This is a genomic window from Botrimarina sp. (assembly GCF_040219535.1).
GTDB lineage: Bacteria > Planctomycetota > Planctomycetia > Pirellulales > Lacipirellulaceae > Botrimarina.
Window position 1 is genome coordinate 173014 of record NZ_JAVJSH010000016.1, and the last position, 57671, is coordinate 230684.

Annotated in this window: 47 protein-coding genes; 29 read left to right on the forward strand and 18 right to left on the reverse strand. The window is 70.1% G+C overall.

The window, feature by feature from the left end:
• Positions 1-221: 221 nt before the first annotated feature.
• The 5 genes from RIC11_RS08605 to RIC11_RS08625 form a co-directional block, all read right to left on the reverse strand.
• Complete coding sequence (locus tag RIC11_RS08605; protein ID WP_350210299.1) at positions 222-923, reverse strand: hypothetical protein; 702 nt, start codon at positions 921-923, stop codon at positions 222-224.
• A gap of 376 nt (positions 924-1299) precedes the next feature.
• A complete protein-coding gene (locus RIC11_RS08610; RefSeq protein WP_350210301.1) occupies positions 1300-2190 on the reverse strand; it encodes an SDR family oxidoreductase in 891 nt (296 codons plus the stop codon).
• An 876-nt stretch (positions 2191-3066) separates the two neighbouring features.
• A complete protein-coding gene (locus RIC11_RS08615) occupies positions 3067-4509 on the reverse strand; it encodes an ATPase, T2SS/T4P/T4SS family (RefSeq protein ID WP_350210302.1) in 1443 nt (480 codons plus the stop codon).
• 147 nt (positions 4510-4656) lie between these two features.
• Positions 4657-6501 carry a Gfo/Idh/MocA family protein gene (locus tag RIC11_RS08620; protein WP_350210304.1) on the reverse strand — a complete coding sequence of 615 codons (1845 nt, stop codon included), beginning with the start codon at positions 6499-6501 and terminating at the stop codon, positions 4657-4659.
• Between the two features lie 71 nt (positions 6502-6572).
• Entirely contained in the window at positions 6573-7577 is a 1005-nt protein-coding gene (locus RIC11_RS08625) for a DoxX family protein (RefSeq protein ID WP_350210306.1), read from the reverse strand.
• Positions 7578-7834: 257 nt separating this feature from the next.
• Here RIC11_RS08625 and RIC11_RS08630 point away from each other — a divergent pair, with 257 nt between their 5' ends.
• Positions 7835-8848 carry a D-2-hydroxyacid dehydrogenase gene (locus RIC11_RS08630; RefSeq protein ID WP_350210308.1) on the forward strand — a complete coding sequence of 338 codons (1014 nt, stop codon included), beginning with the start codon at positions 7835-7837 and terminating at the stop codon, positions 8846-8848.
• A 289-nt stretch (positions 8849-9137) separates the two neighbouring features.
• Positions 9138-10238, forward strand: a complete 1101-nt coding sequence (locus RIC11_RS08635) for a serine/threonine-protein kinase (RefSeq protein WP_350210310.1) — start codon at positions 9138-9140, stop codon at positions 10236-10238.
• Positions 10239-10714: 476 nt separating this feature from the next.
• On the opposite strand, the gene RIC11_RS08640 is transcribed toward RIC11_RS08635, so the two are convergent.
• Positions 10715-11359: a hypothetical protein gene (locus tag RIC11_RS08640; protein WP_350210312.1), complete on the reverse strand. Its 645-nt coding sequence runs from the start codon at positions 11357-11359 to the stop codon at positions 10715-10717.
• Positions 11360-11378: 19 nt separating this feature from the next.
• Between RIC11_RS08640 and RIC11_RS08645 the strand changes: the two genes are divergently transcribed.
• From RIC11_RS08645 to RIC11_RS08665, 5 genes are all read left to right on the forward strand, one after another.
• Positions 11379-12161, forward strand: coding sequence for a hypothetical protein (locus RIC11_RS08645; protein ID WP_350210314.1), 783 nt, complete (start codon positions 11379-11381; stop codon positions 12159-12161).
• A gap of 33 nt (positions 12162-12194) precedes the next feature.
• Positions 12195-13265 carry a tRNA dihydrouridine synthase DusB gene (dusB, locus tag RIC11_RS08650; protein WP_350210316.1) on the forward strand — a complete coding sequence of 357 codons (1071 nt, stop codon included), beginning with the start codon at positions 12195-12197 and terminating at the stop codon, positions 13263-13265.
• 122 nt (positions 13266-13387) lie between these two features.
• Positions 13388-14317: an SHD1 domain-containing protein gene (locus RIC11_RS08655; RefSeq protein WP_350210318.1), complete on the forward strand. Its 930-nt coding sequence runs from the start codon at positions 13388-13390 to the stop codon at positions 14315-14317.
• A gap of 69 nt (positions 14318-14386) precedes the next feature.
• A complete protein-coding gene (gene mgtE, locus RIC11_RS08660) occupies positions 14387-15772 on the forward strand; it encodes a magnesium transporter (RefSeq protein WP_350210320.1) in 1386 nt (461 codons plus the stop codon).
• A gap of 71 nt (positions 15773-15843) precedes the next feature.
• Positions 15844-16899, forward strand: coding sequence for a calcium/sodium antiporter (locus RIC11_RS08665; protein ID WP_350210322.1), 1056 nt, complete (start codon positions 15844-15846; stop codon positions 16897-16899).
• A gap of 211 nt (positions 16900-17110) precedes the next feature.
• On the opposite strand, the gene RIC11_RS08670 is transcribed toward RIC11_RS08665, so the two are convergent.
• Entirely contained in the window at positions 17111-18754 is a 1644-nt protein-coding gene (locus RIC11_RS08670; RefSeq protein WP_350210323.1) for a sodium-dependent transporter, read from the reverse strand.
• A gap of 197 nt (positions 18755-18951) precedes the next feature.
• Here RIC11_RS08670 and RIC11_RS08675 point away from each other — a divergent pair, with 197 nt between their 5' ends.
• The 13 genes from RIC11_RS08675 to RIC11_RS08735 all read left to right on the forward strand — a co-directional run bounded on the left by RIC11_RS08675 (position 18952) and on the right by RIC11_RS08735 (position 30286).
• Positions 18952-19629 (forward strand): helix-turn-helix transcriptional regulator, encoded by a 678-nt coding sequence (locus RIC11_RS08675; protein WP_350210325.1) that lies wholly within the window; start codon positions 18952-18954, stop codon positions 19627-19629.
• An 86-nt stretch (positions 19630-19715) separates the two neighbouring features.
• Positions 19716-20582, forward strand: a complete 867-nt coding sequence (gene sufC, locus RIC11_RS08680; protein ID WP_350210327.1) for a Fe-S cluster assembly ATPase SufC — start codon at positions 19716-19718, stop codon at positions 20580-20582.
• Between the two features lie 80 nt (positions 20583-20662).
• Positions 20663-22099, forward strand: coding sequence for a Fe-S cluster assembly protein SufB (sufB, locus tag RIC11_RS08685; RefSeq protein WP_350210329.1), 1437 nt, complete (start codon positions 20663-20665; stop codon positions 22097-22099).
• A gap of 24 nt (positions 22100-22123) precedes the next feature.
• Positions 22124-22684, forward strand: a complete 561-nt coding sequence (locus RIC11_RS08690) for a Uma2 family endonuclease (protein WP_350210331.1) — start codon at positions 22124-22126, stop codon at positions 22682-22684.
• 19 nt (positions 22685-22703) lie between these two features.
• A complete protein-coding gene (gene sufD / locus RIC11_RS08695; RefSeq protein ID WP_350210333.1) occupies positions 22704-24032 on the forward strand; it encodes a Fe-S cluster assembly protein SufD in 1329 nt (442 codons plus the stop codon).
• A 94-nt stretch (positions 24033-24126) separates the two neighbouring features.
• The gene (locus RIC11_RS08700; protein WP_350210335.1) at positions 24127-24453 is read left to right on the forward strand and encodes a Rieske (2Fe-2S) protein; all 327 of its coding nucleotides are present in this window, start codon (positions 24127-24129) and stop codon (positions 24451-24453) included.
• Between the two features lie 31 nt (positions 24454-24484).
• Complete coding sequence (locus RIC11_RS08705) at positions 24485-25099, forward strand: Uma2 family endonuclease (RefSeq protein WP_350210337.1); 615 nt, start codon at positions 24485-24487, stop codon at positions 25097-25099.
• 5 nt (positions 25100-25104) lie between these two features.
• A complete protein-coding gene (locus RIC11_RS08710; RefSeq protein ID WP_350210339.1) occupies positions 25105-25425 on the forward strand; it encodes a metal-sulfur cluster assembly factor in 321 nt (106 codons plus the stop codon).
• A 204-nt stretch (positions 25426-25629) separates the two neighbouring features.
• Complete coding sequence (locus RIC11_RS08715) at positions 25630-26082, forward strand: hypothetical protein (RefSeq protein WP_350210341.1); 453 nt, start codon at positions 25630-25632, stop codon at positions 26080-26082.
• A gap of 107 nt (positions 26083-26189) precedes the next feature.
• The gene (locus RIC11_RS08720; protein WP_350210343.1) at positions 26190-27035 is read left to right on the forward strand and encodes a DUF1559 family PulG-like putative transporter; all 846 of its coding nucleotides are present in this window, start codon (positions 26190-26192) and stop codon (positions 27033-27035) included.
• Between the two features lie 55 nt (positions 27036-27090).
• On the forward strand, positions 27091-27906 hold the full coding sequence (locus tag RIC11_RS08725) for a hypothetical protein (protein WP_350210345.1): 816 nt from the start codon (positions 27091-27093) through the stop codon (positions 27904-27906).
• A gap of 3 nt (positions 27907-27909) precedes the next feature.
• Complete coding sequence (locus RIC11_RS08730) at positions 27910-28869, forward strand: hypothetical protein (protein ID WP_350210346.1); 960 nt, start codon at positions 27910-27912, stop codon at positions 28867-28869.
• A gap of 529 nt (positions 28870-29398) precedes the next feature.
• A complete protein-coding gene (locus tag RIC11_RS08735) occupies positions 29399-30286 on the forward strand; it encodes an all3515 family Zur-repressed PEP-CTERM protein (protein WP_350210348.1) in 888 nt (295 codons plus the stop codon).
• A 10-nt stretch (positions 30287-30296) separates the two neighbouring features.
• On the opposite strand, the gene RIC11_RS08740 is transcribed toward RIC11_RS08735, so the two are convergent.
• The 5 genes from RIC11_RS08740 to bioB form a co-directional block, all read right to left on the reverse strand.
• Entirely contained in the window at positions 30297-32255 is a 1959-nt protein-coding gene (locus RIC11_RS08740) for a BCCT family transporter (RefSeq protein ID WP_350210350.1), read from the reverse strand.
• Positions 32256-32549: 294 nt separating this feature from the next.
• Positions 32550-33401, reverse strand: coding sequence for an SAM-dependent methyltransferase (locus RIC11_RS08745; protein ID WP_350210352.1), 852 nt, complete (start codon positions 33399-33401; stop codon positions 32550-32552).
• Positions 33398-34231 carry a glycine/sarcosine N-methyltransferase gene (locus tag RIC11_RS08750; protein ID WP_502879383.1) on the reverse strand — a complete coding sequence of 278 codons (834 nt, stop codon included), beginning with the start codon at positions 34229-34231 and terminating at the stop codon, positions 33398-33400. Before RIC11_RS08750 ends, RIC11_RS08745 begins: the two co-directional genes overlap by 4 nt.
• A 233-nt stretch (positions 34232-34464) precedes the next feature.
• On the reverse strand, positions 34465-36879 hold the full coding sequence (locus RIC11_RS08755) for a CARDB domain-containing protein (protein WP_350210356.1): 2415 nt from the start codon (positions 36877-36879) through the stop codon (positions 34465-34467).
• A gap of 296 nt (positions 36880-37175) precedes the next feature.
• Entirely contained in the window at positions 37176-38207 is a 1032-nt protein-coding gene (gene bioB / locus RIC11_RS08760; RefSeq protein ID WP_350210358.1) for a biotin synthase BioB, read from the reverse strand.
• A gap of 161 nt (positions 38208-38368) precedes the next feature.
• On the opposite strand from bioB, the gene RIC11_RS08765 reads away from it, so the two are divergent.
• The 3 genes from RIC11_RS08765 (at position 38369) to RIC11_RS08775 (ending at position 40558) form a co-directional block, all read left to right on the forward strand.
• Positions 38369-38914 (forward strand): PSP1 C-terminal domain-containing protein, encoded by a 546-nt coding sequence (locus RIC11_RS08765; protein WP_350210360.1) that lies wholly within the window; start codon positions 38369-38371, stop codon positions 38912-38914.
• Between the two features lie 112 nt (positions 38915-39026).
• Positions 39027-39389, forward strand: coding sequence for an STAS domain-containing protein (locus RIC11_RS08770; protein ID WP_350210362.1), 363 nt, complete (start codon positions 39027-39029; stop codon positions 39387-39389).
• 110 nt (positions 39390-39499) lie between these two features.
• Complete coding sequence (locus RIC11_RS08775) at positions 39500-40558, forward strand: lipid-binding SYLF domain-containing protein (RefSeq protein ID WP_350210364.1); 1059 nt, start codon at positions 39500-39502, stop codon at positions 40556-40558.
• A 94-nt stretch (positions 40559-40652) separates the two neighbouring features.
• On the opposite strand, the gene RIC11_RS08780 is transcribed toward RIC11_RS08775, so the two are convergent.
• From RIC11_RS08780 to RIC11_RS08790, 3 genes are all read right to left on the reverse strand, one after another.
• Complete coding sequence (locus tag RIC11_RS08780; protein ID WP_350210366.1) at positions 40653-44462, reverse strand: LamG domain-containing protein; 3810 nt, start codon at positions 44460-44462, stop codon at positions 40653-40655.
• A 153-nt stretch (positions 44463-44615) separates the two neighbouring features.
• The gene (locus RIC11_RS08785) at positions 44616-45020 is read right to left on the reverse strand and encodes a very short patch repair endonuclease (protein WP_350210368.1); all 405 of its coding nucleotides are present in this window, start codon (positions 45018-45020) and stop codon (positions 44616-44618) included.
• 151 nt (positions 45021-45171) lie between these two features.
• Positions 45172-46566, reverse strand: a complete 1395-nt coding sequence (locus tag RIC11_RS08790) for a vitamin K epoxide reductase family protein (RefSeq protein WP_350210370.1) — start codon at positions 46564-46566, stop codon at positions 45172-45174.
• Between the two features lie 218 nt (positions 46567-46784).
• On the opposite strand from RIC11_RS08790, the gene RIC11_RS08795 reads away from it, so the two are divergent.
• Positions 46785-47888 (forward strand): phytanoyl-CoA dioxygenase family protein, encoded by a 1104-nt coding sequence (locus RIC11_RS08795; protein ID WP_350210372.1) that lies wholly within the window; start codon positions 46785-46787, stop codon positions 47886-47888.
• Between the two features lie 31 nt (positions 47889-47919).
• On the forward strand, positions 47920-48825 hold the full coding sequence (locus RIC11_RS08800) for an SDR family NAD(P)-dependent oxidoreductase (RefSeq protein WP_350210373.1): 906 nt from the start codon (positions 47920-47922) through the stop codon (positions 48823-48825).
• A 25-nt stretch (positions 48826-48850) separates the two neighbouring features.
• On the opposite strand, the gene arsS is transcribed toward RIC11_RS08800, so the two are convergent.
• From arsS to RIC11_RS08815, 3 genes are all read right to left on the reverse strand, one after another.
• Entirely contained in the window at positions 48851-49864 is a 1014-nt protein-coding gene (gene arsS / locus RIC11_RS08805) for an arsenosugar biosynthesis radical SAM (seleno)protein ArsS (protein ID WP_350210375.1), read from the reverse strand.
• A gap of 125 nt (positions 49865-49989) precedes the next feature.
• The gene (arsM, locus tag RIC11_RS08810) at positions 49990-50958 is read right to left on the reverse strand and encodes an arsenosugar biosynthesis arsenite methyltransferase ArsM (RefSeq protein WP_350210377.1); all 969 of its coding nucleotides are present in this window, start codon (positions 50956-50958) and stop codon (positions 49990-49992) included.
• Between the two features lie 147 nt (positions 50959-51105).
• Positions 51106-51750: an ImmA/IrrE family metallo-endopeptidase gene (locus tag RIC11_RS08815; protein ID WP_350210379.1), complete on the reverse strand. Its 645-nt coding sequence runs from the start codon at positions 51748-51750 to the stop codon at positions 51106-51108.
• A 544-nt stretch (positions 51751-52294) separates the two neighbouring features.
• Here RIC11_RS08815 and RIC11_RS08820 point away from each other — a divergent pair.
• The 4 genes from RIC11_RS08820 to RIC11_RS08835 all read left to right on the forward strand — a co-directional run bounded on the left by RIC11_RS08820 (position 52295) and on the right by RIC11_RS08835 (position 57582).
• A complete protein-coding gene (locus RIC11_RS08820; protein WP_350210381.1) occupies positions 52295-53071 on the forward strand; it encodes a TIGR04282 family arsenosugar biosynthesis glycosyltransferase in 777 nt (258 codons plus the stop codon).
• Between the two features lie 28 nt (positions 53072-53099).
• A complete protein-coding gene (locus RIC11_RS08825) occupies positions 53100-54203 on the forward strand; it encodes an NAD(P)/FAD-dependent oxidoreductase (protein ID WP_350210383.1) in 1104 nt (367 codons plus the stop codon).
• Between the two features lie 129 nt (positions 54204-54332).
• On the forward strand, positions 54333-55919 hold the full coding sequence (locus tag RIC11_RS08830; RefSeq protein WP_350210385.1) for a sialate O-acetylesterase: 1587 nt from the start codon (positions 54333-54335) through the stop codon (positions 55917-55919).
• A 301-nt stretch (positions 55920-56220) separates the two neighbouring features.
• Entirely contained in the window at positions 56221-57582 is a 1362-nt protein-coding gene (locus RIC11_RS08835; RefSeq protein ID WP_350210386.1) for a sugar porter family MFS transporter, read from the forward strand.
• Positions 57583-57671 lie beyond the last annotated feature (89 nt).

Consider the following 57671-nt stretch of genomic DNA (forward strand, 5'->3'; position numbering starts at 1 on the left):
CAGCGGAGGCCAGCCCAGGTCCTCAGGTCGACTCTCGTTGCTTTCGCGGCTCGACGAAGTCCATCGGAGGTCGATAACCGCGCGGTCGGAGTTACCCGCTTGGGCGTGTGAGGCCAGCCGGGCCGTCGGCGTGGCCGAGCGCGCAACAAAAAGCTCCCGGCGCCGAACCCGGCGCCGGGAGCTTGTGCGGTGTGGGGTTCTCGCTGGGCCGCCGTCAGGCGTCAGGCGGCGCGGCGGGACTTCAGGCAGGCGCCGAGCGACAGGACCGACCAGATCAGCCCGGCCGACGCCTCGGGGATGACGCCCACCGGCTCGCGGAGCAGCCGCACCTGCCAGGCGTTGATGTGCGCGTTGGCGAAGCCGTTGGTGGCGAGCGTCAGGTCGGGGTCGGCGCCGTCGGCGAGGAATTGGCCGATCGCGTACTGGCCGAACGGCGAGGTCGGCGCGTTGTTCGAGTCGGCCTCGAGGTTGACGGTCGGGCCCGCCAGGCCGTCGTTCGATCCGTAGGTCATCACCCGGTCAATCGAGGGCGTGCGCTGGTCGGCGAAGAAGACCTGCACCTCGTAGAGGGCGCCGACCAGGAACGAGCCCAGGTCGATCGTCGTCGACGTGCCGCCGCCGAAGGTGAACGAGTTGAGCAGCGTGTCGAAGCCGGCGTCGCCGGTCGTGCCGCCGTTGAGCGCGCCGACGAAGCTAGTCCCGAGCACGTTGGACGACGTGAACAGCACGCCGTTCGCCGTGGTGTTGGCCCCGCCGCCGTTGAACGCGGCCACCAGCGAGCCGTTGGTGCTGACGTTCGACGCGCCGGTCGTGTTCTGCGCGGCGCCCCAAGCGACGACCGAGGCCGACGCGTTCGAGCCGAAGCACGTCGCCGCGAGCAGCGCGGCCAGCAAGCAGCAGGATCGATTCAGGGTGCGGGACATCGCCGGTCTATTGGTTCGGGATCGATTGAGTTGTTTCGTCTAGCGGCGGCGGCCGGGCGAGGCACGCTCCGTCGGATCGGTAGCGGTGAATAGTCTCCTCCCGATTGCCCGCAGGATCAAGCTAAATCGCACGGTTTCGCTAGTCTGCGCAGAACGTTTCGCCTAAGACGAGGCCTCGGCGTGCGGCTCGCCGTAGGGTGTTGGCTTGCCAGCCGCCGGCCGGGGTTCTATCCCCGACTGACGTCCGGGGCTCGCGTTCGGTCGGGAGCTCGCTTGGATCGGGGCTCGCTTTCGGTTGGGGTTGGCTGGGATCGGGGCTGGCCGGCGTTGGGCTCGCCGGCGTTGGGATCGCGCGGGGGCTTGCCGCTGGGCGCGCTTAGCCGTTGATGATTTCGCCGCCGTTGGGGTGCAGCACTTGGCCGGTCATGTAGCTCGCTTCGGGGCTGGCGAGGAACACGTAGCAGCCCGCGCATTCGTCGGGCTCGCCTGCGCGGCCCAGCGGCGTCTGGCCGCCGAAGGTCGCCACCTTCTCGGCCGGGAACGTGGCCGGGATGAGCGGCGTCCAGATCGGTCCCGGCGCGACCGCGTTGACCCGCACCCCGTCCGACGCCAGCGCCTGCGACAGCGAGCGGGTGAAGCTGACGATCGCCCCCTTGGTGGCCGCGTAGTCGATCAGGCTGGGGCTGCCGCGGTAGGCGGTGACCGACGTGGTGTTGACGATCGAGCCCTTGCGCTGCTTGAGGCTCGGCAGCGCCGCTTGGGTGACGAAGAACATCGCGAACACGTTGCTGCGGAACGTGTCGGTGAGCTGCTTCTCGTCGATCGCTTCGAGGCTGTCTTGGGGGTGCTGCTCGGCCGCGTTGTTGACCAGCACGTCGATCCCGCCGAACTGTTTGATCGCTTTCTCGACGGCCCGCTTGGCCACGGCTTGGCGGCCGAGGTCTCCCTTGATGAGCAAGCACTTGCGGCCGGCCTCTTCGACGAGCCGCTGGGTCTCTTCGGCGTCGTTCTGCTCTTCCAGGTACGCGATCGCCACGTCGGCGCCCTCGTGGGCGAACATCACGGCCACGCTGCGGCCGATGCCGCTGTCGCCGCCGGTGACCAAGGCGACCTTCCCTTCGAGCTTGCCGCTGCCGCGGTAGTCGTCGCGGATGACGCGCGGCTCGGGGCGCATCTTCCCCTGGCGCCCCGGCTGCCGGCGCTGCGACTGCTTCCGCCGCTGTTGCTCTTTGGAGGATTCGCCTTTCTGCTTCGACTTGTTGGCCATCGGGGACGCGCGCGAGGGGGAGGGGAGTCGGAATCGGCTTGGGCCGACGAAGCAAAGCCGATACCAACCTCGCGCTAGCCGGGGGCGGGGCCCGCCGTGCGAAGGGTCCCTCTGGGTTCTCTGTGGGTGGCTTCGGAAGATTGGCGGTTGGTGACCTCAGCTCGGACAACAACAACGGGGGGTCGCCCCGACGCCGCCGCCCTCGCGTCGACCGCGTCCGAGGGGTGACGGCCGACGCGAGGGCGACGACGACGGGGCTTAGGCGGGCTCTTGATTGGAGAAAATCCCCACCAAACGCAGCTCGGAGAGCCCCTCCCGGCTCCGCCGTCGCGTCGGTCCTCACCCACCGCTCACGATCGCCCCGACCGCACAGGCGGGTGGGGCGGCCCCCTCTTGGCGAGCCCGAGCCGAGGGCATTGCACCCACGGCGGACCCCCCGATGGGCCGTGCAAAGGCGCCTCTTCGCCCGCGAATGACGCGGATCTCAGCGCGAAGGTCGGCCCCGCTGCTGACTGGCCGGCGCCGTGTGCGGCTTGAGGAGCCCGAATCGCACGCCCTCGCGCTCCTTGCGGGGCTCGTGGTGGGCTAGAAGCGGCGGCCTCGGGCGCTCGCCCTAGCGGCCAATCTGTGGGTCTGGGCGGTCGTCGCTGCGACAATGGGGAAGCTGAGCGTCGCCGTCGGGCGCGGGCCGGAGCGGGGCGAATAACGTTACAGCGTGGAGCGTTCGGTAGGGGCGCGTAACGCTTCGCAAGCCGCCTGGAGGGAAGGACTTGCGCCGAAAATTGGCCGATTTAGCGTTACACAGCGCTTCGGAAGTGGGCGTCGCGTAACGTTTCGCTATCGAAATTCAGGTTCGCTACGCGAAAGGGATCGCCGTCACCCCGCGCCGAGCGACGCGACTTCGACCAGGCTGGTGTGGCCGGACAGGAGCTTCTCGATCGCGTCGGCCTTGAGCGACACGCCGCCGTGGGCGGCCGCGGCCGCGGAGAGCTCTTCCTCGCTCGAGCGATCGATGATCAAGCGGTGCATGTCGGGCCGGACCGGCAGCAGCTCGAACGCTCCGACGCGGCCCCGGTACCCGCGGCCGCCGCAGAGCGTGCACCCTTCGGGCTCGTACACCGGCGAGCCGGCCAGTTGGGGGCGGCCGAGCAGCTCGGCCTCGGGCTGGGTCAGCTCGCGGCGCTTGCGGCACTTGGGGCACAGCCGCCGCATCAGGCGCTGGGCGACGCACAGCCGCAGCGTGGCCGCGACCAGGAACGGCTCGACGCCCATGTCGACCAGGCGGGTGACCGCGCCGGCGGCCGAGTTGGTGTGGAGCGAGCTGAGGACGAGGTGGCCGGTGAGGGCCGCTTTGATGCCGACGTCGACCGACTCGAAGTCGCGCATCTCGCCGATCATCACCACGTCGGGGTCGCTGCGGAGGATGTTCCGGAGCACCGAGTTGAAGGCCACCTTGTCGGCCGTGTCGACCTCGACCTGCGACACGCCGACGATGTCGTACTCGACCGGGTCCTCCACGGTGATGATCCGGCCGGGGGTGTTGGCCAAGCGGTGGCGCAGCGCGGCGTACAGCGTGGTCGACTTGCCCGAGCCGGTGGGCCCCGTGAGCAGCACGAGCCCCTGCCGCGCGGACACCGCGCCGGCGAACAGCCGGTGGCCGGTCTCGGTGAGGCCCAGGCGGTTGAGCGTCATGCGGCTGGCCTCTATCGCCAGCAGGCGGAGGGTCAGGCGCTCGCCGTGGGTGGTGGGCAGGCACGCGACGCGGAGGTCGACGCGCTTTTGGTCCGGCCCGAGGTGGACCATGAAGCGGCCGTCCTGCGCTTCGCGGCGCTCGGCGATGTCCATGCCGGCCATGACCTTGAAGCGCGACACGATCGACGGGTGGTGCTTCTTGGCCAGCTTGCGGCACGGCTCGAGCGATCCGTCGACCCGCAGCTGCAAGAGCAGCACGTTCTCCTCGGGGTCGACGTGGATGTCCGACGCGCCGCGCTCGAAGGCCAGCTCGAGCAGCTCCTGGCACACCTGCGACGCGTTGACCTCTTGCTCGACGGGGGGCTCTTTCTTGGCGCGGCCGAAGCCCAGGCGGCTCTTGGCTTTGGGGGCGTCGGCGTCGGCGTCGGCGGTCTTCTCTGTTCCGGCGGAGGTGGTCAGCTCGAGCCCGTCGACGTACGCGGCGATGAGCCACTCGTTGGAGTCCGCGTGCCGCACGCGGTGGGTCGGCATCAGGTTCCCCGCGGCGGCCCACTTCTGGAGCTTCGCCATCGGGTACGGCCCGTAGACCTGCCCGTCGCCGATCTCGAAGTACCACTCGTCTTTCATGCGAGCGAGTTTAGCAGAACCGAGCTGTTAGGAACCACGACGGGCACGACGGCCGATTCGTCGTGCCCGTCGTGGTTCCAACAAAAAGCAAGCCGCCCCGGCCAGGCGGCGCGGGGCGGCTCGTTGGGCTGGCTGGCTCGACGGGGGTCAGGCTTTGTAGCTGGTCTTCACCGCGTCGGCCTTGACCGGCGAGCGGCCGCCGGGCACCGCGTCGGACTCGGGGTCGAACCAGTCGGGGTCGAACTCGATCCGTTGTTGCTCGGCGATGGCGATGTTGGTCGTCAGGGCGATGACCGCGTCGGCCAGGGCGACCTTCGGGTGGCAGTGGAGGGTCTCCGGCGGCTCGCCGTTGCGGATGCACCAGGCCCAGTGCTCGATCTCCTCTCGGTAGCCGCGGCTGACCTGCTGGGTGACCGCCTCGGCGGCCGGGGAGTAGCCGCCGCCGGTCTCGTAGGAGTCGACCAGCGCGTCCTTCTTGTCGTCGACGCTGACCTTGGTGTTGGTCTTGCTGCCCGCGTACAGCATGACGTCCTTCTCACGCTCGAGGATCAGCGTGCCCTGGGTGCCCAGGACCACCTCGCCGTAGCCGCCGAAGCCGTTGCCGTTGATCGACGAGTAGGTGACCACGCACTTCTTGTTGCGGTCGGCGATCTCGCCCTTGGCGGGGTCGTTGTCCTCGTAGTAGCCCTTGGCCGGGTACTCGTAGGACGCGTAGACGTGGTCGTCGCAGTCGCGGTCGGCCGGGAAGATGTGCCGGCCGCCGACGCCCACCACGCTCAGCGGCTGGACCTTCGCGCGCTTGCCCGGCGCGGGGGGCTCGAACTGCGAGCTGATGAAGATGCCCGCCGCGTCGAGCTGGTGGCTGCCCAGCTCGGCCATCAGGCCGCCGCCGGTGCGGTTCCAGATCCGCCAACGGATGAGCTCCTCGAGCGCCGAACGCTCGTAGCCGCCGTCGAGCGTGCCGCCCTCGTAGCCCCAGGCGGCCGCGTCGACCTGGATGTCGGCGAGCTGCGCCTTACGCTGCTCGACCTTCTTTGCCCAGAGCTCGAGCTCCGAGGGAGACAGATTCTGGTAGCCGGGATGATCGCCAGCGGCGACGCGTTCCCACGATTCAAGCGAGAGGACCAACTCGTGCCGTGCTTTGATTTCTGCCTCAAGGGCTTGGGCCCGCTCCTTCGGCATCTCCTTTCGCGCTGCGCGGATCAGGTCCTTGGTCTCCTCCAGCGGGAGGCCCTGCGGCACCGGCGGGCGCCAGCTGTCGTTGCCCGGCAGGTTGCCGCGGTGCCACTGCGCGCGGATGTGGTGGATGTCGCCGATCAGGCCGCGGCGGATCGTGTCGACGGCGTTGTCGTACAGCACGCTGTAGTGCCGCTGGTGGCCGGTCGCCAGGAGCGTGTCGGTCGCCTTCGCGACGCGGGCCATCTCCTTGCACTGGGCGACGTCCCAGCCCATGAGCTTCTCGGTCAGCACGTGCTTGCCGGCGCGCATGGCGTCGACCGCGGCCGGGTGGTGCATCCACAGCGGCAGCGCGATGATGACGGCCTCGATGTCGTCGTTCTCGAGCAGCTCGCGGTAGTCGGAGTAGACCTTGATGTCTTTCTCGGCCGCCGCGCGGTCGGGGTAGTCGTAGACCTTGCACAAGCCGGGCCGGGCCTCGAGGGCCGACGGGCTGTAGCAGTCGCCGTAGAACGCGCGGTGCACGCTGTAGGGGCGGATGTCGGCGATCGCCTTGACCTCGACGAAGTCCGGGTTGAGCGCGCCGATCAGCACGTTGCCCTCGTCGCCCGTGCCGATCACGCCGACCCGCAGGCGGTCGTCGAGGCTCTTGCCGTAGCCCCAGTACGCGGCGCCGAACCCGCCGGCCGCCACGGCCCCGGCCAGCGTGACCTCCTTGAGGAAGTCGCGGCGGGTCTCGTTGGTGTCGAGCAACTTGCCGGTTACGCGGCGGAAGTTGTCTTTGCCAACCGCCTTCTCTTCGTCGGACAGGTTCATGGTAAGGCCTTTGATTTCGGAGGCTGGGCGAGCGCTGCGGAGCGGCGAAAGCGTCGATCGGCTGGCCCATTCTACGCAGCGGCGCTCGCTGCGTTCGGGTGGGTCTCGGTTTGTCGCGGCAAGCGGCCGCGGGACTTGAGCCAAAGGTAATTGAAGACCCCATCGAGGCCGGCCCAGCGGCCCGCGCCCAACGCGGCGATGACGAGCAGCGACATCAGTTCGATCGCCCAGCCGAAGAACGCCATCATCACCTGGTCGCCGCCGGTGGGGTCGGTCACCCACGGCGGGAGCGTGAGCATCACCGAGAAGATGAACCCGGCGGCGACGATCGCGGCGACCGGCGTGGCTAGGCCGAGGAACAAGCAGATGCCGCAGCCCAGCACCACGCAGGTCACGATGAAGTCGATCGTGCGGAGCGTCGACCGCTCGGCCAACGCGTCGCGGACCTTGTCGGCCGCGACCTCGTCGGCCTCGGCCAGCCGCTGGGCCTGGGCGATGAATTCGTTCTCGATCAGCGACACCGACGAGATCCACGGCTGCATTGTCCGCCAGTTGTCTGCCGCTTTCTCGTCGATACGCTCTTGCGCGTACGGCGGGGGGGAGGGGCCGGCGTCGTCGCGCATCTGCTTGAGCAGCCAGGCGTCGTGCTGCAGGTCGGCGATCTCTTCGCGGATAGATTCGATGTAGTCCTTCACCCGGGCGACCGACCGCAGCCGCGACTGCTCGATCGCGTCGATGGTCTCGGCGGACAGGCTCGGCTCCTCCAGCTCGCGCAGGCGCTCCACCCCGGCGGCCCAGCCTTCGTCGATGTTCGCGAGCCACACGTCGCCGGGCTGGACCTCCGCGGCGCCGCTGTCGCCGTGTTGGATCGGCATAGCGAGCTCCGCGTGCGCGTCGTACGGCCCGCGGACCATCGCGCGGAACATCGGGGCGAGCGGCCCCCGCGCGGTCCGCAGGAACCCGGCCGAGGAGAAGCCCGGTTCGAGCTTCTTGACGCCTTCGTTGTAGAAGTGCCACCCCAGCAGCAAGCGGAGCGCGACGACGGCGACGATGGCGAACTTCGTGAGCCGGATCATAGGGCTTGTTGGCCACCGGCGCGTGCTGGCGCCGGAACTGGCGGATGTCGGGACTAGTAGTGAGAAGTGACACGGCCGAGCTGACGAGCGTGTCGCAATCGCGTATCGTAGCCGCCTAAGTGCTTCCCCGCTATCGGGATACACCGATTCACCGGCGGGGCGACTTGCCGTCTGTCGGCCCGGCGGCAGGCTAGCAGAGGGCAGGCAGGGGAACTGGCGAAAACCGCTTGGATTACAGTACTGAAAGCGCTTTCATAATGTCTTATACCGCAAACATCGCGATTTGTTACCCTGTGGAGGCCCGGCACCTCCAAAAAATCGAAAAAACACTCGCCGAGCTGCAATGGGACGCTCGACTCATCGACGCCGGTCAGGAGCGGATCGCCGACGCGCTGCTCTCAGCCGACATCTACTGCGGGCACGCGAAAGTCCCCGTCCCGTGGGACGAGGTGGTCCGCGCGGGGCGGCTGAAGTGGATCCAGAGCTCGGCGGCCGGCATGGACCACTGTTTGGTCCCCTCGGTCATCGAGTCGCCGATCGTCGTGTCTAGCGCGTCGGGCGTGCTGGCGGACCAGGTCGCCGACCACACGCTCGCGCTCACCCTCGGGCTGCTCCGCAGCTTGCCGGTTTACTTCAGGGCCCAGCAAGCGAGGGAGTACGTGCGGCGGCCCACGCGCGACCTGCACGACGCGCGGGTCGGCATCGTCGGCTTCGGCGGCAACGGCCGGCGGCTCGCGGAGGTCCTCTCTGCGTTCCGCTGCGAGATCTGGGCCACCGACTGCTTCCCGGAGGATCGCCCCCCCCACGTGAGGGCGCTGCTGGCGGACGACCGGCTCGACGAGATGCTCGCCGAGGTCGACATCGTGGTGCTGGCGGCCCCGCTGAACGACCAAACCCGGGGGATGTTCGACGCGGCGCGGCTGGCGCGGATGCGGCCCGACGCGCTGCTGGTGAACATGGCGCGGGGGCCGCTGGTGGTCGAGTCGGACCTAGCCGACGCGCTCGATTCGGGCCACCTGGGGGGCGCGGGGCTCGACGTGGCGGAGGTGGAACCTTTGCCCCCGGATAGCCGTCTGTGGGACCAGCCTCAGACGATCATCACGCCCCACGTCGGGGGGCAACGGGCGTCGCGGATCGACGACATGACCGAGTTCTTCTGCGAGAACCTGAAGCGCTACCACACGGGGAGGCCGTTGCTTAACTATTTAGCCGATAAGCGGTTAGGTTTCCCGCTGCCGGCCGACGCGGCGTGGCGCCTGCGAAGCGCCTAAAACGGCGGCCGGGCGCTATAGGCCGTAGCGGCAGCGGACACTTGCCTGCTCAAGGAATCGGTATGCCGTTGGCCGACCGGCGGCCTACAATGCCCGCTCCGAGACACCTCGTCGACGCCAGCCCAACGATCCCCTCTTCCCTCCGAGCCTCCGGGCGCGCTTCAATCCACGCTGCTAATTGGCGGTCAGGGGCAGGGGCGACCCTCTTCCGGCGGCCGGGCCCAGCGCGACGCCGGTCGCGCCGGGGCGCGTCGATCCTTCCGGCGCCCACGCGCCGCTCAAACGCCGCATGAACACGACCGTCATCCCCGAAAGCAAGACGATCACCTTCAAGGGTGATCAGCCGCCGCAGCAGAGCGCGCAGCTCTGCCGGCGATACGACGAGCTGATCCAGTCCGAGCGGTTGGGCTGGACCGAGCACCTGCGGCTGAAGCGCTTGCTCGGAACCGGTGGGCAGGGCGTGGTGTACCTGAGCGAGCGGCGGGGCGCCGACAGCTTCACGCTGCCGGTCGCGCTGAAGTTCTTCTCGCCCGAGCGCTACAGCAGCGAGCGGGTGTACGACGAAGCCATGCACCGCATGGCCGCCGTCAGCGGGCGGGTCGCGCAGATCGCGCACGACAACCTGATCGACGTGCAGAACTTCATCGAACGCGACCGCATCCGCGTGCTGGAGATGGAGTGGGTCGACGGCTACGACCTCGACCTGTTGCTCACGCCGGCGATGCTCGGGCGGGCCAAGCAGCGGGTGAGCAGCCGCCGCTGGGAGTACATCAACAACGTGATCGCCACCTCGGGGCCCGTGCGGCCGCGGCTCAAGCCGGGCATGGCGGTGGCGATCCTGCGGGAGATCATCGCCGGGCTCGCCGCGCTGCACCGCGAGGAGATCGTCCACGGCGACATCAAGCCCTCCAACATCATGGTGAAGCGGACCGGCAACGCGAAGATCATCGACATCGGCTCGGCGATCGACCTGAACGACATGCCGTCGCAACGGACCTGCACGCCGCAGTACGCCGCGCCCGAGATGCTCGAGCGCGAGGAGTTCACGCCGCGGAGCGACCTGGCGAGCCTCGGCTACGTGCTGATCGAGTTGCTCTCGGGCCGCCCGTTGTTCGCCGGGATCAACGACTACACCAAGCTGCTCGAAGCGAAGCGGACGCTGCCGCAGCGGCTCGACTCGTTGCTCCCCGACGAGGTCACCGACAGCGACCTGCTGATGGGCATCTGCCGCCGCCTCACCGCGCCCGACCCGATGCTCCGCTACGGCAGCGCCGAAGAAGCCGACACGGCCGAGCTCGGGCTGGCCGAGTTCCAGCGGTCGCTCGTGCGGGGCGACCTCGCTAGCGAGTACGAGAACGAGCTGCGTGTTTGGCTCGAAGAGCTGGATTAGGCGGCGGCCCGTGGCCCGTGGCCCGCTGTCCGTGGCTGGGTGTCGCTGGGCTGTTGACGAAGTGAAGGCGGACCGCTGCAAGCTGACAGCGCCGGAGATCGCGATTGACGCGATGGCGGCGTTTCGGGAGGTTAGCCGCAGCGCCGGCTCAGCCGGCGCCCCCGCCGAATCGCCCCTCGTGGAGTCGCAAGGATGCGCTCGACCACGCTCGCCTCCGCAGTTTGCTGCACTTTGCTGTGCCACGCCGCGCTCAGCCAACCGGGCCTGGCGCAGAGCGACCAGTACAATCGGGGCGCGTCGGCCTCGACGCGGGCGGACCTCGAAAAACTCTTCGGCGAATCGTTCCCCTCGACAGCAGCGGGCAGCTACCGATCGAGCGCCGGCTCGCCGGCGACGACGCCCAACAACCTGCGCGGCGCCCCGACGGGCCAGCCGACGGGCCCGTCGACGGGCCAGCCGACGGGCCAGCCCGCCGGTCAGCCCAGCGGCCGTTCCGCGAGCCCGCCCACCTCGGCGCCGCCGAGGCCGGCGGCCTCCGCTACGCCCCCGATGCCTAGCGCGACGAGCGGCCAGCAACGCACGCCGCCGCCCATCCGCACCGCGACGGCGAACCCGCCATCGCGGCAGCCGTCGCCGCCGCCGGCCAGCGCGAGCGGCTCGTCGACCACGATCCGCCAGCTCGAGCCGCCCGCCCCCACCCGCGCCGGCTCAAGCCCGGGCGGTTCGTATGGCCGGCTCGAAGGGCTAGACGACTTGCTCCCGCCGCGAACCTCCGCCACGCCCAGCCGGAGCGGCGCCGCGCCCGAACGCTCCACGAGCGGCGGCGCCCCGTCCGTTGGCGACGATCCGTTCCGCAGCTCCAGGACCCCTGCGCCGACGCAGCCCCCCGCAAGGCAGTCGTCGGCGGCGGACTTTGGCGACTTTCCCTCGCAGCCGCCACCGCGGACGACGCCGCCGGCCGACCAGCCGCGGGGCTCGTCCCCACCGCCGCGCGAGGCGCCGGCCTCGCCCCCCGCGGCGACGCCCCCCTCGGCAGAGTCTTCGCGGCTAGAGTCTTCGCGGCTGAGGTCGAGGGCCGAATCGCCGGCTGCAACGCAGGTCGACCCGCGCGAGCGACGCACGCAGCAGATCCTCGCCGCGATGCTCACGCCGCATAGCGATTCGCGGCTGGGGGGCACGCCGGTGCGGCTGGCCGAGGTGGTCGCGACCGCGTCGACCCGCCAAGAGCAGAGCGAGCGGGTCCAGGCTTACTGGTACCTGACGTCGGCCGTGGCGGACTACTACCTGGGGCTCGCCGAGGTCGAAGAATTCGGCCGCCTGCGGCAGCAGATGAGCACGTTCAGCGCGACGCTGAGAGAGGAAGAGACCAAGCAAGCCGCGCGGGTGGCGACGGCGTTGCGGGCGGCCCAGGCCGCCCAGATGAAGCTCGGGGGGCTGATCGGGCGGAGCAACCCGCTGCCCGCCGACACGCCATTCTGCGGGCCTTATCGGACACGCTACGACCAGTTGTTCACGGGCGAACAGCGACCCGAGGCCGCGCTGCTCGACTCGCTGCTGCCGCTCCGGTTGGCCGAGCTCCACGCGGCGGCCGACGCGATCGACCGCTCGAACGCTTGGATCGACCGGGTGAAGCGCGACGGCGGCGGGTCGGACGGTTCGGGCCTGGTGAGGGCGCTGGAGTTGGTGGCGCTCAACCGCCGCGCGTTCGTGCAGCTGGCGCGCGATTACAACTTGCAGATCAACCGGTACACCGAGCTGGTCGCGCCGGACCGTGTCGACACGCCGCGGCTAGTGGCTATGCTCATCCGTACGCCGCAGGGCTCGGCGCCGCGTGGCGGCGCCGACCCGATGGTCGCCGGCTTCTCGGCTGGCGGCGCGAACAGCGCGAGCCGATCGCTCCAGCCCGGGTCGTCGCGGCGTTAGCAGGCGACCCGCCGCCCGCCCCCCGCGCAACGCATGCCCAACGGCGTCACCGCTATCGCCGCCCGCCCCGCCGCGCCGGCCCCGGAGGCCGGCGCCGCGCCGGATGTCCGCCCGCTGTGGATCGGCGACCTAAAGGTCGACCCGCCGATCCTGCAGGCGCCGATGGCGGGCTACACGAACTACGCGTTCCGGCAGATCGTGCGCGGCTTCGGCGGCGCGGGGCTGCTGGCGACCGAGATGGTCAACGCGCGGGGTTTCGTGTGGCTCGACGAGCAAGAAGCGACCCATCCCGACCGGCTGTGGGGCGTGGCGGACGAGCCGCGGCCGCTGGCGGTGCAGATCTGGGACAACGACCCGGAGACCCTGGCGAAGGTCGGCCGCCGGCTGGCGCGGGAGTACGGCGTGTCGGTGGTCGACATCAACTTCGGCTGCCCGGTGCGGCAGGTGACCGAGCGCGCCAAGAGCGGCTCGTACCTGCTCCGCACGCCGGAGAAGATGGGCGAGATCATCCGCCGCGTGGTCGAGGCCTGTCACCCCACGCCGGTCACCGCCAAGACGCGCCTGGGCTGCAGCCGCGACCGGATCAACATCGGCGAGGTCGCCCAGATCGTCGAAGAAGCGGGCGCCGCGGCGTTGACCGTGCACGGGCGCACCGCGGCCGACATGTTCCGGGGCCACGCTTCGTGGGACCTGATCCACGAGGTCAAGCGTCACCTGCGCGACATCCCGCTGATCGGCAACGGCGACCTCGATACGCCGGAAAAGGTCGTCGCCGCGTTCCGCAATTGGGACGTCGACGGCGTGATGATCGCCCGCGCGAGCCTCAACAAGCCGTGGCTGTTCGCCCAAGCGGCGGCCGCGCTGAAGGGCGAGCCGGTCCCGCCCGATCCGACGCTCGAGGAAGAGCGCGAGCTGATGATCGAGCACTTCCGCCTGGTGTGCGAGCGATTCGGCGAGGAACGCGGCGCGGTGCTGATGCGTAAGTTCGCTTGCTGCTACGCGCAGGGCCGCCCCGGGGCGCGGGAGTTCCGCAAGCACGTGGTGGCGATCCAGACGGCCGACGAGTTTTTCGCCGTGGTGAACCGCTGGTTCCCGCGGGGCTGACGCTCTCCCGAAGGGCAGGCGCTCGGTCGCGGACGGGGCGGGCCGCTTTGCAACGCGGCGAGCGGCGGAGCACAATGCGGGGGAGGCCCGATCCCCCGCCCCCGCCAGCCCGCCCGACCGCGATGCCCGCCACCGCCACGCTGCTCCGCTTGACCGCCGTGGCCCTGGCCGCCGCGCCGGGCGCCGCCCCCGCCCGCACGTGGACCGACGCGTCGGGCCGCTACACGATCGAGGCCGATCTGGTCGCGTTTGACGACGACCAGGTCATCCTCCAGCGCGACGCGGACGGCGAGCTCGGCAGCCTGCGGTTGGAGGACCTCTCCGAAGCCGATCGGAAGTACGTCGAGAGCGACGAGGCCGGCGCGAAGAGTTCCCAGTTGATCGACGCGCCGCAGGTGTGGACGCTCCGCTCCGGGCTGAAGGCGCCGGGCCGGCTTGTCGACTACACGCGGCGCGAGGTGACGGTCGCCCGCCGGCGGGGGAGGGTGTACGTCAACGACCGGCCGCTGGAGAGCCTGCCCAAGCTCTATCAGCAGATCGTGCCGAGGATCGTCGGCAACTACGAAGAGAACCGCGTCGACAGCGCCGTGTCGCTCGAGCGGTGGCTCGTGAGCCGCCGGGGCCAGCCGCAAAGCTACACGGTCGACGGGGTCGTCATGGAGCTGGCCGACGGCGCCGAGTACGCGGTGCCGTTCTTCTTGTTCTCGGACGAGGACCTCGAGCTACTCCGCCCCGGGTGGGAGGCGTGGCTCGCCGCGGCGGGCGAGCACGACTTGCAAGAAGACCGCTCCTTCGAGCTGCAGTCGCTGGCGGCCGCCTTCCAGCAAGACGCGCAGCAGCGGCAGCAGATCGCGCGGCTGCAACTGATGATGCAGGCCGTGGATGCCGGCGCGACGTCGCTGTGGGAGGTGACGCTCTACCCGGCCGCGGGGACGAGCGGGGCGCCGTTGTGGAAGGTCGTGCCGGGGCGCGACAGCCGAATGGCCGCGCAGGCCGCGCTGGCGAGCAGCCCCGGCTTCACCGTCGGGCCCGTGCGACGCGTGAGCCGCTGACGCACCGCCGCCCGCGCGGCGGTGCGCAGGCGTGTCCTTGGAATCGATCCAACGAGAAGGAGTCTCCGCTTGTCGACCGCCGTCGAACCCAGCCCCGAGTCCGAAACCGAGTCGCTCGAAGCGTTGCGGGAGGCCCTCGCGCAAGAGGAGTCCAACGCCGAGCAGATCGTCGCGTTGCTCGGCCCGCTCGACTCGCGCGACACGGCGCGGCTCGTCTGCGAGCTGGACCAGCAATCGCAGGCGAAGCTGCTCACGCGGCTCTCGCCGTCCGAGGCGGTCGAGCTGCTCGACGACCTGCCGGAGGTGACCGCCATCGAGGCGATCCAGGCGATGCCCGCCGAGGCGGCCGCCGGGATCGTCCACGAGCTGGCCTCCGACGACCAGGCCGACCTGATCGGCTCGATGGAGTCCGACGCGGCGGCCGCGGTGCTAGCCGAGCTCGACGAGGACGAGGCCGAGCGGATCGCCGAGCTGGCCTCCTACGCCGACGACACGGCCGGCGGCCTGATGGCGACCGAGGTCGTCGCGCTACGCGACATCGCCACGGTCGCCACCACGCTCCGCCGCCTGCGGAGCCGGGCCGAGCAGCTCCGCCGGTTCGACGTGCAGTACGCGTACGTGGTCGCCAAGGGGCGGCGCCTGGTGGGCGTGCTGCGGCTGCGCGACCTGCTAATCGCCGACGAGTCGCTCCGCCTGGCGGACATCATGGTCGCCGACCCGCTGGCGGTCCCCGCCGAGAAGCCGCTCGAAGAGCTGGTCGCGTTCTTCGACGACCACGCGTTCATCGGCGCGCCGGTCGTCGACGAGCAAGGCCGCCTGCTGGGCGTGGTGAGCCGCCGCGCGGTCGACGAGGCGGCCGAGGCCCAGGCCACGAGCGACTTCCGCCGCTCGATGGGTGTGGTGACCGAGGAGCTGCGCTCGATGCCCACGCTGCGCCGCAGCCGCATGCGGCTGTCTTGGCTGAGCGTGAACATCCTGCTGAACGTGGTCGCGGCCAGCGTGATCGCCGCCTACCAAGAAACGCTCAGCAGCGTGATCGCGCTGGCGGTCTTCTTGCCAATCATCTCGGACATGTCCGGCTGCAGCGGCAACCAAGCGGTCGCGGTGAGCATGCGCGAGCTGTCGCTCGGCCTGCTGCGGCCGACCGAGTGGCTGCGGGTGTGGTCGAAGGAGGCCACGATCGGCGCGATCAACGGGTTGGTCCTCGGCGGACTGTTGGGGATTGTGGCCGGGGTGTACGGGAGCAACCCGTGGCTCGGCCTCGTAGTGGGGGGCGCGCTGGCGTGCAACACGCTCGTCGCGGTGATCCTGGGGGGCACGATCCCGCTCGCGCTGCGGCTCGCGCGGGTCGACCCGGCGCTCGCTTCGAGCCCGATCCTGACCACGGTCACCGACATGTGCGGATTCTTCGCCGCGCTGAGCCTCGCTAGCCTGCTGCTCGACAAGCTGGTCTGAACCGGCCGTGGCGGCCGCGCCGGTCCCGGGCCGCGGCGTCCGCGGCTTCGCTGCGTAAGGAATCACCGAAGATGGTCGCGGCCGGATGGCTCGGGTTGGGACTCGTGGCGCTGGTGATCGGCGCGGAGATGCTCGTGCGTGGCGCGAGCCGGCTGGCGCTCGCGGCCGGCGTGGCGCCGCTCGCGGTCGGGCTCACCGTGGTCGCTTACGGCACCAGCGCCCCCGAGGTGGCGGTCAGCGTAAAAGCCGCCCTGAGTGGCCAAGCGGACATCGCGCTGGGCAACGTGGTGGGGAGCAACACGTGCAACGTGCTGCTGATCCTCGGCCTGTCGGCCCTGGCCGCGCCGCTGGCCGTTTCGGCGCAAATCGTGCGCATCGACGCGCCGCTCGTGGTGCTGGTGTCGGGGCTGACGGTCGCGCTGGCTTGGGACGGCAGCCTGGGACTCTCCGACGGGCTGGTGCTGCTCGCGCTGGCGGTAGCGTACACGGCCATGCAACTGGTCATGGCCGGGCGGGAGCGGCAGGCGCCCGCGGCCGACGCCACGGGCGAGGGGGGGCCTTCGGTCTTGCGCTCGTGCCTGCTGGTCGCGGCGGGCCTGGCGTTGCTGGTCGCCGGCTCGCGCTGGATGGTCGACGGCGCGGTGCGTCTGGCCGAGGGGTGGGGCGTGAGCCAGTTGGTGATCGGGCTGACGATCGTGGCGGTGGGCACGTCGCTGCCGGAGCTGGTCACGTCGGTCGTGGCGAGCCTCCGCGGCCAACGCGACATCGCGGTGGGGAACGTCGTCGGCAGCAACTTCTTCAACCTGACCGCGGTGCTCGGCGCGGCGGCCACGGTCGGGCAGGGCGGGGTGGCGGTCACCGACGAGGCGCTGCGGTTCGACCTGCCGGTGATGGTCGCCGTGGCGCTGGTGTGCCTGCCGATCTTCTTCACGGGCATGACGATCGCACGCTGGGAGGGCGCCCTGCTGGTCGCGTACTACGGCGCGTACGTGGCTTACCTGCTCCTCGCTGCGCAGCGGCACGCGTCGGCAGCCGCGCTGGGCGACGCGCTGCGGTGGTTCGTCGTGCCGATCACCGCCGCGGTGCTGGGGGGGCTGGCGCTGGCCGAGTGGCGGCGCCGCCGGTGAGCCGCGGGGCAGCGCCGCGTCAGTCGTCTCGGGACGGCGGGTCGCCCTTGAGCACGAGGGTCAGGCAGAAGCCGACCAGCGCGAGCACGAAGCCGATCGACAGCGTCATCACGATCCAGCCGCCGGTGGTCATCAGGGGCCTCGGGTGGGGGGTGCGGGAGTCGCGGGAATCGCGGTCTTGGGGCCGACGGGGGGCCGACGGGGTGGGGGCCTAGATGCCTTCGCCGCTCTCGCCCTGCTCGAGCCCGTCGAAAGAGCCGTCGCCGCTCCACCGGCGGCCGGCCACATGGATCAGCAGCAGCAAGAAGGCCGCGACGGTCGAGATGAACAGGATCGACCCGAGCACGACCGGGTTGTCGCCGATCTGCAGCAGCCGCGGCCCGAGATCCTTGTACACAGAAATAGCGAACAGCCCGATCAGGTACAGCGGCACGAAGTACTTCAGCAGGTACTGGACCGGCGTGGGAATAGCGAATCGCGCGCCCTCGCTGGAGATCTCGGCGCCGCGTCGGATCCCCAGGCACCAGCCGTAGAGGACCGACTGGATCAGCGCGAGCACAACGATCAGCGTGGTCCCGACCCAGAAGTCGAAGGTGTCCAGAGCGAGCATCCCCTGGGAGAACCAGAGCACGAAGCCCGACCCGAGCGCCGACAAGAGCCCCAGCAACGACGCCGACGCGGGCCGCTTCAGGCCGAAGCCCTCCTCGAAGAACGCGATCACCGGCTGCAGCATCGACAGGCTGCTGGTGATCGCGGCGAGGAAGAGCATGAAGAACCACAGGAAGCCGAAGAGCCGCCCGGCGGGCATCTGCGCGAACACGTTGGGCAACGCGTTGAAGCCGAGACCGAACGTGCCCTGATCGCCGACGGCGGCGCCGAGGAACAGGAACGCCGCCGGGATGGTGATGAGGCCACCGAGGCAGACCTCGAAGAACTCGTTCATGCTGCTGGCGGTCAGGCCGCTCAGCACGACGTCGTCCCGCCGCTTGAGGTAGCTGGAGTAGTTGATGATCACGCCGAAGCCGACCGACAGGCTGAAGAACACCTGCCCCGACGCGGCGAGCCACGTGCCCGGCTTGGAGAGCGCCTCGAAGTTGGGGTTCCACATGAACCCGAGGCCGTCCAGCACGGTCCGGCCCGACTCGGTCGGCGGCAGCGTGAGCACGCGGACCAGCACGATCAGCGCGCAGACGACCATCGCCGGGATCGCCACCTTGCAGAAGCTCTCGATCCCCTTCGCGACGCCGCGGTAGATCAAGATGAAGTTCAGCACAAACGTCAGCGCGACGAGCCAAACCAGGCTGCTCCCGCCGCCAGGGGTCAGCAGCACGCCGTCCTGCCGCGCGCCGACGAACTGGTCGAAGTACGCGCTGTACGCTTCCGGGTCGCTGCCGAGCATCAGGTCGCCGGTCAGGTAGCTCCACGCGTAGCCGAGGCACCAGGCCTCGATCACCACGTAGTACATGTAGATGACCAAGGGGATCAGCAGCGCGGGCATCGCCAGGTACTTCGAGATCCAGTGCGGCCACACCGCCGTGAAGACCCCCGGCGCCGAGTTGAAGCCGCGCGAGCCGCCGTACCGCCCCATCGTCCACTCGGCCCAGCAGAGCGGGATGCCGAGCACCAGCAGCGAGATGAAGTAGGGGATCAGGAACGCGCCGCCGCCGTTCTGGGCGGCCTGGCCGGGAAACCGCAAGAAGTTGCCCAGCCCTACCGCCGACCCGGCCACCGCGAGGATCACGCCGAGCCGGGATCCCCATCCGTCGGGAATACGACCTTTGCGAGGGGGCTCGGACGGGGGGGCTGGCCGCGCCGGGTCGGTCGGACCGTACGGGGCGTCGGACTTGTCGGGCATAGCGTGCTGGGGAGTCGGGCGAGCGAAAAAGGCCCCTAAAACGGCCGTGTCGGGGGCGTTGCGGTGCGCCTGGCGGCAGGCATAGGAGTCGAGAAGCGCTTGCGAGTCAAGGCTTTACGGCGGAGCTAATGCGACCGGGTCTCATTTAACACATTATCGGTTGTCGAAAATGCGAGCCGGGATACGATACCCACGGTATGACGCTAAGCGACGACTCCGACGGCCTGTTACTCGATCACCTCCGGCGCCACCGCGCCGCGTCGGTGGGCGAGTTAGGCGACCTGCTGGGAGTCACCGCGACCGCGATCCGCCAGCGGCTCAACCGGCTGATGGCCGAAGGCCTGATCGAGCGGACGCGGCGGCAGCCCCCCGCCGGCGAAGGCGAGAAAGCCGGCCGGGGCCGCCCGAGCTACGACTACCGGCTCACCGACCGCGGCCGCGAGGCGGCGGGCGACAACTTCAACGACTTGGCTCAGATCCTCTGGGACGAGGTCCGCAGCATCGACGACCCGGCGGTCCGTATCGGCTTGGTGAAGCGCGTCGCCACGCGGCTCGCCAAGAAATACTCGGGCGCTGTCGGCGGCGACGACTTGGCCGAGCGTATGCGGGCGCTGGTGCGGCTGATGGGCGAGCGTGACGTGCCCGTCGACGTTGACGAATCGGGCGGTTTGCCGGTTCTCACGATGCTCGCTTGCCCGTACCCCAAGCTGGCGGAGCACGACCGGGGCATCTGCTCGGTAGAGAAAGTGATGCTCTCGGAGGTGCTCGGCCAGGGCGTGCGGCTGAGCGAATGCCGGCTCGACGGCGGCGGCTGCTGTTCGTTCGAGCCCAGCTCCAACAGCGCGCCCCAAACGCCTGCGGCGGCCGGCGACTAGCGCCGGCGGCCGAACACGGAACAACACCGAGGCGGCCCGGCGGTCGCTTCCACCCGACAAACTCACTCCCCGTTACCAACAGCACGATGGCGAAAACGCTCCGAATCACCGACCTGCACGCCAGCGTCGACGGCAAGCCGATCCTCAACGGCGTGAGCCTCACGATCAACCGCGGCGAGACCCACGCCTTGATGGGGCCCAACGGCTCTGGCAAGAGCACGCTGGGCAACGTGGTGATGGGCCACCCGTCGTACGAGGTGACCGAGGGGTCAATCGAGCTGGTCGACGCCGACGGCCACGTGACCGACGTGCTCGAGCTCGACGCGTCCGAGCGCGCCCGGGCCGGCCTGTTCATGGCGTTCCAGCGGCCGATGGCGATCCCCGGCGTGAAGCTGGCGGACTTCCTCCGCCACGCCACCAGCAACGTGCGGAACCCCGACCGCAAAGAGGGCGAGGGGCTGATCCCGATGCGGGAGTTCCGCAAGGAGCTGAAGGGCAAGATGGACCACCTGCGGATGGACACCGAGTTCGCACGCCGGTACGTGAACGACGGCTTCTCCGGCGGCGAGATGAAGCGTGCGGAGATCCTGCAGATGGCGATGCTGCGGCCCAAGTTCGCCATCCTCGACGAGACCGACTCGGGCCTCGATGTCGACGCGGTGAAGCTCGCCAGCGAGTCGATCGCCGACATCTCGGCCGACACAGAGTCTTCGGGGGGGAACGGGGCCGACGGCGCCATGGGCGTGCTGATCATCACGCACCACGACAAGCTCCTGGAGCGTAACCGCCCGGACTACACCCACGTGATCCTCGGCGGCCGGATCGTCGAGACCGGCGGGGTGGAGCTCGCCCACGAGCTGCACCAAAACGGCTACGACCGCATCCGCGCCGACCACCCCGAGGCCGACAAGCTCAACAAGCAGATGGCCGACAAGGAAGCCGTCGCGGTCTGAATTTCGATTCCCATCAGAGACCGCAGGGAAGGGAAGCGACCACGGCCTTCCCTGGGGCGCCAATAAAGCAGAGAGAACCCATGGCTACCGACACGATCCCCACCCCGGCCGACCTCGACACCCCCGTCGACGACGTGCCGCGCGAGATCAACAAGTACGACTTCATCACGCAGACGACCGGCGTGTTCAAGGCCCGCAAGGGTCTGAACAAAGAGGTCGTCGCCCAGATCTCGGAGATGAAGGGCGAGCCCGATTGGATGCGCGACTTCCGCCTGCGGTCGCTCGAGATCTTCGAATCTAAGCCGATGCCCAAGTGGGGCGGCGCGATCAACATCAACTTCGACGACGTCTACTACTACCTGAAGCCCACGAAGGGCCAGGGGAAGACCTGGGACGAGGTCCCGGCCGAGATCAAGGAGACCTACGACAAGCTCGGCATCGTCGAGGCCGAGCAGAAACGCCTCGTGGCTGGCGTGAAGGCGCAGTTCGAGAGCGAGGTCGTTTACGGCTCGCTCCAAGAGGACCTCGGCAAGCAGGGCGTCCTCTTCACGGACACCGACACCGCGGTCAGGGAGCACCCCGAGCTGCTCCGCGAGTACTTCGGCAAGATCATCCCACCGGAAGACAACAAGTTCGCCGCGCTCAACTCGGCCGTGTGGTCCGGCGGGTCGTTCATCTACGTGCCGCCCGGCGTGCACATCGACTTCCCGCTGCAGGCCTACTTCCGGATCAACGCCGAGAGCATGGGCCAGTTCGAGCGCACGCTGATCATCGTCGACGAGGGCGCTTCGGTCCACTACGTGGAGGGCTGCACCGCCCCGATGTACACGACCGAGAGCCTGCACTCGGCCGTGGTGGAGGTGATCGTCAAGAAGAACGCCCGCGCCCGCTACACGACGATCCAGAACTGGGCGAACAACATCTACAACCTTGTGACCAAGCGGGCCGTCGCGTACCAGGACGCGCTCATGGAGTGGGTCGACGGCAACCTCGGCAGCCACCTGACGATGAAGTACCCGGCCGTCTACATGATGGAGCCGGGCGCACGGGGCGAGATCCTCTCGATCGCGTTCTCGTCGAAGGGCCAGCACCAGGACGCCGGCGCAAAGGTCGTCCACTGCGCGCCCAACACGAGCAGCCGGATCGTCAGCAAGAGCATCAGCAAGAACGGCGGCCGGAGCAGCTACCGCGGCCTCTGCAAAGTGGAAGAGGGCGCCACCGGCGTGAAGAGCAACGTCGTGTGCGACGCGCTGATCCTCGACCCGCAAAGCCGCAGCGACACGTACCCGTACATCGAGGTCGAGGAGCAGGACGTGCAGATCGAGCACGAGGCCTCGGTCTCGCGGATCGGCGAGGAGCAGCTCTTCTACCTGATGAGCCGTGGCCTCACCGAGGCCGAGGCCAGCTCGATGATCGTGTCCGGCTTCATCGAGCCGCTCGTGAGGGAGCTGCCGATGGAGTACGCCGTCGAGATGAACCGCCTGATCGAGCTGCAGATGGAAGGCAGCGTCGGGTGAGCCGTCGTTCTGGGAGAGAGGCCGATGTCGACCGTTACCGATCGCAAGACCGAAGCGCTGATCGCAGAGCTCTACAAGGTCGAAGGGAAGGCGGAGATCGTTGGCGGGAGAATCGTCCGTATGAGTCCAACCGGCGATGAACCGGCCCGCGCCGGTGGGGTGGTGTTCGCCTCGCTCCTGCGATTTGAAGAGAAGCTGTCGGGGCATGGGCGAGCCTACCCGGACAACGTGGCGTACCTAGCCGACCTCCCGAACCGCAAGTCCTTCGCCCCCGACGCGTCGTACTACACCGGCCCCCGCGCCGGCATGAAGTTCCTGCCGCAGCCGCCCGACTTCGCCGTCGAGGTCCGCAGCGAAGGGGACTACGGGCCGGCAGCCGAGGAGGCGATGGCCGCCAAGCGGGCCGACTACTTCGCCGCGGGGACGAAGGTCGTCTGGGACGTCGACCTGCTCGGTGAGGACACCGTCCGGGTCTACCGGGACGACGACCCAACCAACCCAACCACCTACAAGCGAGGCGACATCGCGGAAGCCGAGCCGGCCGTGCCGGGCTGGACGATGCCAGTCGCCGACTTGTTCGAATGAGTATCTGTCAGAGAGACCCATGAGTGTAGCCGACACCAAGGCCCATTTCGACGCGGCCGGCTTCGAGAACCTGGTCCACGAGCGCACGGGCGAGCCCGAGTGGCTCACCGAGCGGCGACGCACGTCGTGGAACACGTTTGAGCGCGCGGCTTGGCCGGCGCGCAGCGACGAGGAGTGGATGCGGACCGACATCCGCCTGTTCAAGCTCGACGCCTTCACGCCCAGCCTGGGCCGCACGGCCGCCGCCGCCGCCGAAGCGCAGCCGCTGCTGTCCCGTGGCGTTGACCTCGCCGGGCGGGTCGTTTCGGTCAACGGCCAAGCGGCCGAGTCGCACGCGGACGAAGAGTTGACGCGGCAGGGCGTCTTGTTCGGCGGGCTCGCAGACGCGGTCGCGGAGCACCCCGACCGGCTCCAAGCGATCTTCGACCGCCAGGTCGTGTCGCCCGCGTACGACCGCTTCTCGATGCTCAACGACGCGTGCTGGACCGGCGGCGTCGTGCTGCACGTGCCCAAGGGCGTGCGGCTTCAGAGGCCGCTCCACGCGGTGTCGCGGCTGTGCGGGGCCGGCGCGAGCGACCTGACGCGGACGGTCGTCGTGCTCGAAGAAGGCGCCGAGGCGACGCTCCTCATGGAGACCGCCTCGGAGGACCGCGACACCCCCGGGCTGCACAACGGCGCGATCGAGATCGTCGTCGGCCGCGGCGCGAAGCTCCGCTACGTGAACCTCCAAAACTGGAACAACCGCACGTGGCACTTCGCCCATCAGCGGGCCGAGGTCGAGCGCGAGGGGCAGCTGCAGTGGACCATCGGCGCGCTCGGCGCCCGCTTGGCGAAGGTCAACCAGCGGGTCGCCCTCTGCGGGCCCGACGCGGAGGCCCAGGTCAACGGCGTCATGTTCACCGAGGGCAAGCAGCACCTGTCGTACAACACGCACCAGCACCACGAGGCGCCCTACTGCCGGAGCGACCTGCTCTACAAGGCGGCCCTGCAGGACCACTCGCGGACGGTGTGGCGGGGCATGATCAAGGTCGACGAGGCCGGCCAACGCACCGACGCGTACCAACGCAACGACAACCTGATGCTCTCCACCGACGCGCGGGCCGACTCGATCCCCGGCCTCGAGATCGAGGCCGACGACGTGCGCTGCACGCACGGCAGCACGTCGGGCCGTGTCGACGACCAGATGATCTACTACGCGATGAGCCGCGGCTACACGCGGCAAGAAGCCGTGCGGATGATCGTCGCTGGCTTCTTCCAGCAGGTCTTCGACCGGATCACCATCGACTCGGTCCGCGACGCGCTCGGCGAGGCCATCGGCGCGCGGGTGCAGGACCTCCCCAGCCAGTGAGTAAGTGAGTAGGCAGTAGGCAGAGGGCAGTAGGCAGAGGGCAGTAGGCAGGCTTGCCGACAGGCCTTGAGCGTCGGCGTTTGGAGTAAAGCAAGTGTCAGGTTTTGTTGCTGTCGGCCAAGCCGCCGACTTCGCCGACCCGTCGAGCACGCTCGTCGAGGTCGATGACGGTCCGATCGTGCTCATCCACGCGGCGGGCAAGTTCTACGCGCTGGACGACGTCTGCACGCACGACGGCGGACCGCTCTCCGACGGCGAGGTCTTCCCGGAAGACCCCAAGCCGTCGATCGCCTGCCCGCGGCACGGCGCGAAGTTCGCGCTGGCAACCGGCGCCGCCCTGACGATGCCCGCCACCAAGCCGACCCGCGCGCACGAGACGAAGGTCGAGGACGGTCAGGTCTTCGTGCGGCTGTGCGATTGATCGGCCGGGCGGCCCACCCTACGCTGACGGTATGAGCTCCGGCGCACGACGATTCGAATCGCTCTCGGTCGAGGAGTACCTCGCCGGCGAAGAACTCTCCGAGGTGCGCCACGAGTACGTCGACGGCCGCGTCTACGCGATGTCGGGCGGCACCGCGAATCACTCCCGAGTCCAGATCAATGCGGTCGCCGCGCTGCACAGCGCTCTGCGCGGCAAGCCCTGTCGGCCCTATGGGCCCGACATGAAGGTGCGGGTTGTGACCCCGGGGCGGCCAAACTTCTACTACCCCGACGTGTCGGTCGTCTGCGACAGTACGTCGGGCGACGCTTTCTTCCAAGAGAACCCGGTGGTGATCCTCGAAGTGCTCTCGCACAGCACCCGACGGATCGACGAGGGCGAGAAGCGCGACGCGTACTTTTCGATCCCGTCGCTGCAGGTCTACTTGCTCGCCGAGCAGGATCAACCGGCGGTTCGAGCCTGCCGTCGCACCAACACCGGGTTTTCGCTTGAGACCTACACGGACCTGCAAGCGGTCATCGACCTGCCCGAGATCGAGGCGTCGTTGCGACTGGCCGACCTGTACGAGGACGTCGACTTCACGCCCGAGCCGGGCGACCCCGAAGACCTGACCGCTCCCTTGGAGTGATTGCCATGCCTATTGCCGAAGACCACGTCCGCGAAGCGCTCAAAGAGGTCATCGACCCGGAGCTGTTCGTCAACATCGTCGACCTCGGCCTGATCTACGACGTTGTGATCACGCCGAACGAGGAGTCCGGCAAGGACGACGTCGCCATCGACATGACGATGACCAGCCCCGCGTGCCCGGCCGGGCCGCAGCTGGTCGCCAACTCCAACGACGCCGTCAAGAAGCTCGACGGCGTCGGGCAGGTCGACGTGAAGGTCGTCATGACGCCCCCCTGGTCGCCCGACCGCATGACCGAAGACGCCCGCGACCAGCTCGGCATCTTCTGAGCACGCGTTGCACGACGCATCGCGCCACGCCTTACTGTGTGGCCCGCTGTCGGGGGTGCGGCGGCCCACCTTTTGCGGCGAAAAGCTCCTCATCTGCCTTGCCCCTTCGGAGGGCTGTGGCGATACTGCCGTATCGGATTTGCGGCTAGTACGGCGCCGGTGATCGCCTTGAGCGCCGTCGGACGCCACCCCCAACAGCCCCCCTTGCTGGTGCCCGCCACGCTACAAAGCCGGACAGCCTGGGCGCTCGCCACCGTGTACGCGGCGTTGGCGGTCGTTGGGGGCGCCATGCACACGCACGGCCCGTCGGCCGCGGGCGGTGTAGCGGGCGGTGTGGCTCAGGGGCCGTGCGGCGGACACTCCCATTGCTGCGGCGACGCGCTTTGCGCCGACAGCCCAGCGAACGCCCGCGACGTTCTTCAGACCACTCCCTCCGAGGGATTCCACGCGGCGCGGCCGGCGAGCGGCAAGGCCGCGTGCCTGGCGTGTCGCCTGCTCGGACAGCTCAAGCTGAGCCGGCTCGTGCAGCCGGCCGTCGTCTGGGCGCCGTCTGAATCGGCCGCGGCCACTCCGCTCCCGGCCGTCGTCTACCAAGCGGCCGAAGCGGGCCCTCTCTCGGCGCGTGGACCGCCTACGACCGGCCGGGTCCCCTCGTAACGCACGCCCCCGGTTCGCCTGTCGAGACCCGGAGAGGCCTGCGTTTCCTCTCTCCCGCTCGACTCCCAGGAGGCGCGGCGCCGTCGGTCTCGACGCGTCGCGGCGCCGTGGTGCGTATCTCGAAGGGTTTCACGCTCGTTGAACTGCTGGTGGTGATCGCCATCATCGGCGTTCTGGTCGCGTTGCTCCTGCCGGCGGTTCTAGCCGCTCGGGCCGCCGCTCGGCGGACCCAGTGCGCGAACAACCTGCGGCAGATCGGCATCGGTGTGCACCAGTACGCCGGCGTGCACCGCGGCAAGTGGCCCGGCCTGGCCGGCCACGACAACGACGACGGCCACGACCACGGCGAGGCTTCTTCGGAGACCGAGTCATGGATCGACACGCTCGCGCCGTACCTGGAAGGCGTCGACGCGATCCGCTTGTGCCCGGAGCACGACGACCTCACGTCGGGGGCGGTCCGTTTTGGCGCCGACTCCGAGGCGGTCGACGGCGACACCCGGCCGGTGGCCCGAACGAGCTACGCGATGAACGGCTACCTGCGTGAGCGGGCGCCGCGGCCGAAGAACGCGCCGCCGCCGGTCATCGCGGCGTGGGAAGCGGAGAACGAGGGGCTCGTCGACAGCCTCTACAAGCTGCAGTCGACGAAAGACACGATCGTCACGATCGAGGCGACGACCGCCGCCGTGGTCAACAACTACGACCACGCTCACACGTACGAGTGGTTCAGCCCGGCGAATCTCGCCGCGAACGGGCCGGGCCAGCGCGCGGTTTGGAAAGCGGTGGCGGGCGACCCCAACCAGCCCAAGCTCTACCCGGGCGAGCTGGCCGTCGACCGCCACTCCGGAACGATCGCCAACTACCTGTACGCCGACGGCGGGGTGCGGGCGATCGACGCGGCCCAGATCGCACGATGGTGCGACGAGGGCGTCAACTTCATCGCGCCGCCGCAGTAGCCACGGCGGCGGCCTTTCTCTGACACAGGATCCCTCCTCGGAGGGAACAGGAACAATGCGCACCTACGTACTGCAACTGACCCTGTCCGCCGCGGCCGCCGCCGCGGCCACCCCATCCGCCTACGCCCACAGCGACGTGCTCGTCCGCAGCGACGGCGCGCGCGTGCTGATCGGCGCGGCGAGCGACCTCGACGGCGAGGAGGGCGGGCCGGAGTTCGACCTCACGACCCGGGTGTTCGAGGGCGTGCTGCTGAACCCGGCGGCGCCCACCCCGCCGTTCGGGTTCGACTTCGAACGCGACGAGCCCGGCTTCTACTCCCAGCCGGGCCTGGCAGTCGGGCAAGACCTCCCCGCGTCCGCGGGGCTGGCGCTCGCCCTGGAGCCGCTCACGATCTCCAGCGGCACGGACAGCGTGTTCTATTGGGACGGCGCGGGCGAGGTCGCTTTCGAGCCGCTGTCGACCGCCCAGCCGGGCGTCGACTTCACCTTCCAGCCAATGGCGCCGGCGCCCTTCGCGACGACCGACGCTCTCGGCGCGGTCGACGACCACCCGCTGTTCGGCCTCACCGGCGGCGCCGCCGACGGGGTCTACCTGACGCAGGTCCGCCTGGCCGTCGACGGGCTGGCGCCGAGCGAGCCGTTCTTGATGGTGTGGCTCGCCAGCTCGGTGATCACCACCGAGGAACTGGCCGAGTCGCTCGAAGAGAGCCTCGAGGCGTTCGAAGAAGGGGGGCCCGCGCCGATCGTGGCGGGCGTCGACTTCACGTTCTTCGAGGAAGCGGTCGAGTTCGCCGAGGGGATCCCCGAGCCGTCGGCCGCGGTGCTGGCGGCCTTCGCGCTAGCCGCCGCCGCTCGGCGGGCGAGGAGCTGACCCATGATCCGCAAGCTCTTCGCTTGCGTGCTCGCCGCAAGCGGCGCCGGCCTCGCGCCGGCGCCGTGCGCGGCGCAGCATGCTGACGTGCTCGTGTTCGACAATGGCGGCAAGCTCGGCGTCGGCCTCTACGACTTCGAGTCGCAGTCGATCGCCGAGCAACGCGTCCACCGCGCGCGGTTCGATGACTTCTACGCCGTCAACAACCCGGGATTCACCGCGCTGGCCGGCGCCGGCGCGTTGCCCGGCGGCGCCGACCTGGGGTGGGACTTCTTGCCGATGACCGTCGACTCCGGCGCCCACACGGGCTACGAGTCGACGCTCCTCTACTGGGACGGGACCGGCGATCCAGAGTTCGGTCCCACTCCGACCGACCAGTACGAGCTCAGCTTGTTCGGCCGCGACGGCTCGGCGGTCGCCGATGGCGGCGCCGACGTCGTCCCCGGCGGTGTGATCGATCGGACGGCATCCAACGGCGCGATCCACGAGCACCGCTTCTTCTTCCTCGACGACAACGGCGACGGCCTCAACACGACGCTGCCGGCCGCGGGGGTCTACCTGCTGGGGATGCGAGTGCGGATCGACGGGCTCGAGGCTTCCGACCCGTTCTACTACGTGTGGGCCACGCCCGAACCGGCCGTGCTGCCGGCGATCCAGCCGGCGGCCGCTTGGGTCGAGGCGCGCGTCGACACGCTCTTCGTCGACGGGCTGCCGGGCGACTTCAACGGCGATGGCCTGGTCGACGCGGCCGACTACACGCTCTGGCGCGACGGCCTCGGCGACGGCTTCCGCCCCGAGCAGTACGGCGTGTGGGCCGCCAACTACGGGCCCGCCGAAACACCGGCCGCCGCCGCGGCGCCCGAGCCGGCCGCGCTGTGGGGCGCCGCGTGCGTACTGCTGGCCGGGATCGGCCGGCGTGGGCGTCGGGATTCGGCCGTTGGGCCCTGGGGGGCGCCCGCTTGACCCGGCCGCCGGATCGCCGCCTGGGCTTTGCCGCGGCGCTCGCAACGGTTCTCGCCGTTGGCGGCGTCGGGCACGGCTTGCACGCGCTGTTCGGTATCGGGCACGGCTGCGGCGACGCTTGCTGCGAGTCGGCGGCAACCCCGACCTTCGCATCGCGCGGATGGGGCCGCGACGGCGACTCCGCCGTTTTCGCCACGCCGTCGGGGTCGGACGCCGCGCAGCGGTGTCTCGTGTGCGAGCTGATTAATTCGTACCGGTCAACCGCCGGGGGGCCGCCGGACGCCCCCTGGGTGTCGACCGTCGTCGCGCGGCCCGCGGTCGCGCGAGACCGCCCGCCCGTCGCCGCGGACAAGCGACTGCCGCCAAGCCGCGGCCCTCCTGTGCTCTCGTGATCCCAGTCGCGATCGCCCTCGGCCCGGCGCCAAGGGCCTGAGTTCTTATCCCATTCACCCCGTTCGCAAACGTTTTGCGTCCGGGACCGATCCACGGTACGCGCGCAGCGCGCCCGATTTAACACAGGAAACGCTCCATGAAACGCTTTGCTTCGATCCTTCGCCCGTTGTTCTTGTCGGTCCTCTTCGTGGGGGCGGCCGCCGCGGCGCCCGAGCCGGGCATCACGCTCTACCACGTCGGCTACGACAACTCGCCGCTGATCAACTTCGGCGCGTACACGGGACTGGAGAATCCTAACTACCAGCGGCTGACGTTCCTCTTGTCGCACACCTTCCCCGAGAACGCGACGAGCAACCACTTCCACCGCATCGGCGCCTACTCGTACACGGGGAGCCCGTCCGATCCGCAGCCGGGATTCAGCGCGAACAACCGCGTGCCCGAGCCCTACCAGATGGACGACGGCTTGTCGCTGCTGCCGGGGTCGGGCGTGTTCGCCGGCAAGTTGATCTCGGGTCTCGGCCCCGCGGCGTACCCCGGTGACGAGATCGAGCAGGAATACGGCGACACGACGATCGCGCCGATCGACAACTTGTTCCAGTACGACAACGCGGCCGACCCGGACGGCGATTTCGATTTCCATCCCGGCCACTACCTGCTCAACGCCAGCGGCGGGGCGTACAAGCAGTCGATCGCCAACGCCACGGTCGGGCTCAAGCTCGTCGGGCTGACGCCCGGCCTGACCATCCACGACGGCAGCGGCAGCGTGGTGATGGACGCCGTGAACGACTCGGTCGTGTTGGGGCCGGGCGCCGACTGGGCGTTCGAGCCGGTCTTTGCCGTGGGCGCCGCCACGCCGGCCGGCGCGACCTACGAGGCGACGTTCGTGCTCCAGGACCTCAGCCCCACGCCGGCTTTCGGCGACTCGGCCGAGTTCACCTTCGCGTTTGTCGCCGTTCCGGAGCCGTCGTCGGCGGCCGCGGTGCTGGCGGCCCTAGCGGCGGGGCTGGCTCGGCGCCGCCGCTGAGGCGGGCGCGTCAAGCCGAAGAGCGTGCGGCGGCGGTCTCCGGGGCCGCCGCCGCTTCGCTTGGCGCCGTCGCCGGGGCGATCTTCGGCGCCTTTGCCGTGCGGCTCTCCTCGCGGAGCGCTTTGTGGAGGGACACGCACATCAGGATGACCAGCACGCAGAACGGCAGGCCGATCGTGATCGAGCCGGTTTGTAGCGCCTTGAGGCCGCCGGCGACCAACAGCACCGCGGCGAGCGCGCCCTCGAGCACGCCCCAGAACAGCCGCGTGCCGAGCGCCGGGTCTTCGCGGCCGCCGCTGGCGATGATGTCGGCCACCATCGACGCGGAGTCGGACGACGTGACGAAGAACAGCACCACGCTGAGCGTGCCCAACAGAGCGGTCAGCGTCGACAGCGGGTACGCGTCGAGCATGACAAACAGGGCGGTCGCGGTTGTGTCGCGGCGCGCGGTCCGGTCGTCGGACAGGACCGGCTCGCTCAGGTAGCCGCCGAGCGTCAGCTCTGCTTGGTCGGCCGCGTACGGGCCGCCGTAGCGGTCCTCCTCCGTCAGCGGGACGGGCGCCGCGTCCGCCGTGCGGACCAGCACCCCGCGGCGGTACTCGACCGGCACGCCGCTGGCGGTGACGAGCCGGTCGCCGTCGCGCCGCAGCCGCACGCCGACCGGGGTGGCCACCCCCTCGGCGTCGGGGGCGACGAGCCACTTGCCGCCGGCGGCTAGCGGCAGGCCGGTGGCCTCGTCGAGCCGCTGCACCGGGTACGCGCGGGCGGAGTAGTCGAACGCGTCCGCCGCCGCGTCGGGGTTGAGGTCGACACGGCCGTGGATCTCTTGATGCAAAGCCGCGCCGCCGAAGCCGGTCATCCACACGACCGCGACCGCCGAGGGCGTGAGCAGCACGCCGAGCAGGAACTCGCGGATCGTGCGCCCCTTGGACACCCGCGCGATGAACATCCCGACAAACGGCGACCAGGCGATCCACCACCCCCAGTAGAAGATCGTCCAGCTGCCGAGCCACTGGCTCACCTGCTCGCCGTCGTACGCGCCGGTCCGCAACGCGTTGCTCGGCAGCCGCTGCAAGTAGGCGCCGACATTCGACACGAGGCCTTCAAGCAAGAAGCGGGTGGGGCCGGCCACGAACAGGAAGACCAGCAGCCCACCGGCGATCACCATGTTGGCCTCGCTCAGGCGGCGGATCCCCACGTCGAGGCCCGAGAGCAGCGAGCCGACCGCCATCGCCGTGATGACGGCGATCAACGCGACCTGCACGCCGGTCCCTTCGGGCAGGCCGAACACGTGGTTGAGGCCGGCGTTGACTTGCTTCGCCCCCAGCCCGAGCGAGGTCGCCAGGCCGAACAGCGTGGCCAGCACGGCGAGCACGTCGATGGCGTCGCCGAGGCGGCCGTGCACCCGCTCGCCGATCAGTGGGTAGAACGCGGAGCGGAAGCTTAGCGGCAGCCCCTTCCGGTAGCCGAAATACGCGAGCGACAGCGCCACGAGCGCGTAGAGCGACCACGGGTGCAGGCACCAGTGGAACAGCGTCAGGCCCATCGCGTCGCGGGCCGCCGCGGTGGTGCCCCCCTGTCCGCCGGGGGGCGTCAGGTAGTGCCACATCGGCTCGGCCACGCCAAAGAACAGCATGCCGATCCCCATCCCCGCGCTGAACAGCATCGCCAGCCACGCGCTGGTCGGGAACTCGGGGCGGGAGTCGTCCGGGCCGAGACGCACGCCCCCGTGCCGGCTGAACCCGAGGTAGACCGCGAAGACGAGGAACCCCGTCATCGACGCCACGTAAAGCCAGCCGAAGTTCTGCGCGACGCCCTCCTGCAACCAGTCGAACAGCATCAGCGCCCGACGCGGCGCGGCGGCCGTCGCGGCGACGAACGCCACCAGCAACGCGGCCGAGGTCGGGAACACCACCGGGTGGGCCTCGAACTCGACGCCGGCAATCGTCTTGCGGGTGGTGCGGCTCAAGGGGGCGTGAGGCGTGAGGCGTGAGGCGTGAGGCGTGAGGCGTGAGGCTTGAGCGGACCGGCGGGGCGTTGTTGAACCGCCAAGACGCCAAGAGCGCAGAGGTCGCCAAGGTTTTGACGGAGAGCCGAACGATTTGCGAAGTTCGAGGTTCTACAGAACCATTAACTATTCGAAATGAGAGATCGAACTGGGCGCTGGGCTCCGCGGCTCGAACACCTTCTTGGCGACCTTGGCGCTCTTGGCGGCTTGGCGGTTCCTTCCTTCCAAACCGGCAAGGGAGCGGCGCCCGCTCCCTCACCGCCGAAAATGGAACACGCCCCAGGCGAGCAGCCCCTCGCGGCCGCCGTCGATCCAGTGGCGGAGGCCGCGGCGCATGCGCTGGAGGTAGTCGCGGCTGATCTCGCCGGCCAGCTCTTGCTCGCGGCGCTCGGTCTCGGCCAGCACGCGGCTGTAGTGGTTCACAAGCTGGAACGTGAGGTCCTCGAAGCCGACTTCTTCGAGCCCGACGGCCGCGGCCTCACTGCGGTAGAACGCGGGCGACGCGAGCGACCCCAGGTGCAACCGGTCGAGGATCGGCTGCAGGGCGCCCTCGGGGCACGAGTCGGACTGCATCGGGTCGGTGAACACGAGCTGGCCGCCGGGTCGGAGCACGCGGGCGGCCTCGGCGAGCACCTGCGCTCGCCGCTCGCTGTGGAGGAACGCGTCTTGCGACCACACGACGTCGAACGCGGCGTCGCCCAGCGGCAGGTCTTCGAAGTTGCCGTCGACCACGTCGACGCGGTCGGCGAGGCCCTGCTCGGCGGTGAGCTGCCGGTTCCGCTCGTTCTCGACCTCGCTGAGGTTCAGCGCGGTCACGTGGCAGCCGTACTCGGAGGCCAAGAACCGCGCCGCGCCGCCGTAGCCCGAGCCGATGTCGAGCACGCGGGTCTTCGGCGTGAGGCCCTTGTCGGGGTCGGGGCGGTCGAGGCGCGAGGCCATGTGCCGCACGGTGCGGCGGCTCGCCTCGGCGATCGGCTGGTCGTCCGAGTCGTAGAGGCCCACGTGGATATCCTCGCCGCCCCAGACGGCCGCGTAGAAGGCGTCGGCGTCCGCGCTGTTGTAGTAGTCCCGTGCGACATCGACCGCGCCGGAGGAGGGCTCGCTCATGGCTGGAACTCCTCGTCGTCTTCGCGGTAGAGCTTCTCGGCGACGTGGATGAAGAAGTCCGGGTCGTCGTCCCGGTAGGTCTCTTGGAAGTCGCCGTAGGTCTCGATCCGCTGGAAGCCGACCTCGTGCAGCAGCCTCCGCAGGTAGCACTTGCGGAGCGGGAACATGTTGAGGTGGTAGATCGAGTTGTCGGGGAACTTGTAGCGGAAGCGGGCGAGGCCGTCGTCGACGTGCTCCGGCTCGGCCGACACGTCCTCGCCGCAGTAGTAGTAGGTGTGCTTGCTCTTGAAGCCCTCGTCGAGGATGCCGTCGTAGTTGCGTTGGTCGATGATGAGGATGCCGTCGTGCGACAGCATCGCGTAGTACTCGGCGAGCGCCTTGCGGCGGTCGCGCTCGTCGAACAGGTGGGTGAACGAGTTGCCCAGGCAGATGATGGCGTCGTACGTGCCGTGCACGTCGCGGTTGAGCCACCGCCAATCGGCCTGCACGGTGCGCAGGATGTGCCCGTAGCGCCGGCCGTTGTCGAACGCCTTGGCGAGCATCTCGGGGCTGCCGTCGGCGCTGACGACCTCGAAGCCGGCCTCGAGCAAGCGGACCGAGTGGAAGCCGGTGCCGGTCGCCACGTCGAGCACCTTCTTCGCGCCGTGCTCGCGGAGAGTCTGAATAAAGAAGTCGCCCTCGGTTTGGGCGCGACTCTCCCAGTCGATCAGCTCATCCCACTTCTCGACGAAGCCCTTGACATACTCGTTCTTGTAGTTCTGGGTTTCGCGGGTTTTAACCGGGTTTTCTCCGAATTCTTGTTCGGAGACAGAAAGCGGTTTGGGTCGAATAGCGGCATGCCCTCCTCACTGAAGACGCCGGCGAGTCAGGCGGCCGGGCGACGCAGCGGTGAAACGAGTTGCAGGTAAATCCAGCGATGTGTGGCCGAGTTTAACGGCGACCGCTACTCGTGGCCACCGCCAATCCGGACCGGTCGCCCACCCGCCACCGAGCGCAGCGAGCCGCCGATCCGCGTGCTGGCGTTGCAGGTGCGGCGGCGCTAGGGGGGGCCGGCCAGGCTCTCTCAGCGGGGGTAGCGAGCGCTGGTCTCGCCGCTCGGGTAGCCCTCGCCGGCGATGTCGATCGACTCGTCCTCGAAGAAGCGAGTGGTCTCTTCCGCCGCGAGCTTGATCTCCAGGTCGCGGCAAACCACCTCCGCACGGAACAGGTGCGCCCCGGGCTCGTGGGCGCGGGCGTGGATGATCAGCTCCTTGGTCTGGCCGATGGCCATGCTGTCGATCGTCTCGAACGCGACGCGGCCGTCGTTGATCGTCGAGGGTGCGCCGGCCGTGTGGTGCGGCTCGATGCCCTCGGAGAACAGAGCGACGATCTTCACGTCGCGCGCCTCGGAGGCGCCGCGGTTGGTCACGCGGATCTTGTACTCGGCCTCTTGGCCGGTGGCGACCGGGCCCCGCGGGTCGACCACGTCGAGCTTCAGGTCCGCTATCGCGACGACCTCGGTAACGGCCTCCACGCTTTCGGACCGCGTGTCGTCGGTCGCTTCGGCGCGGAGGGTGATCGTGTTGGCCCCCGGCGTGCGGAGCGCGCCACGGAGCTCGAAGAAGCGGTCCTCGCCCGGCTTGAGCGAGCCGACCCGGTAAGCCAGCTTGCCCGCTTCGACCGCCGGCGAGCCGGCGGCGGGCTCGAAGCCCTCGGGCAGGTCGACGTCGAGCACCACGTCCGGAGCGGCAGCCGTTCCCGGGTTGCGGACGCGGAAGAAGTACACGGCCGTCGCGCCGGCGTAGCGCTCCGACGGGCCGCGCCAGTCGACGACCAGCTCCGCCTTGCGGCAGAAGACCGGCTTGCTGATCTCGGCGGTGAGGTCGCCCTCGGCGTGGGCCGACGCGTTGATGGCCAGCTCGCCCGCCTCGCGGGCGGTCAGCTCGATCTCGACCGAGCGCTCCGCGCCGGCCGCGATCGAGCCGAGGTCGTGGGTGGTGCGTCGCTGCGAGTCGCCGCCGGGCGGGGTGAGCGTCAGCCGGACACGCTCCGCGGCGCCCGTGCCGGGGTTGGAGATCGTCAGGCGGAACGTCTGGGGGCGGCCGAAATGGACCTCGCTGGGGCCTGCCATCGCCAGCGAGAGCTTCGGCTCTTGGACCTCGACGGTGGCCGCGCTGTCGATCGGGCGGTGCGAGTGCTTGACCGCCAGCTCGATCGGCTTGCCGGCCGTGGCGACCAGACGCAGGTCGAGCTTCAGCACCTCGCCCGCCGCCAGGCGGTCGGTGCGCCAGACGACTTCGCCGTCGGCCGACACGGGCTCGACCGCCCCTTGCTCGGCGACGGCGCCGACCACGTCGGCCCACTCGGGGATGCGAACGGTCGTGACGACGCCCTCGGCGGTGACGTCGCCGCGGTTGGCGAGCAGCACGCGGTAGGTCGCCTCGTGGCCGACGACGATCGTGCGGGGCCCGCCCACGCGCGAGACCAGCACCGGCAAGCTCTGGGTGAGGAGGAAGTCCCCCTCGTCCGCTTTGCTCGAAGCGGCGACCGATCCGGCCACTGCCGTCGAAGGCGTGTGGCTAAAGGCTTCGGCGGCCGCCGCCGAGGCCGGCGCGGCGGGCGCGACGGTGACGGTCTGGTCGGTTTCGCTGTAGTCGTCGCCGATGAACAGCGGCAGCTTCGTCGGCGCCGTCGGGTTGGCCGCGACCCGCACCCGCGTCGTGTCCGATTCAGCCACGCTCTCCGCTGCCGGTTCGCTGGCGGACGGCGTTTCTTGCGGTGTGGTAGCAGCCGGCGGCTCGTCGCCGGCGAGCGACTGGGCCGGGCCCTCGGCCAAGGGGCCGGTCGATTCGGGCAGCGCGGCAATAGCGGCCGGTTGATCGGCCGGCTCGGTCGTGTCGGGTGTTTCGGGCGCGGGCGGCAGCTCCATCGCTTGAGCGACTTCCGCGGCGATCGCCTTGGAAGCGGCCGGGCCCGATACGCTCGGGAGAGTCGGGATGGACGCCGGCTGCGGCGCGTCGGCAGAGATCGCGCTGCCAGCCCGCACCGGCGCCCGCCGCGCGAGGCGGGGCTCGTCGATCGGCGAGCCGTTCGTCGGCCGACGCAGGTCGCGCAGCAACCGCGCCCGGGCCGTGCCCAAGTCGTCGTCGTCGGCCGTGGCGGCCGCGCCGGTGGCCGCGTTGGCCGCGGCTTGCTTGCGGGCGCGGACCTCTTCGACTCCCACGCCGAACCACTCGCGCGGCAGCAGCTCACGCGGGTTCACCCGCGGGAACGGCGCCGGGGAGTCGCTCGCGACAGCCCGCGGCGCGGCGGCGGCGGGCGTGGGGGGCGGAGGGGTCGGGTCCTGGGCGGCCGGCTGGTCGCTGCTGAAAGACCACCCCTCGCGCAGCGCGCCGAAGCGATCGGCCAGGGTCGTCTGCGCGGGCCGCTGGGCCCATCCGAGGTCCGCTGCTAGCGTCACGGCCGCCAAGGCCAGGGCCGCTGAAAAAAGCCGATTCATGCGCTCGCGTCCGTGCTAGTGCTCAGCGCGAGGGCGACGCTGGCGTCGCCTTCGCGCAAGGGGAGAGCTGCTCCACACGGTGCGTTATCGGCCGGTCCGGTTGTGCCGATTGAGGAGAATGGGAAGAGTTTTCCGATGGCCTGATGTTGGGGCGAGCCTGCTGTCGCCCCTGCGGGGCTCCGATTAGGCGACGCTCTATCCGGGGGCGGGCGCCCCCGGCTACGCGCTATCGCCCCTCCGGGGCTTTGCTTACTCGCCGTTGACGACCGGACTTGCTCGCCGTTGACCGACTGGACTTACTCGCCGTTGACGACCGGCTCGAAGCCGAGGTCCTGGATCATGTCGTAGTCCGCTTGCGGCGGCTGGCCGGAAGTCGTCAGGTAGTCGCCCACGAAGATCGAGTTGGCGAGGTACAGCCCCATCGCTTGCAGGCTCCGCAGGTGCAGCTCGCGGCCGCCGGCGATGCGGATCTCTCGGTCTGGGTTGGTCAGGCGGAACATCGCCAGCACCTTCAGGCAGTACCGCGGGTCGAGCTCGTCGCGCTGGCCGAGCGGCGTGCCCTCGATCGAGTTGAGGAAGTTCACCGGGATCGAGTGCACGCCCAGGTCGCGTAGCTGCAGGGCCATCTGGACCACGTCGTCGGGCTCTTCGCCCATGCCGATGATGCCGCCCGAGCAGAGCTCCATGCCCGCGTCGCGAACGGCGGTGAGGGTTGCCACACGGTCGGCGTGGGTGTGGGTGGTGCAGATCTGCGCGTAGTAGCGGTCGCTGGTGTTCAGGTTGTGGTTCACCCGATCGACGCCCGCCGCGGCGATCCGCCGGGCCTGCTCGTCGGTCAGCAGGCCGAGGCACGCGCAGACCTTCAAGTTGTGCTCGGCCTTGATCTGCGGCACGATCTCCTCGACCGCGCGGACTTCGCGTTCGTTGGGGCCCCGCGCCGAGATCACGATGCAGTAGGTGCAAGCGCCCCGCTCGGCGGCAAGCCGCGCGCCTTCCAGCAGCTTGTCGCGGCTCAGCAAGTTGTACTTGGGGATTTCCGCATCGGAGACCTTCGACTGCGAGCAGTACGCGCAGTCTTCCGGGCAGAGGCCGCTCTTGGCGTTCATCAGGAAGTACATCTGCACCCGTTTGCCGAAGTGGGTGCGCCGCACGCGGTAAGCCGCGTCGATGAGGGCCAGCAGCTCGTCGTCGGGGCATGCGAGCACCGCGCGGGCTTCTGCTTCGGTCAGGCGGCCGCCCGCGAGCACGGCGTCGGCTAACGCACGCCAGTCGAGCGACGGGGCGGCATCGGCGGGGCGGGGCGGGGCGGGGGCGGCTTCGGTGGGCATCGGAGTCGGACCGGGTGGGCTTCGGATTTGGCGCAAGGCCGTGCATGATAATGAGACTTCCCTTTCCCCGGCAGGTGCAGTGTCACCGCGGGGCGCCCCCGTCCCGCGTCCCCCGTCCCCCGTCCCCCGTCCCCCGTCCCTAATCCCGCGTCCCTCCCCAAATGAACTTCCTCGTGCGAGTCGGCGTGATGGGCCACGTCGGGCGGTTCCGCCCGGCCGAGGGCCTGCTCCCGTCGCGGGGCGACCGGGTTGTGGTGCGGACCGAGCGGGGACTCGAGATCGGCGAAGTGCTGACCGCCGACGATTCGCCGCGCGAGGCCGACGGCCCCCTGCTGCGGCGCGTCACCCAGCAAGACGCCATGCTCGCCGAGCGCCTGGACCGCAACCGCGACGCGGCCCACCAGGAGTGCGTGCGGCTGCTCGCCGAGCGCGGTTCGGCCTCGGTCTTGCTCGACGTGGAGCACCTGTTCGACGGGCGCCGCTTGTACTTCTACTACCTTGGCGACCCCGATCCCACGGCCGAGGCGATCTCTGCCGAGCTGTCGGCGGCCTACGACTCGAAGGCCGGTTTCGCCGAGTTCGCCACCACGCTCGCCGAGGGCTGCGGCCCCGGCTGCGGGACCGAGTCGGCCGAGAACGGATGCGGCACGGCCGGCGGGTGCTCGACCTGTGCGGTCGCGTCGGCGTGCGGGTCTTCCCGGGGGTGAGAACGGCGGGGGCTCCCTTCGGCGAGGGGTGAGTTCCGGCAGCGCGTCGGCTATGCTGCCGGGGCCGGCCGACCCCTCTCAGCCGACCCCCTCTCAGCCAGCCGAGTGCCCGATGGCGATCTCCACGAGCAAGAAAGACGACATCCTCTTCATCCAGGTGCAGGACCCTCGGCTGCTGGACGAGGCCCGCATCCAGACGCTCGAGAAGGAGATGATCGGGGCGATCGAGGCCTCCAGCGAGGAGCGCGTCGTGATCGACTTCTCGAAGGTCGAGTTCATGAGCTCGTCGATGCTCGGCAAGCTCGTGCAGGTGCACAAGAAGTGCAAGGGCTTCAAGGTCAAGCTCAAGCTGGCCGGCGTGTCGCCGGAGATCCGCGAGGTGTTCAAGATCACGCGGCTAGACAAGCTCTTCGACATCGAGAAGGACGCCGCCGCCGCGCACAAGGCGTTCGCCAAGAAGGGCAAGTTCGGCTGAGTCGGCGGACAGAGAAAATCGGTCTTGCCGCGGCCGCCGCTCTGCTGGTCAGCTGACCCCCTGGAATCCCCCGCCGGCCGCCGGCGGGGGCGAACGTGGAGGGGAACACCATGCGATTGCTGCTCGCCGCCGCTGTGGTCTTGATGGGCGGATGGTCCCGCGGACAGGCGCCGCCGCCGGCCGTGGCGCCGGCCGTCGTTTCGGACGAGGCGCGCGTCGTCGCCGACGCGGCGACGGTCTTCGACCAGATGCTCACCGCGCCGGGCGTGGCCATCCCCAGGGCGATGCTCGCGGGGGCCGAGGGAGTCGCGATCGTGCCGCGCGTGATCAAGGGGGGCTTCATCGTCGGCGCACGACACGGCCGCGGCGTGGTGATCACCAAGGACGCCGCCGGCGTGTGGCACGCGCCCATCTTCTTGACGCTGACCGGCGGCAACGTGGGCTGGCAGGCGGGCGTCCAGGAGACCGACGTGGTGCTCGTCTACCGCACGCAGCGCAGCGTCGATTCGCTCTTGGCGGGCAAGCTGACCATCGGCGCCGACGTGGCCGCCGCGGCGGGCCCCGTCGGCCGGCAAGCGGCCGCCGCCACCGACTCGCGCCTGGCCGCCGAGGTCTACTCGTACTCCCGCAGCCGCGGGCTGTTCGCGGGCGTGTCGCTCGACGGCTCGGTGCTGAAGATCGACCACGCGGCCACGGCCGCCTACTACCGGCCCCCCGGCGCGGCCGCGCCGGTTGTGCCGCCGGCCGCGCAGCAGCTCGTCGCGCGGGTGGTCGCCCAGGTCGAGCCGACGACGACCGTCCCCCCGCCGTCGGGCGACCCGTCTGCGCAGCAGGAGCTGGGCGTGATCGGCGAGCGGCACGCGCTGGACGAGTCGGCCACCATCCGCGACGAGCTGGCGGACTACGCGCCGCGGCTCTACCGCCTTCTCGACGAGCAATGGCGCGGCTACCTGGCGTTGCCGGCCGAGGTGTTCCAAGGGACCGGGCGCCCCGACGCGGCGACCCTCGCCGAAGCGGCCGCGCGGTACGACGCGGTCGCGGCCAACCCGAGCTACCAGAGCCTCGCTACCCGCCCCGAGTTCCGCACGGTGCACGGATTGCTCAAGCACTACCAGCAATCCCTGAGCGCCACGCCGACGACGCTCGACCTGCCGCCCCCACCGAGGTAGTGCAGGGAAGGCTGCCGGCTATCGGCTGTCGCCTCTTTGGCGTCGATCGCCAACTACTGGCCACTGGCCACTGGCCACTGGCCACTGGCGACCCTCACGGGTTCGCGGTCTCGACCCACTCGACGATCCGCAATCCCGGCACGAACTCGCCGTAGAACAGCGCGCGGGCTTCCTCGGGCGTGATCGCGCGGTTGTAGATGTGGATGTCGTCGACCAGGCCGGTGAAGTCGCGCGTGGTCTCGGCCCCCGCGTGCGCGCCGATGCGTGTGACGGCCCCGACGCCGGCCAGGTCGAGCGGAGCGGACAGGGCCTCGGTCGCGCGCAACACGCCGTCGACGTAGAGCTTCACTTCGAGCGTCAGCGGATCGTAGGACGCCGCGAAGTGGCGCCAGCCCGCGGATTCGTAGTACCGCTGGCTGCGCGCCCAGCCGAAGGACGTTCCGTCGTAGGCGAAGGCCGTCGTCCCCATCACGGCCCACGGGTCGTCGAGCCGCACAGCGAACGCGCTGCCGATCGAAACGAGCTCCGCGCCCCCGGTGTCGGCGCCGGTGAGCTTCGCCCATCCGGCGATCGCCACCCCGTCGGACGGGTTGGTCACCAGCAGCGAGGGGATCTGCACGTGGTCGACCCCATCGAGCCGGAGCGAGCCGGCGCCCTCACGAGCGTCGGTCGCCCACGAGGCCGACCCGGCGATCGCGCCGTGGTTGCCCGCGCCGCTAGAGTCGGACACGACCGTGCCGGTGGTCTCTTCCATGCGGTACCAGCCGACGCGGCCGTAGACCTCGGCGATCTCGGCGGGCTGGAGCCACCGGTTGTAAACGCGTAGGTCGTCGATCGCGCCGCGGAAGCGTTCGGCGCTGCCGGTGCGAGCTCCGAGCGTGAGAAAGTCCGCGGCCTGCTGGCGGATATCGATGGAACTGACGCCAGACGACTCAAGCAGGCCGTCCGCGTAAACTTCAAAGGAGTCCTCTTCGGCGTCGAATTGGAAGACAACGTGTCGCCAGGCGTCGTTGTCGAGCGGCTCCTGCAAAGCGATCTGCGTGTTGCTCCCCGGCGCGGAGAGGTCGCCGTAGAGCGAGCCGCCTGGCTCCATCCGAAACTCGAAGCCGTCGCTCACTCCCCACGGGCTTTGTCTGGGACCGGCGACGCTCTCGCAGCGGAGCCAGATCGCTACGGCGCCGGTCGCCGGCGGGTCGAACGGCTGGCCGGTGCGCGCGTCGCTCGAACCGTCGAACTCCAGCGCGTAGCCGCGCGGGCCGCGGACCCACAAGGGCGAGCCGGTTTGGAAGGCCGCGTCGTTCGCGCTGGACGACGAGTCGGCGATCGTCGTGCCGGCGCCCTCGTCGAAGGCCCAGTGGCCCACGAGGCCGTACAGCTCGGCGACCTCGGCCGCGGTGAGCTCGTAGCCGTAGACCCGCACGTCGTCCAGCGCGCCGTTGAACCGCTCGTTAGAGCCGGTCCGCGTGCCAAGCGACAGGCGCGCGGGCGACTCGTCTTGCGAGTTGAAGGCGCCGGACGACACGATTTGGCCGTCGACATAGAGCGAGTGGGTGTCGTCCACGCTGTTGTAAACGGCCGCCACGTGCCGCCAGCGTCCGGGGGTGAGCGTGGCCGAGGGCGACTGGAAGCTGCCCCCTGCCGGCCCCGCCAGGTTGCAGTAGATCGCCCCGGTCGGGTCGGTCCTTATCTCCCAGTTGCCCGTCAAGCCGAGCAGCCGCTGTGCGCCGCTGGGGGTCGCCGTCTGCCGGGCCCAGAAGGCGACGGAGCCCGTTTCGGGCGGATCGAAGTCGGCGACGGTCCGCAGGTCGGTGGCGCCGTCGAACTGCAGCGCACCGCCCCGCACGCCGTCGACCCAAACCGGCGTGCCAGCGGCGACTGACGCGTCGTTCTCGCCCACGGACGAATCGCGGGCGACCGTGCCGGCGCCGTCGTCGAATGCCCAGTGGGCGATAAGGTTCGGATCGCCGAGGGATTCGATCTCGGATTGTGTGAGAGACCGGTTGTAGAGCTTGAGGTCGTCGATGAGGCCGTCCCACTCGGCGTTCTTCGTGCCGTTGCCGATCATCCACTGCGTGACGCCCGCGATCACCCCACCAGACGGATGGAACTCGTAAGAAGCGGTTTGCTCCTCGCCGTCGACCCACAGCCGGATGGGCTCGCCGCTCCGCCAGCTGACCGCGATCTGCTGCCACCTGGTGGTCTGCACGTCGCTGTGACCCTCGATCTGGGCGACGCCCTGGTCCGAACGGATCGCGGCTTTGACGATCTGCGTGCCGCCTCCGCCCCACCCCGCTTTGTCGTAGCGTAGGCTGACGTCGTTGTCATTGCCGTTGGGCGCAGTCCCGAAGAAGATGTCGCGGTCTTGGTTGGTGACGTCGGACCGAACGTAAACGACCGCCGAGAAGCCATTCTGGCCGTTGAGCGAATCGGCGACCGACGTGTTCACGAAGTGGCCCGCCACGCCGTTGAACTCGGCGGCGCCGCCCTGGTAGCCCTCGGTCCAGACCGGCGCGCCGGTGTGCGTGGCGTCGTGCCCGGCGCCGGTCGCGTCGGTCGCGACCGTGCCGGCGGTCTCGTCGAACTTCCAATAGGCGACCAGCCCGAATAGCTCGCTGACCTCGCCCGCGTCGAGCGCGCGGCTGTAGACACGCACGTCGTCGATCTGGCCGTCGAACTCGTACCCGCCGGCCGCGGAGCTGTTGTCGCCGGCCACGGTCGTCGTGCCGAGGGTCGTGGCCCAGTCGATCTCTTTGGGCGTCGACCTTGTGCCGACTAGCTCTCCATCGATATAGAGCTTCAGCGTGTTGGCGGCGGAGTCGAAGGTGGCCGCGTAGTGGCGCCAACCCGCTCCGACAGCGGCGGTTCCGCCGCTGACGCTCACCGAGCTGGAACCGTTCGAGTCGAATTGGATTGTCGGCAGGCCGCCGCTGCCGGGTTGGTCCATCAGCAGAACGACGTGGTCCCCTACGCTCACTACGGCGCCGCCCTCCGCGCCGACCGCGTGCGTGTCGACCCAAGCGGCGACCGTGAAGCTGGTGGGCTTGCCCAGCAAGTCGGCGACCTCGATCCGCCCCGCCGAGTCGACGTCGACGCCACCGCCGCGGATCGCGGCGCTGGTCCGCGTGGCGCCGGCCGACAGCGCCCCGTCGCGGCCGTAGGAAGACCCGTCGAGCGCCGTGCTCCCCGAGGACTCGTCGAGCGCCCAGTGCAGCAGCAGGTCGTCCCCGCCGGCCGCCCACTCGATCGCCTGTCGGCAGATCAGCAACCCGTTGCCGTTGATCGCCGACCAGCTGAACCCGTCCACGCCCCACGGCAGGCGCACGCGTCGCGCCGGGGCGGTGAACGAGTTGGCCATCGCGGCGCCCGCTTCGAACACCATCAGGGTGTCGCCCGCGGAGTAATTCTGCCGGGCCAGGACCGCGCCGCCCGCGGCGATGGTCGGGTTCATTATCGTCACCTGTTGCGACGACGAGAAGATGTTCACCCAGCCGGTCGGGAGGCCGGCGGTCACCGGGTGGGTGTTGTCGAGGATCTGGATGTTCTGGTGCGAGTTGTTCCAGCCGGTCCCGGTCGAGAAGGCCATGTCGTCGTCGAGGTAGCGTTCCTCGCAGACCACGCCGATCGGCGCGCTCTTGACCTTCGCGCCGAGCTCCCAGTCTTCGACCGTGCCGGAGATATAGACCACGTCGGCCGCAGCGATGGCCGTGTCGAAGGCCGACTGCGACGCGGCGTCGTTGATCGTCGTGACGGAGTGCCCCCAGCCCTCGAACCGGGTCTTGCGGGCGGACTCCTGCGTGTTGATCGTGGCGTTCTGCGTCACGAGCAAGACTCTCGCCGCGTCCGACCGCGCGGCGGCCATGGCGATCAACGCACAAGCGAGAGGCAGGCAGCGCGGGGTGGGCATCGGCGGGCGGGCGGGGGCGTGGCGGGCGCGACTTTATCGGCGCCAAACCCTACTCCGCTCGCCGCCGCCGATGGCGCGGCGGCCTGCGCCGGCGGCCGCCGCTTGGCTTGTCGCCGCGACAGGTCGTGCCGGCTGTGACGGTCCGGCAGACGGCTAACGGAGGGATTCCCGCAGCGTCCCCTCCAGCCGCGAGGGCAGGCCGCTCTGCTTCAGCCGGCACTCCCACACGACCCACACGCTCCAGCCGGCCGCGCGGAGCTCGCGCGTCACGCGGCGGTCGCGGCGCCGGTTGCGCTGGATCTTCGCGACCCAGTAGTCGCGGTTCGACTTGGGCGTGCGCGCGCCGCGGTGGCAGTCGTGTGCGTGCCACCAGCAGCCGTGCACGAAAATCGCGATCCCTGCGCCGTCGACGACAAAGTCCGGCCGCCCCGGCAGATCAGCAGCGTCGCGTCGGTGTGCAATTCCCAACTCGTCGAGCCGTTGCGCGACGCGCACCTCGGGGCCCGTGTCGCGGCTCTTCACGGCGCGCATCGTGCGGCTGCGTTGGGAGTCGGACACGGGTGATGCGTGGCTGGTGGCCAGTGGCTAGCTCAGTGGCTAGTTCAGTGGCTGGTGATTGGTGGCCAAAACAAAAGCCTCCGGCCCGCCGCGCGACGCTAACGAGGCTCGGCGCTGACGACCGGTCACCAGCCACCAGTCACCAGCCACTTCAGAACGGCAGCGGCCGCGATGGTTCCTTGAGGCCCAGCGTCTGGTTCCAGGCTTGGCAGAGCGCGTCGACCGTGTCGGGCGGGCCTACCACGATCTTGTCGCCGAGGATCTGTGTGGGCAACCCGAAGCGTCCGCTGCGTTGCAACGCGGCGGCCAGGTCGACATAGCGCTTCACGCGCTGGTCGATCTGCCCCGACGAGCCGCGCAGGTACTCGCGCAGGCGGTCCGCGTCGACGTATTGCTGGGCGGTCAGCAGCGCGGCGGTCCGGCCCGGGATCGTGTCCGCTTTGAGCATCTCGGCGTGGAACGCCCCGAAGCGGTCCGGCGCGAGCTCCGCGACGGCGATCGACAGCCGCGCCACGTAGCACGCGCCGACCGATTGGGCCCGCGCCTTGCGGACGTGGGGGTTGCAAGAGATCTCGCTCGGCACGGGCATCACAATCACGCCCACCTGACCCTCGAAGCGCTCGATGGCGCGGGCCAGTTTGTCGTGGAACTCGCGGCAGTGGGGGCACGCGTAGTCCATCATCTCGACGATCAGCGTGGGCGCTTCGGGCGAGCCGAGCACCGGGTGGTCGTACGCGTTGAGCTCGAGCCGGCCGCCGAGGAAGCTCACGTTGCGGCTGCCGCCGGGCTGCCGCGCGTAAGGATCGGACTCGGGCGCCGGGGCGGGGGAGTCGCCGGCCGTGTCGGCCTCCGGCGGCGGTTCGGCTTGAGTCGCTTCCGCTGAAGTGGCCTCGGCTGGGATCGCGTCGGCCGGCGACGCGTCGGCGAAGCGGAACGACTCGTCGAGCTCCGCCGCGTAGGTCGCGCTGGTCGGCGGAGCGACCAGCAACTGGCCCGTGACCAGCGCGACGAGCGCCAGCACGCCGACGAACGTGGCCGCGCCGAGCGCGGGCGGGCTGTCGTCTCGCCGGACGGCGATCGTTCGGCCCTCGATCGGGGCGAGGACCGGGCCGGCGTGGGCGCCCGCGAACGCGGCGGCGCGCCACGCTGCGATCGCTATCGCCATGAGCAGCCCGGCCGCGTGGGTGAGCAGGCAGTAGAGGCAGAACGACTCGAGCCACACCGCCTGCACCGCGACGAACCACACGCCGGCGCCAACCGCCAGCGGCGCCACGGCCTCCAGCACCCGCCAACCGACCGGCGCGCGGCGGACGCCGGCCAACACCACGCCGACTAGCGCGGCCCCGTAGCAGGCCACCCCGCCGGCGGCGACCGGCATGCCCAGCCATTTGCTCCAGCGGCTAGCGAGGGCCGAGTCGCAGTCGAACACCGACCAGCTGCAGCCGAAGACCGGCTGCGCGGAGAGCCCCGCCCACAGCAGGTACGCGGATAAGCCGAGCGCCGTCGCGGCGAACAGACCGGCGAGCCAAGCGAGTAGTCGCGGCATTGCTAGCGGCCGGCAGGCCGAGCGGTTGAGGGACCCTGGGGAACCACCGCCAGTATACGCGCCGGGCGTGCGGTGGCTGAGTCGCCGGGCCTGACGGGGTACGCTCAATCCGGACCGCCGGCAGGACCGATACCCTCGGAGAAGCGTCTGGCGCGAGGGGGGGCCCGTGGGGCCCCGTGTCGCCGGGACGCGGCCGCCTTTTTCAACCCACCGCTCGCGTGAACCTGCACCCCAAACGCCGCCCGCTCTGGCAACGCGTCCCCATCGTCGGCGGCCTGGCCGCGCTGCGCGCCTACCAGGCGCTGCGGCTGCCCACCTCGCCGCTGCCGCGTGACCTGAGGTCGATCGTCCGCAACTGGGACCCGCGGATGTTCCACCGCTTGATCGCCAGCGGCGTGACGCAGGCCTACATCGACCAGCCGTGCGAGTTCCGCAAGCCGAAGAAGATCGAGGCCAAGGCCAACGTGACGCCGGAGCACCAGCTCAGCCACGAGCAGCTGCGGTCGTTCTACGAGCGTGGCTTCGTCGGCCCGCTCGACGTGTTCACGCCCGAGCAGATGCGCGACTTCAAGCGCGACCTGCTGGCGATCGAGGACTCGGTGTCGCGCACGTACGGCTTCGTCACGCCGCGCGACCGCCACTTCGAGATGCCGCGGCTGTGGTACTACATGAACTCGCCGGCCGTGACCGACCGCATCGCCCAGTTGCTCGGCCCCGACCTGCTGTGTTGGCGGTCGCAGGTGTTCTACAAGGGCCCCGGCTCGCCGGCCATCCAGTGGCACCAGGCCAGCACGTTCATGGTCGAGGACTACCAAGACCCCGCGCTGTTCCCGGCGGACCGGAACGAGCTGTTCCAGATCACCGCCTGGATCGCCGTGGACGACTCGACGACCGAGAACGGGTGCCTCCGCTTCGCCGCGGGCACGCACGACCGCATCCGCACGATCACCTTCGGCGGCAAGGAAGGCTTCTACAACGCACAGTTCTCGCTCGACTTCGACGAGAGCAAGCACGAGATCGTCGAGGTGCCGTGCCGCGCGGGGCAGATGATCCTGTTCACCGAGCGTTGCATCCACGGCTCGGCCCCCAACCGCACCGACCGGCACCGCTTGGCGTTCAACCTGCGGGCGATCCCGCCCAGCGTGGCGGTCTACCCCGGCAAGAAGTACTACCGCTCGGTTTACAACGGCGGCAAGTACCAACTGGACCGCTGGGGCGTGGCCACGCTCCGCGGCGAGGACCGCTTCGGGCTCAGCCGCACCGTGCCCGTCGAATCGCTCGAGCGGGGCGAGCCGACCCGCGTCGCGCGTAAGGCCGCCTGACCCGCACGCCCCCCGACGGAGCCCCGCGCGTATGCGCCCCCTGACTGGCAAAACCGCCCTGGTCACCGGCGCAGCACGGGGCATCGGGCGGGCGATCGCCTTGCGATTGGCGGACAAGGGCGTGCGCCTGGCGCTGGCCGACCGCGACGTCGCGGGGCTCGCGCGGGTGCGATCGGCTGTCGAGGCGCGCGGCGCGCGGGCGGTCGTGTTGCCGTGCGACCTGGCCCACGCGGACGCGGTCGAGCGGCTGGCGGACGACCTGCTACGCCGCTGGGCGGGCGTCGATTTGCTCGTGAACAACGCGGGCGTTGCCTACCACGGCGCGACCGACCGGTGCCCGCTCGACCGCCAAGAGCGGCTGGTGGCGGTGAACCTGCTCGCGCCGATGCGGCTCACGAGCCGGTTGCTGCCCGCGCTGCTCGCGCGGCCGGAGGCCCACGTGTTGTTCGTCGCGAGCGTGCTCGGCCTCACGCCGATGCCACGCGTGGCCGCGTACTGCGCGACCAAGCACGCGCTGGTCGGCTACGCGGCCTGTTTGCGCGGCGAGTACGGTCGCTCGGGGCTGGGCGTCACGACGCTGTGCCCGGGCTTCGTACGCACGCCGATCATCGAAGAGGCGGCCGACCAACCGGGCCGACGCGAACCGCCCGCCTGGGCGTGTGTGACGATCGACCGCGTCGCGCGGGCGGCGGTGGCCGGCGTCGAACGCAATCGGCGCTGCGTGGTCGTCGACCCGGTCGGCCGCTGGGTCCGCGGCGCGATGGCCGCCGCGCCGGGGATGGTCGACTGGCTGAACCTGCTCGGTCGGGGCCGCCGCGTCGCGGCGAAGCGGCGCCGGTTGGCGTTGCTCGACACGGACCCAGAGGCCGCGCTGCGACGCGTGCTGCAGACCCAGCGCGCAGCGCCCGTCGAAAGCCCAATGCGCCGCGCCGCTTAGGCTAATGAGGGCCCAGCGACGCGACCTAGCCAACGTTCCCGGCCTCGATCGCGCCGGTGCAGCTACTGCCGGCTCCCGCGGTGCAGCCGAAGCAGTGCGGCCCGGTGCGGATGTCTCGGCCGGCGAGTGCGTCCGGGTCGATCTCCCACAGGTAGCGGTCCTCGCGGCCCGGCGTGCGGAGGCCGAGCGCGTAGTTGAAGTCGCAGTCGGACACACGCCCTTGGCTGTCGACGTGGACCTGGCCGCGGCACATCAAGCCATCGACGGTGGCCGGGTTGAACGCGTCGACCAACCGCCGCTCGTACGCTTCCAGCTCGCCCCGCCGCGCGAGGTCCTCGCGCCAGCGGGCGATCGGCATGTTGGCGAGCGTCCACAGCTCGGTGAACTCCAGGTCGTACTCCTCGCGCAGCACGCGCCGGTAGTCCGCCTCGAGCGCCGCCTGCGGCGGCGGCAGCGACGGGCCGACCGGGTTGTACACGAGCGACAGCCGCAATCGCGGGTCGCGGCCGTAGCCGGCGTCGTTCAGCCGACGCAGCCCCGCGATCGAGTCGGGGAACGCACGCACGCCGCGCTGCTTGCGGACGTTCTCCTCCAGGTAGCACGGCAGCGACGCGACCACGTGCACGAGGTGCTCGGCGAAGAAGGCCGGCGCCCAAGCGTAAGGCTCTTCGCCGGCCGCGTCGCGGTACACGAGGATCGTCGGGTTGCAGCGGTTCATGACCCGCTTGCCTAGCGCCCGTGCTCCGCTGACCATCCGCCGGAAAGAGGGGTTCATCTCGGGCGAGCCGCCGGTCAGGTCGACCGTGTCGATGCTGTCGGCGCGGGCGAGCCAATCGAGGAGCCGCTGGGCGGTCTCCGTGGAGAGGTTCTCGTGCGCGGCGGTCCGCTTCGGCGACGAGTCGACGTGACAATGGCGGCAAGCCAGGTTGCACGCCAGGCCGACGTTGACCTGCAGCGTCGTGATCGCCCCGCGCGCGCGGAGCGGCCCGCCGATCCTGTCGGCGAAGCTCGTCGGGAGATTCGAAAGGCTCCCAGGCATCCCGCCCCTGACTGGTGACTGTTGACCGGTGACACGTGACTCGGGACGACCCACAACTGACCACTGACCACTGACCACTGACCACCGACTGACCACGGGCCACTTACCACTGACCACCCGCAAGATCAGCAACACCCGCCGCCCGCGTAGTGCCAGGTCGATTCGCTCACGAGCAAATCGTCGCGGCCCAGCGCGGCGAGGGCGGCGGCGGTCTTGTCGCACACGGCTTGCGGGACGCCCTTGGGCAGGCGGTGGCCCTTGCCGTCGTCGAAGTCGGCGTCGGGGCCGGCGTAGGTGGCGGTCTTGCCGGTGAACACGCAGGGGCCGTCGTCGGGCGTGGGCACGTTGACGGCGACCACGTCGATCGACTCCAGCAGCACGTGGCGCTCCAGGCCGTAGCCCACGCGGTCGAGCACGCGGTACGGGCGCCGCTGGCGGACCTCGAGCTGGCCAAAGCCCGCGTCGGTGATCGCACGGCAGTAGTCGCCGAGCGTCTGGCAGCCCGACAAGCAGGCCGCCCGCAGGCGCTCGTCGTCGCGCAGGTGGTCGGGCAGGGGCTCGGGAGTGATCGGGTCGCTCATCGCCAGGCGGCCGCCCGGCTTGAGCACACGCCGGGCTTCGGCCAAGGCTTGGGCCAGGTGGTCGGACTTGAAGATGTTGAACAGGCAGTTCTGCGCGGCGTAGTCGAACGCGCGGTCGTCGGCCGGCAGGTGGAGGGCGTCGCCGTCGGTGACGACCACGAACGACGGGTCGAACCAGTCGTTGTGCCGCGCGGCCTCCTTTAGGTTCCGCCGAGCGGCGTCGCGCATCTCGGCGACCGGGTCGACCGCGACCACGCCCTCCGGGCGGCGGGTAAAGTAGGCGAGCTCCAGCGCCTCGAGGCCGCCGCCCACGCCGATATAGATCGCCCGCTGGCCCACGCGGAGGTCCTCGGCGCGGACCGACGAGCCGCAGCCGTAGTTCATCGCGTGCATCGCGTCGGGCACGACCAGGCCGGGGAGCGACCGCGGCGGACCGCTCACGCAGCAGAGGTTCTCGGCCGGGGCGGCCGCCGCTTCGCGGTACACGGCCGCGACGGTTTCTAGGTACGACACGACCACTGCCGGACCGGCCGCCGGCCTCCTGGGGGGAACATCGGGATGCTCCAACCGTAGAGCCGAAGCCGCTCGAAGCAAAGGCGCTCGGCGGGCCGCCAGCGTGCGACGCCTTACACCCGGGGCGCGCCGCCCCGCGGGGGGCGTTCAGGCGCTGTGGTGCCGGCGCACGACCTTCCGGCGGGGCCGCCGCGCGTCGGCGCCGCCGGTCCAGCGGTATCCGAACTCGGTGGCGAACCACTCGGCGAACCGCTCGCGGTCGGTGTAGCTGTTGTTGCGGTCGTCGAGCAGGTGGCCCAGCTCGTGGATCAGGATGTTGTTCAGGTAGAAGTCCTTGATCGCCGACTCGGTCCAGATCAGCTGCCACGCGCCGCCGTCGAGCTGCCGCCACCGGCCGCCGTACATCCGGCACTCGTTCTCGACCAGCGGCGAGGGCGCGCGGTCGAAGTACTCGGTGAACGACTCGTCGATCGGGTACAGGTACAGGGCCGGCCCCCACTGCATGCCGTAGCACGGCAGCGACTGCTTCTTGCGGGTCATCCGGCTGAGCTGAACGACTTCCAGGTCGCGGAGGAACCGTGGCGGCAGCTCGGCGAGCCGGTCGCGGATCTCGCGCTCCGTCAGCACGTGGCGGTATCCCTCGCCAGGCTTCTGCTCCACGACACGGAACACGCGGCCGTCTTCGGCCGGCTCGTGCCAGTCTTCGGGCGGGCTGAAAGGCAGCTCGACGTTCTTCGCCATCGCGCCGCGGCGCGACTTGGGGTGCGAAGGGCGGCTCGCACGAGCGCTCACGGTCGAGTTGCGTCGCCGCGTTTGACGCGCCGGCAGGTTACCGTGGTATTCGCGGCGTACAGAGCGAGTCGGCATGGGGATTCGTCGTGCGGCGTTCGATGGATGCAGCGCGGCCGAGCGACGAGTGAGGAATCGAGGTCTCCTTACGACGATCGTCAGCGGCGCGTGCAACGCGTTTGTTGGGACGGTCCGACTTCTCGGGACCGGCGCCTCGTTGAGAGGATTCGCGGCTAACGACCGCGGGGTTCAGCGAGGCTCACTCAATGCTACGCAGCCCGTTTTGGACCGATCAACAAATGCCATAAGTCATTCTTCGAAAGGCACTTAGGCTTGATCTGGAGCGCCAATCCGGCGGCTCGGTTGCGGCCACATGCAACGCTGTCGCGGCGGCGCCCACCAAGCCGGCGCCGGGCGCCTCGGCGTAAGATCAGCAGCGATCGCCGCTTACCATCCGCGTACGGCGAGCCGCTCCCCTGACGGCGCCGCAGGCGCCCGGATGGGGGGTGCGGCAAACAGCATTCGAATCCTTCTGAATCGGGCGACTGTGCCTCCGAACGAACCGGATAAGACCCCTCCACCGAGGGGAGCCGACGCGGCGCCGACGGCCGCCCCGACGCGGTTGACGATCGGCCTGTTCGCCAAGCACTGGACCCCCGGTGCGACTAAAACGCGGCTCGCGGCCCGACTGGGCGATGCGAACGCGGCGGCCGTGTCGCGGCTGTTCTTCGAAGCAACCCTCCAGCGACTGTCGACGCTGGATGCGCCGCTGGCGCTCGCGCGCCGGCTCGCCGTGACGCCTGCCGAGGCGGTCGCGTCGTTCGAAAGCGCGGTCGCCGCCGCGCCGTGCGATTGGGCCGTGACCGCGCAAGCCACCGGCGACCTCGGCGCGCGGATGCGGGGGCTCTTTAGCGCGGTCGACGGGCCGCTGTTGCTGATGGGCTCCGACACGCCGCACTTTCCGATGGCTGCGGTCCAACAAGCGATAAGCCGCATCGCCACGCCCGCCGCCCAGCGGCGTGTCGCGCTCGCGCCGTGCGACGACGGCGGCTACTGGCTGGTCGCGTCGTCCGGCGGTCCGCCGCCGATCTTCGAGGGGATGCCCTGGAGCGAGTCGGACCTCTTCGCAGCGACCGAGCAACGCCTGTTGGACAGCGGTTGGCGGCTGGGAGTCGATTACCACCGGCTGGCGAAGTGGTACGATATCGACGAGCCGCCCGACCTCGTCCGGATGCGTCGGGAACTCGCCGCCGCGCCGGCGCTCGACTCGGCCCTGTCGACGCTGCGTGAGCGGCTCGACGAGCTGCTCGGACCGATCGACTGACCCCGCCGCCCCCTCCCGACGACTGCCGATGCCCGGCGCCAGAACTAGCGACGCCATCGTGATCGGCGGCGGCGCGATCGGCTTGTCGGTCGCGTACGAGCTGGCCACGCGCGGCTTGTCGGTCACGCTCCTCGAACGGGGCGAGATCGGCCGCGAGGCGTCTTGGGCCGGCGCCGGCGTGCTGCCGCCGGCTTCCTGGTACGTCGACCACCCGGCGCTCGACCGCCTGGCGATGACCGCCGCGCCGATGCACGCGGAGTTGTCGCAGCGGCTACGCGAAACGACCGGCGTCGACGACCAGTACGCCGCCTGCGGGGCCGTTTATCAGCTGACCGAGTCGAACGAGGCCCACGTGCTGGGCGTGCTGTCGCGGTGGCGGGAGCTGGGCGTGGCCGTCGGGTCCGGCGGCGCCGACGGGCGCCGCGTCCCGCAGGAGGCACAGGTCCGCAACCCGCGGCGGCTCAAAGCCCTCGCCGCGGGCTGCCGCATGCTCGGAGTCCACTTGGCGCCCGGCGCGGAGGTCACCGGCTTCCGCCGCGCGGGGCCGCGCGTCGCGGAGGTGGTCACGGCCGCCGGCCCGTACGCGGCCGACGCGGTCGTCCTTGCGGCCGGCTGCTGGTCTCCGGCGCTGGGCGAGCAGCTCCGTGTGGCCGCGCCGGGTCGCCCGGTGCGCGGCCAGATGCTGCTGCTCGCGCCACGCGGCGAACCGATCGACGGGATCGTGCACCGCCACCCGTTCTACGCTGTCGCCCGCCGCGATGGATTGGTGCTGGTTGGCGCGACGGTCGAAGAAGCCGGCTTCGACAAGTCGACCACCGAAGAAGGCGTGGCCGCTCTGCGGAGGGCCGCTGGCCAGATCGCGCCGGCGCTGGCCGACGCCCGCGTCGAGGCGGTGTGGGCGGGCCTGCGACCCGCTTCGGCCGACGCGCTCCCGCAGATCGGTCCCGCGCCGGGGATCGACAACGTGTGGATCGCGTCGGGCCACCATCGCAGCGGCTTGCAGCTCTCCCCACCAACCGCCGCGATCATCGCGGCGCTGGTCCTCGGCGAGTCCCCGCCCGCCGCCCACGCCGAGTTCGCGCCGGCGCGGTTCGCCGCTCGTGGCGCCGCGCCGGTGCGGGCAGCCAGTTGATGGTGGCAGGCGGACGGCGATCCCCTGGCGGGATCGGTCGCCTCGCGATCGCTCCGCGCGCCGGTTATAGTGGCCGCCGCTTCGGCGCGCCGATTCCTTGTCGCCCTCTTCTCGAACGAACCTGACGACATGCCCCGCACCACGCCCCGCACCACGCCCCGGCCCCGCGCCCGCTTCGCTTCGCTCCTGGTTTGTTTGGCGGCCTGCCCGGCGATCGCCGAGGTCGAGCTGCCGATGGTCTTCTCGCACCGCATGGTGATGCAACGCGACGCGCCAGCCCCCGTGTGGGGAACGGCTGCGGCGGGCGAGGGGGTGCAAGTGTCGATCGGCGGGCAGCGGCACGAAGCGACCGCCGACGGGTCGGGCCGCTGGCGGGTGACGCTCGACCCGCTTTCGGTCGGCGAGCCGCTCACCCTGCGCGTCAGCGGCGACCAGACCGACGAGCCGGTCGTCGTCCGCGACGTGCTCGTCGGCGACGTTTGGATCTGCTCCGGCCAGTCCAACATGGAGTGGCCCCTGTCGCGCTCGCGCGACGCTGACCTCGCGCGGATGTCCGCCGACCGACCCCAGATCCGCTTGCTAGAAGTCGACCAGCTCGGCTGCCAAGAGCCCCTGGGCGACATCGATCAGGCGTGGAAGGTCTGCTCGCCGGAGGCCGCCGAGTCGTTCTCCGCGGTCGGGTACTTCTTCGGCGTGCAGCTCAACGAGGCGCTCGACGTGCCGATCGGCCTGGTGCGCAACGCTTGGGGCGGGTCGGCCTGTGAGGCTTGGGCGCCGATGGACCGGCTCGAAGGCAACGAGGCGTTCGCCGACTACCTCCGCCAATGGCGCGAGCGCGAGGCCGAGCACGACGAGGCCGCCCTCCGGGCCGACTACGCGGAGCGCCTGGCCGAGTTCTACGAGCGTCGCGACGCCGCGTACGCGGCCGGCGAGCCGCTGCCCGAGCGGCCTTGGGTCAACAACCCGCTGTTCGGCCAGAACCGGCCGGCCAACCTTTACAACGCCCGGGTCCTGCCCCTCGCGCCGATGGCGATCAAAGGCGTCATCTGGTACCAGGGCGAATCGAACGCCGGCCGCCACGCGTCGTACCGCGAGCTGTTCGCCACGACGATCCGCGCCTGGCGCGACGCCTGGGGTCAAGGCGACTTCCCGTTCTACTGGGTCCAGCTGGCCGACTTCCGTGACGAGGCCCGGTCCGCCGCCGAGGCGTCCGACTGGGCCCACCTGCGCGAGGCCCAGTCGCAGGTCGCCGACGACCTGCCAGCGACCGGGCAAGCCGTGATCATCGACCTGGGCGAAGCGAACGACATCCACCCGCAGAACAAACGCGACGTGGGCCTCCGCCTGGCGCGGCTCGCGCTGGCCGATACTTACGGCAAGGGCCTCGAGGGCCGCAGCCCGCGGTTCGATTCGCTCGAGACCGACGGCACCGCGGCCGTCGCCGTGTTCCGGCGCGTCGCCGGCAAGCTCTGCACGTTCGACGGCGTCGCGCCGCGCGGCTTCGCGATCGCCGGCGAGGACAAGCGCTTCTACCCGGCCGAGGCCGAGACCATCGACAAGAACCGGATCAAGCTCACCTCGCCGGAGGTCGACCGGCCGGTCGCCGTCCGCTACGGCTGGGCGAACAACCCGCGGGTGAACGTGTACGACTCGCAGTGGCTGCCGCTAACGCCGTTCCGCACCGACGACTGGTCGGACGAAGAAGTCACGTACTGAAACGGCGCCGCTTCCGCTCTCTCGGCGGGCCGACCGACACGCAGCCGCTCGGCCACACCCCACCCTTAGGCGAAGCAGCCGGGCGAAGCAGCCGCGGGGCTTGGGCGGCGCCTCGTCGCAGGCCGGCGTGGCCGCAGTTCGATCAGCCTGGGCCCGATCACGCCCGGCTGCGCGGGCCGGGAGCACCCGAGCACCCCCGACTGCGCAACCCACGCGGCCCGAACGGGCTTTTCACGAGGCCGCATCTTGCGCACGATGCCCCCCATCGCCAGCCGCCGATAGCGCGCGGCGGCGCCTCGTCGTGGCCCTTCTCTCGCACCCGGAGCACGCTGTGAAGTCCCGCTCGGCCCTCTTCACCAGCGCCCTGATCGCCGCGCTGGGAGGCTTCTTGTTTGGCTTCGACACGGCGGTGATCTCCGGCGTCGAGCAGCGGGTGCAGTCGCTGTGGGAGCTGGGCGACCTGGTGCACGGCCTGGCCCTCAGCGCGGCGCTGTGGGGCACGGTGCTCGGCTCGGTCATCGGATCGTTCCCGACCGACAGGTTCGGCCGCAAGCCGACGCTGATGGGCGTGGGGCTGTTGTACTTCGTGTCGGCCGTGTGGTCGGGCCTCGCTTGGGACGAGTACTCGTTCATGATCGCCCGCTTCCTCGGCGGCGTGGGGGTGGGCGTGTCGACCGTCGCGGCGCCGCTCTATATCGCCGAGATCGCGCCGCCGCGGCTGCGTGGCCGGCTCACGGGCTTGTACCAGTTCAACATCGTGCTGGGCATCCTCATCGCGTACCTGTCCAACGCCGCGCTGCGGCCCCTGGGCGACGACGCGTGGCGGTGGATGCTCGGCGTGGAGGGCCTGCCCGCGCTGCTGTACACGCTCGCCTGCTTCGCCATCCCCGAGAGCCCGCGGTGGCTGATCGCCGTGCGGGGCGACCGCGACGCGGCCGCGCGGGTGCTGGAGCGTGTCGGCGGCGCCGAAACGGAGCAAGAAGCGAGCGACAAGCTCGACGCGATCGCCGCGGCCGCCGAGGCCGAGTCGCACAGCCACAACCTCTGGAACGCGGGCCTCGGCAAGCCGATCCTGCTCGCCTTCCTGATCGCGTTGTTCAACCAGCTCTCGGGCATCAACGCGGTGCTCTACTTCGCGCCGCGGATCTTCGAGCTGACCGGCCTGGGGTCGCAGGCGGCCTTCTTGCAGTCGACCGGGCTGGGGCTGGTGAACCTCGTGTTCACGCTGGTCGGCCTCGCGCTGATCGACAAGCTCGGCCGCCGCACGCTGCTGTACGTGGGCAGCGTGGGGTACATCGTGTCGCTGGGGCTGTGCAGCTGGGCGTTTGCGACCGAGAACTTCGCCATCGTGCCGCCGTGCCTGTTCGCGTTCATCGCGGCCCACGCGGTCGGGCAGGGGGCGGTGATCTGGGTGTTCATCTCGGAGATCTTCCCGAACCGCCACCGCGCGGCCGGCGCGTCGCTCGGGTCGGCCACGCACTGGGTCGCGGCCGCGGTGTTGACGCTCGTCTTCCCGAAGATGGTGACCCTGTTCGCCCCGTCGGCCGTGTTCGGCTTCTTCGCCGCGATGATGGTGCTGCAACTGCTCTGGGTCTGGCGGATGGTCCCCGAGACGAAGGACGTGCCGCTCGAGGAGCTGCAGCGCGAGCTCGGCATCGCGTAACAGCACTCGCGTCGGCCTCCGGATCCGTCGATCGGACCAAAAATCGAGCGCGCGAGCCGCGACCGTCAGGGAGCGACCGGGCGGCTCAT

Coding starts and splice junctions, on each gene's coding strand:
- sufC (WP_350210327.1), top strand. CDS start 19,716: ATGGCGAAAACGCTCCGAATCACCGACCTGCACGCCAGCGTCGACGGC.
- sufB (WP_350210329.1), top strand. CDS start 20,663: ATGGCTACCGACACGATCCCCACCCCGGCCGACCTCGACACCCCCGTC.
- dusB (WP_350210316.1), top strand. CDS start 12,195: ATGCCCAACGGCGTCACCGCTATCGCCGCCCGCCCCGCCGCGCCGGCC.
- RIC11_RS08655 (WP_350210318.1), top strand. CDS start 13,388: ATGCCCGCCACCGCCACGCTGCTCCGCTTGACCGCCGTGGCCCTGGCC.
- RIC11_RS08825 (WP_350210383.1), top strand. CDS start 53,100: ATGCCCGGCGCCAGAACTAGCGACGCCATCGTGATCGGCGGCGGCGCG.
- RIC11_RS08830 (WP_350210385.1), top strand. CDS start 54,333: ATGCCCCGCACCACGCCCCGCACCACGCCCCGGCCCCGCGCCCGCTTC.
- RIC11_RS08790 (WP_350210370.1), bottom strand. CDS start 46,566: ATGCCGCGACTACTCGCTTGGCTCGCCGGTCTGTTCGCCGCGACGGCG.
- RIC11_RS08610 (WP_350210301.1), bottom strand. CDS start 2,190: ATGGCCAACAAGTCGAAGCAGAAAGGCGAATCCTCCAAAGAGCAACAG.
- RIC11_RS08800 (WP_350210373.1), top strand. CDS start 47,920: ATGCGCCCCCTGACTGGCAAAACCGCCCTGGTCACCGGCGCAGCACGG.
- RIC11_RS08710 (WP_350210339.1), top strand. CDS start 25,105: ATGCCTATTGCCGAAGACCACGTCCGCGAAGCGCTCAAAGAGGTCATC.
- RIC11_RS08735 (WP_350210348.1), top strand. CDS start 29,399: ATGAAACGCTTTGCTTCGATCCTTCGCCCGTTGTTCTTGTCGGTCCTC.
- RIC11_RS08745 (WP_350210352.1), bottom strand. CDS start 33,401: ATGAGCGAGCCCTCCTCCGGCGCGGTCGATGTCGCACGGGACTACTAC.
- sufD (WP_350210333.1), top strand. CDS start 22,704: ATGAGTGTAGCCGACACCAAGGCCCATTTCGACGCGGCCGGCTTCGAG.
- RIC11_RS08670 (WP_350210323.1), bottom strand. CDS start 18,754: ATGCCCGACAAGTCCGACGCCCCGTACGGTCCGACCGACCCGGCGCGG.
- RIC11_RS08765 (WP_350210360.1), top strand. CDS start 38,369: ATGAACTTCCTCGTGCGAGTCGGCGTGATGGGCCACGTCGGGCGGTTC.
- RIC11_RS08675 (WP_350210325.1), top strand. CDS start 18,952: ATGACGCTAAGCGACGACTCCGACGGCCTGTTACTCGATCACCTCCGG.
- RIC11_RS08630 (WP_350210308.1), top strand. CDS start 7,835: ATGTCTTATACCGCAAACATCGCGATTTGTTACCCTGTGGAGGCCCGG.
- RIC11_RS08780 (WP_350210366.1), bottom strand. CDS start 44,462: ATGCCCACCCCGCGCTGCCTGCCTCTCGCTTGTGCGTTGATCGCCATG.
- RIC11_RS08645 (WP_350210314.1), top strand. CDS start 11,379: ATGCTCACGCCGCATAGCGATTCGCGGCTGGGGGGCACGCCGGTGCGG.
- bioB (WP_350210358.1), bottom strand. CDS start 38,207: ATGCCCACCGAAGCCGCCCCCGCCCCGCCCCGCCCCGCCGATGCCGCC.
- RIC11_RS08705 (WP_350210337.1), top strand. CDS start 24,485: ATGAGCTCCGGCGCACGACGATTCGAATCGCTCTCGGTCGAGGAGTAC.
- RIC11_RS08755 (WP_350210356.1), bottom strand. CDS start 36,879: ATGAATCGGCTTTTTTCAGCGGCCCTGGCCTTGGCGGCCGTGACGCTA.
- RIC11_RS08620 (WP_350210304.1), bottom strand. CDS start 6,501: ATGAACCTGTCCGACGAAGAGAAGGCGGTTGGCAAAGACAACTTCCGC.
- RIC11_RS08725 (WP_350210345.1), top strand. CDS start 27,091: ATGCGCACCTACGTACTGCAACTGACCCTGTCCGCCGCGGCCGCCGCC.
- RIC11_RS08730 (WP_350210346.1), top strand. CDS start 27,910: ATGATCCGCAAGCTCTTCGCTTGCGTGCTCGCCGCAAGCGGCGCCGGC.
- RIC11_RS08635 (WP_350210310.1), top strand. CDS start 9,138: ATGAACACGACCGTCATCCCCGAAAGCAAGACGATCACCTTCAAGGGT.
- RIC11_RS08775 (WP_350210364.1), top strand. CDS start 39,500: ATGCGATTGCTGCTCGCCGCCGCTGTGGTCTTGATGGGCGGATGGTCC.
- RIC11_RS08690 (WP_350210331.1), top strand. CDS start 22,124: ATGTCGACCGTTACCGATCGCAAGACCGAAGCGCTGATCGCAGAGCTC.
- RIC11_RS08625 (WP_350210306.1), bottom strand. CDS start 7,577: ATGATCCGGCTCACGAAGTTCGCCATCGTCGCCGTCGTCGCGCTCCGC.
- RIC11_RS08770 (WP_350210362.1), top strand. CDS start 39,027: ATGGCGATCTCCACGAGCAAGAAAGACGACATCCTCTTCATCCAGGTG.
- RIC11_RS08605 (WP_350210299.1), bottom strand. CDS start 923: ATGTCCCGCACCCTGAATCGATCCTGCTGCTTGCTGGCCGCGCTGCTC.
- RIC11_RS08665 (WP_350210322.1), top strand. CDS start 15,844: ATGGTCGCGGCCGGATGGCTCGGGTTGGGACTCGTGGCGCTGGTGATC.
- RIC11_RS08615 (WP_350210302.1), bottom strand. CDS start 4,509: ATGAAAGACGAGTGGTACTTCGAGATCGGCGACGGGCAGGTCTACGGG.
- arsS (WP_350210375.1), bottom strand. CDS start 49,864: ATGCCTGGGAGCCTTTCGAATCTCCCGACGAGCTTCGCCGACAGGATC.